This is a genomic window from Flavobacterium sp. T50_26 (assembly GCF_057652995.1).
Genome location: NZ_JBYFCC010000002.1, coordinates 114,612 through 172,282, shown reverse-complemented (window position 1 = coordinate 172,282; position 57,671 = coordinate 114,612). Strand labels below are relative to the sequence as shown.

Sequence of the window (57,671 nt, the reverse complement as noted above, 5' to 3'; positions counted from 1 at the left end):
TTTAGTTTTTTGGAGATGAATAGATCGTATCGACTTAATAGAATTTCTGCCATTACGTTGCATTCGTTTCCGAAATACTTTAGGTTGTTTTCTGTGCCTAAATCATCAAAGCAATAGGTTCTTGGTTCTGATTGATATAGTTTGCCGATGCTGTATTTGTGAATGATTTGGTAACCATCTTGGATGAATTCAAAGCTGATGTCTCGACAGGGTTTTACGTAGAATTTGTGTTCGGTTGCTGTTAGGTATTTCATGAGGTTCATGAGTGATGTTTTGCCACAACCGATTGGTCCGGTTAATAGTATTCCCTTGTTGAGGTTTATTCCATATTGAAAGCATGTTGGTTCATCCTTCAGGAAATAGGCAATGAGTTTGTAAACTATTGGGTAATCGGTTTCTATTATTTTGAAATGATTGCCGTATAGTTCGACACCTTTGGTTTGAAGCCAGTTGATTACTTCGATGTAGCTGTAGTGGGATTTTATTTCGTTTTCCATATTTTGTTTTTTAACCACATAAGAACATAGGTTTTATAGTTTTTTTGAGATTGCTTAAAGACGCTTCGCTTTTGATAGTTTATCATAGGTTTTGGGTTAAAGCGATGGTTTTAGAACACTGATGACACAGATTGAACGGATTTACACGGATTTTTTTTTAACCGCAAAAGTCACAAAGTCCTTCGACAAGCTCAGGATGACAACGCAAGGTTCGCAAAGGATGAGATGCTGAAACAAGTTCAGCATGACAAAAGAACTATAATGGTTCGGCATAGTTTTTATCGGTTGTTGTGTTGAGGTTTTTTGGTCGATTTGTCGGTGTTGTGTCGGTGTTGTGATTGAAATTAACACTGTTGATTATCCAGTTTTGTGCTGCTGCTTGCCAATCGATCATCGGAGTTTTTCCTCCAACTAACCAACCGACACTTGAGAAATAATTGAAGAATTTTTGTGCTTCGAGTTCCGGGAAGTTGTTGGCTTGGAAATAGGTTTTGATTTCTTCGATTGTTGGTGTAGCCTTTTTCAAAGGAGATACCTCGGCTACGCTCGGTATGACAAAATCACGCGGTTGCAATTCTTCTTTTTCTTTTTTCGCGGAACTTTTTTCTTTTTGCTGACCATTTTCAGTTTGTTTTTTATTGGTGTCAGCGAATGCAGATTGCATTTCTTCATGTTCGTTTTTAAAATTGGAATTATTTATTTCATCAAAATTTTTTGCTTGCTCGTTCAAGTTTGCAACGTTTTTTTCGTTTGAACTATTTGTATTGTTTATATAGTTTATAGAAGGTACTACTGCTTGTTCAGTACTTGTTTCATCACTGGTACAAGACTTGTTTAGAGCTTGTTCTGAAACCGATTCAATAAGTGGTTCATTTTTTAGTTTTCTCTCACTTTTTGGAGCTGGTTTTAGATCTTCGGAAAAATTGAATAAAATGACATGACTTCCTTTGAAAGGATTGTAGGATGGCTCGTAATTGATGTAACCCAAACTGTGCAAGTTCTTCAGACATTTATGATAGGTTGCTTTGGAACTGATTTTGCTTATTCTCATTACCTCATCGCGATTGATACTGATTGGGTTTTTGAAGCGGTTGCAGTTCCAAAATTGGAATAAGGCCATGTAAAGGCTGACATGGGTTGGGTTGAGTGCTTTGTCGAGGACTACTTTTTCGAAGAAGCCGGTTAAATGCTTTATGTAATTCATTTGGAAGTATTAAGATTTGAGTATTAAGTATTAAGACTGATTGCTTGAACTTTGTTCAAGGATTGACCTGCCTACGCAGGAGATACTTCGACAAGCTCAGTATGACAATAGCCAGAATTACTTGAAAAGCGTTGGTATTGCGTTTGTTTTGTTGGTGTTTAGTAGTTTATCGATGTCGGTATTGTCGTAGTAGAGGGTGCCACCGATTTTGGTGTAGGTTAAGGTTCCGTTGATGCGGAGGTTTTGGAGTGTTCCGGGAGAGATGTTTAGGAGGTTGCGGACTTCAATGGATTTGAGCCATTTTTTGGTTTGACCCGGTTTGGAATGGATTAACTCTTGGAGGTCTTTTAGTAATAGTGTTCTAAATTCGTTTAAATCTTCACGGGTAATAACTTCTACTGCCATAACTTTAATTTTATTGGGTTATGGTGCAAAATTGTTTAGATTGATTTATTTTATTTCAGAAGTGAATCAGAAGTGGAAAACAAAAAAGTTTAATTTTAATTAAGAAATTTTTAAAATAGTTAGTAAAATCAAGGGTTTAGAAAGATTTTATTTTTTTTAAAATTTTACCATATAAGGCACATAGGTTTTTAATTATGATGGAGGTCCATATAAAATTTTGTGTTTTACTCTTGATTATTTTGTTGGGTTTGGTTTGATGATTTTAATTGTTGGATAAAGGAAGTGGGTGACATTCCGATTCTGTTTTTGAAACAAAGTGTGAAGATTTGCGTTGAGCCGAAACCAGCTTCATCTGACAGGGCTTTGTTGGTGTAGTTCCTGAATTTATTATTGCTAATTAACAACTCGACTATGTAATCAATTTTAAGATCGTTGATGTAGGTTGTGGTCTTTTTTCCCCTTTGCTCGGCAATTATTAACGACGCATATTTGGTATTTGTATCCAGTAATGCGGCAAGCTTTGCCAAGTTCATGTCTTTTTCAAGGAATTTTTTTTGTTTTTCAAATTTCTCCAAGTTTTTCAATAATGACTTGGTTAATTCCGGACTAAGGTTTGTATTCTGGTTGTTTGATGGAAGTATTGTTGCTTTCTTTTTTTCTGATAAATCAGCCATTATTTGATTGAATTTTTCTTTTTCCCTTTTTTTGGAATGCAGATGCCAACCGAACACAGTTAATAGAATTATTATGAGCGATGCTACTACAAGAAAATAGATTTTTCTGTTTGAAGCTAATTCGTTTTCGATTTTTCTCTTTTTTTCTAGTAATGTTTTAGTGTCATATTCTTTATGGACTTTGTAGGTGAGGTATTTGAATTTTTGGTTTGTTTCTTTGTCAAAATCCATTAGCTTTTTGATGAAGAATAGCTCTTTTTTTAATTCATTGGTTTCTCCAAAGTATTGTATCAGCATTTCATATCCTTCTCGAAGATCCGGACGGTTGTACTTTTTTGTTTGAATTCCATCGTGTACTCTTGTAAAATAGGTAACCGCTGTATTTTTTTCGTTTATTTCCCAATAGCATTTTCCGAGATAAAATTGGGTTGTAATCAGCGTAGAATAGTCGTCGACTTTTTCGAATTGAGGTTTTGATTCTTTCAATAATTTGATTGCATTTTCATAATCTTTTTGTTTACATAGGTTAATTCCCTCCGCATTTTTGAAGTAAGGAATCATATCATCCAATTCATATTCATTGGATAGTTCTATTCCCAGTTTATTGAAATATGAGGAATGATCATATCTTTCAATTTGTGTGTAGCACAATGCGATTGCGTGCATTGATTTTAAATAGGCCAAATCATTTTCTTCTTTAAAATAGTCCATGCATTGATTTAGCAATGCAATTGCTTCATCGTAATAACCTAAGAAATATTTTGTTAGAGCAATGGTATATTTTACTTTATGGATTAAGTATTGATCATTTGTTTTTGCTATATAATTGTTGGCGAGAATATATAAATCTAATGCCTTGGTGTATTCGTTGTTGTCATAATGTGCTGCTCCAATTGTAAGGTAGACACTCCCCAAGATATCGTTGTTTTTAGTTGCTATTGCTTTTTCAAGTAAACTATCTGCATAAATCATTCTATATTTTTTATCTACAAAATGGATTAATGCTTTATATGCTTTGGTTTGTTGTACTAGGTTTTTTTCCTCATTTGCTTTTTTGAGCCAGTATTTTGCTAATTGTTGTGCTTTGATGCTATCCGTTCGAAATTCTATTACTTTTTCTTCAAGATATTGATAGTTTTTATTGGACAGACTATCAACTGGATTAGACTGTTTTGCTTGAACAATTGTTAAAGAGAATAATGTGAATGCTATGCTAATTATAAAGTTATTCATTTTAGTTGGTTAAGGTTTAGTTCAACTTACTATTTAAAAAAGTTTGAGGAATGGAAATGGGTTCAGTAAAAATATTAATTTTTTTTAATTGAAAGTAAATCAAAATTATAAGCATTATAATCTGTATGTAAATCGGTGTTTTTAAACTAAGAGGTATTTTCAATCCTATCTTATTTTTTGATAAAGACTAGCATTTTTTATTGTATTGGATTCTAGAATGCAATAGTTTGAATTCGGAAATTCGTTAGTAGTTGTGTTGTGGGGGTGGATTTGAGCCAATAGTTTTGTTCTCGAATTCAACCGGTTTTACTTTGGTAGAACCAAGCAAAAACTGTTCAGATTACCCCGGGAGAAATGAACTGATTAAAAATAAATCAGTAACATTTAACACTTAAACCAACATGAAAAATTATTTCCTTATTTTATTCTTTGCTTTGCTCTTTGTTTCTTGTGAAACAACAGAATCTGAACTAACTAGTTCTGAAACCAATAATCTTAGCAAGAAATCACAAGACTTACTTCCGCTGAATCTTACTAACACGTATGATTTTGTAGGTCAAGCTCATTATGATATTTCTACTTCTTATTTTGCTGATTCCAATTTACCCAAAACAATAGACAGTATTGTTAGTCAAGTTAATTTGAAAGCCAGTATTCATCCGTTTTTTGATGATTTTTTATCTGCCGATTATAATTTAGTACCACAAAGCCGAATTTCTTATTTAGTTTCTGCTAGCCATAGTGCGTTTGATTCTATTGTTGATGATTTACCACTAAATGCTACAGCTAAAAATGATTTTCGCCTTTTTGTAGAGACTGTTTTGTCTAAAGTGGATAATGATGAGGATTATATTGACATTCATAACTACGTTGTCCATTACGAATCGACAATACAGGATTCTGGTCAGCTTTCTGCTAGTGAAAAAGAGTATCTTTTGACGGTGACATCCATCATTCGACACAGTGTGTATGCTAAAAAGAAAAGACCTAAAAAAAATACTGATCTTGATTGGTATTGGTTGAGTGCGAAATTTACCGGAGCTGTTGAAGGTGCTCAGTACGGAAAGTCTCATGCGATACTTACTGCTTTGAAAGCGGGAATTATAGAAAACAAGTAAACAAACATTATTGCTTTTTAAAAGGGCTATCCATTAGGGTAGCCTTTGGTGTTCATCTACCTCGTTCATTCTTTTGATGAGGTTGCCTTTTAATGAACTTATGAATTTTGTACGTTCTGTTTTTCGGTTAGTGATTTCGTAAAATGTTCTATGGAATTGACCAAGATCTATATCAAAAGCTTTGCTAAATCCTTGTACTATTTCTTTAATATCTGCTGCACCGTGATTGAATACACCTTCGGTATGTAACGCATAAATCAGTTCAATAATTCCGACTTTGGAGCCTGTCCATTTCAATACTTTTTCTGGATTGCTATTTTTTGATACTGCTGACTTTTTTAATTTAGCAATCAAGTAGATTTGTAGTTTTTCGTTGGCTAAAATCTGTGCTGCTTTGTAATCGTGTGACGTTGCAAACAATTTATCTATTTGAAAATATAAGCTATCCATTACCCATTTGAAATTCTGTTGATTTCTTAGAAAATATTTATCATCTAAATATTGATTTCCTTTTCGATAGTATCTGTAAAACTCTGCGTTATCGATAAAAAACTGTTCTTGTTTTTTTAGTTGGCTTGCGTAGTATTTTCGAATGGTTTTTTCTGAAGCTACTGGTTTGTTGCATTCCATAATATATATTTCGTTGAAATAAATTATTTGGCTTGTTAGTTTGGGTTTGTCATTTTTGAAGAAATCAATTTCTTCTTCTTGACTTATTTTTTGGTTGATGTATGTAGTTCTTAATTTTTCGTAACCCTCCATCAATATGTTGATTGCCAACGAGCAATTTTGAATAGGGTTCTCTTCCACTAACGGGATGATGTTAGTGAGTTGTTGATCGAGTTGATTGAGGAGTTGATTTGCGAAGTTTTTCATGGTTGGTTACCTCACCCTAAATCTCTCTCCTAAGTTGAGGGACTTTTGGATTATGCTAGAAATTTGATTTTATATTCTATGAGTTATTATTCAATTTTAGTAGTTTTTGGTGTTGGCAAAACTAAGTTTGGTTTTTGTTTGGAACAATTGTTTGGGTGTGAAATTCTGGAATTGCATAGTTGAATTTTGGAATTGCATAGTCTTTTTCATTTTGTAGTTGTGGATTTTGATTTTTTTTGAATTGTGCTTTTTTTCACTATTTAAAAGAGGTTACTTTTCTTTTTGAAGGGTTTTATTTATTGGGAAAGTCTCTTTTTATTACCGCAACCTTTTTTAGCTTTTTTCTTGAAAATTAGGTGTTGGATTCTAGAATCCAATACTTAAGTTTTAGTTTAGATTGGTATAATTTGATAGGTTTGTTTGACTTTTTACTACTTCGACAGTTACAAAATCCATCAAAATCTATTGTATGTCCATGTCAAATCAAGAGGAAAAACTCAGGATTATCTATCAGTTGTTGTTTGACTTAGCAACCGGTAGAAAAACTGTTGCTTTGGATATTGGCACTTTGGATGATGAATATGATGCCATTTTATGGTCTTTATCGGAGCAAGGTGAGCGAATTCGAGCGTTGGCTTTGGATCAGGGTATGGTTCCGCCATATTCTTCATTTGAGCATCTGAATCAATTTGTATTTGTTTTGGACTCCAATTACAGAATAGTTGATTTTAATTATACTGTTGTTGAACGGTTAAGGTATGAATCAGAAGTAATTCAGAGTCTGCTTTTTGAAAGTTTGTTGGATGACTCTTCTAAATTGGTTTGGAACGATTTGCTTACGCAAGTAAAAAGTGAGACTCATTTTTTTGTTACGACGGAATTGCTTTTTTTGACTGTTGATGGATTTAAGCTGCCTTTGTTTTGTTCGGTTAGTAGTAGTCTTGTAAATCCGTTCGTGTATGTTTTATCCGCAGAAGTTATTTTGAAGGACACTCCTTTTTTGAAGCAGATTCCTTCTGTTGCAAATGAAAAAGCTAAAGCTGAAGCTGCTATGATTGAAAAAATTCACGCCTATATTTTGGAACACTTGGATGTACCATTACCTTCTTTAAAATCGCTTGCCTTACTTTTTGATAGTGAGGAGCACAAAATACGTCATGGATTCAGGGAACATTATCAGACCAGTGTGTATCAATTTTATCAAGATGAACGGTTGAAGAAAGCCTATTCACTCATTTTGCAAACCGATTTACCATTGAAAGAGGTTGCGTTTCAGTGTGGGTTTGTGGCGTATTTGAATTTTTATAAGGCATTTAGAAAGAAGTATGGGTTTTCACCGAGTGAGGTTGCGAGGAAGTAAGTTGTTAGGTTGTTTTTGGAATTGGATAACGAAATGCTTGATTTGCATAGTGTTATAAAAATATATTGTAGAATTTTACCGTAGTTAATTTTTTCTGAACCACTTATTAAAGGGATAGAAGGAATTTTCTAGGATTAAATATTTCAATATTGAAAACACATTCATTATGATTTCTGATAAAATAAAAAATAGTGTTGTTTTAGTTGTAAGCTACTTGTATGTTTTACTATTTGTTTATGCAGCGGTCAGTAAGTTGTTGGATTATGAAAATTTTCAAGTGCAATTGGGGCAATCACCATTATTAAGTGCTTTTGCGGGTTATGTAGCCTTTTTGGTGCCGATAATGGAAATACTATGTTCTATTCTATTGCTAAATGTTGCTTCAAGAAGAGTAGGGTTCTATCTGTCCTTTGCCCTGATGGTGATGTTTACACTATATATTTACATTATTCTTAATCACACTTCGTTTACTCCTTGTTCTTGCGGTGGCATATTGGAAGAGTTGTCGTGGAATGAACATATCGTTTTTAACTTATCTTTTGTTCTACTTGCCCTTATTTGTATTTTTTTATTGCACCCGAATACGTTTAAAAAGGCATTTGTCTTTTTGGGAATAACAACTTTTTTAAGTGTGGGATTAGTAATTGTTCTATTTCAGATGTCTGAAAAAATAATCCATCATCATAACAATTTCACAAGACGATTTCCACACTTTCCCGCTGTGTCAAATGGCGAAGTTTCACTTTCTCGTGACACTTATTATTTTGCCGGAAGTTCAGAAAATAGCATTTTTCTTGGCAATTATACTTATCCCCTTCAAGTTTTGGAAATAGATAGCTCATTACGCATTATTGCAACACATAAAATTAAATTAGATAGAATGAATTTGCCTTTTACGGCTATACAAGTTAAAGTACAACCTCCTTATTTTTATGTTGTTGATGGAAATGTGCCTTGTGTTTTTAGAGGTGATGTTACCGATTGGAACGCTTCTTATTTACTGCAGGGAGGGTTGCATTTTTCACACTTTCAACCGATTGATTCTTCGACTGTAGCCTTTCGAACCATTTTGAAAAAAACCAAAACTAATACATTGGGTTTGTTTAATTTGAAAGATACACTTGCTACAAGTTTTAATTCAAAATTAATAGAGAAACAAATTGATGGTGTTTTTGACACGGATGGACACACCCTTTATGACAACCAATTCAAGCGACTGATTTATGTTTATACCTATCGGAATCAATTTATAGTTACAGACGAGAAATTGAACTTGCTAGATCGAGGAAATACGATTGACACCACGAGTAGAGCTCAGTTGAAAGTGGCTACAATTTCCTCAAAAGGAGAGACAAAATTAGCTGCTCCTCCTTTGATTGTAAATAAGACCGCTGCAGTGCATAAAAATTTACTATTTGTAAAATCAAATTTACCAGGGAAATATGAGAGTTTAGTGATGTGGGAGAAAGCGAGTATTGTTGACATCTATAATGTTGATGATCGTTCCTATTTGTTTAGCTTTTATATCTATGATGTTGGGAATAAACAAATGAGGAGTCTATTTGTCTCTAATGATAAATTATATGCTTTGATTGGAAAACAACTAGTGTGTTATGATTTGAGGGAATCAATTACCAGTAATTATCGAATTAAATAATATTAAAAGTAAATAGGCCTGTTTCAGGGGTAAGATTGAAAACCTGTAAAAAAGAGTAAATCATCTTTATTAATTTAATTTATTAGATCATGAAATTTAATTTTAAAAAAATGATTTTGCCTTTGGCTGTTGTTGCCTTTGGTATTGTTGGAGCAATTAGCACCAACGCGATGAGCAAAAAGTCAACTGCGTTGGTTGACCGATGGGGTTACACCCATGATGAAAATGGATTGTGTGTTGACTCTGAAATAATGTGTTCAACTAATCCCGGACCACCTTGTTTAGGTAGTGCCAGCGAACCACTTTACGATTTTATCAGTACAGTAAGTTGTCCAAACCCTTTGAATGTTAAACAATAAGAAAGGGTTGAAAATGAAATGCAGTTCTGAAAAGAACTGCATTGTCATTTGTATCAATTTAGAAGTTACTTAAGAAGCTTTCATCCAAGGTGAAAGTGGTTTGTCTTTTAAGTAGTAATCAAACCATTCTAGCACTTTAAGCCAAAGGTCTACTTGATTTGATGGTTTAAATATATTATGATCTTCATCAGGGTATCTGAGCATAATTACTTTTTTACTCAGTCTTCTTAAGGCTAGATACAATTCCATTGACTGCGAAGGCGAGACATGACCATCGCTAGCACCCGTCCATAACAGTAAAGGGGTATGTATATTTACAGCATTATGGATTGGTGAATTACTTATATAACCAGACATGTCCTCAAATAATGATTTGCCCATTCTATTTGTGTAGTATTCATACCTCCAAAAATCTGCTTTTTTATAATTTTGGCTTAGATAAAGATAGCCACTAATATAATCTGTTTGAGCTGCTCCTGCAATTGCCGTTTTGAATAGGTTTGTTTTTGAAATGATATAGCTTGTTTCGTACCCTCCAAACGAATGCCCCATTAAACCCATTTTATTTCTATCAATGAAGCCTAATTGTAAAACTGAATTGACTGCAGCGGTTACACATTCTACTGCCGAATCTCCGGGTGAACCAATTTCATATTCGATGTCAGGTAACAGCACAGCATATCCTTGGGTAACCAGATTTGTTACATTGAATCCGTCATATAGTTGCAATGTTGGATTTACGTAGTTATTTATCCAATGAGATTGCTTTTCGTATACATGGACAATCATTGGATATACATTACCTTTCTTGTAATCTGAAGGATAGTAAACTAACCCTTTTAGATTTTTCCCTTTTGATGAAGTGTAGTTTATAGTTTTGACAGTACCCCATTGGTAGTTGTGATGTTGTGGATTACTTTGAACTATTGTATTTATTTTATTACTGTTTTTCTGGATTACTTGTAAACTTGGTGGGTTGTTGTAATCTTCTTGTAGGTAACTGAATACTTGTGCATTTGGTGCTTTTTTGAATTCTTTTACTTTGTACTTTCCAAATTGAAGTGGTTTTTGTTTTCCATCCTGTGAAATAAAGTATCCTTCTTTCAGCATATCTGCAGATGTAGCTTGTAATAAAAGTGGAGCGTTGTTGTCCATTATTTCGCTGTCTGCCACACTTAGAAAATACTTACGGTTTGATTGTGTGTTTGTTTTTACAACTCTATACCTGATGCTAAGTTCTCTGCCGTTTGTTATTCGTTTTGCTTTATTTCCTTTTATATCAACCTCCCATATATCGTATTTGTCATTCAGTAAGATTGTGCTGTTGGCTGACCATCCAATGAACCCATACGCACGAGGATTATCGTTGACATCGTTATCTTCATCATAAAAAGCATATCCAATTTGAGCCGTACCATTTTTATGTTCCCCTGATTTAATGGAGTAGATGAACCAATCCTTATTTTTAAAATAAGCAATATAGTTCCCGCAAGGTGACATGATTATATTTGACATTTCACCTGAATAGCAATTCATCCATACTTTGCGTTCTTTCGTTTCTAAATTAGTTAGGTAATAATTTCGATCCGGTGTATATTGGAATTGAACTTCACATGGTATTATACTTGACGTTAGAGCAAAAAGTTGGTTTCCTGATAACTTTAGATGTGTGTCTTGTTCCATGAATTGAAATACCTCATTTTTTTCCGGAAACCAAACAGCCGTTTTTGCCCAATTGTCTAACTGACCCAATTGTTTTCTTTCACTGTACACAAGCTTGTCTTCACCGTTCCAAATTTCAACACTTTGCTCGTCTTGGTTGTCCGTTGGAACGATTGGAATGAGTTGAAAAAACACTCTTTTTCCATCGTCTGAAATTCGAAGATCATTGTTGTTAGAAGATTCAATTTGTTTAGTGATTGGAAAATTAACTGTTGTGGCAGGATCTAGTATGGTTGTGATTTTTTCCTTGATTTGATATAAAGCCAGTTTTGTATTGTTCGCTTTTTCCTTTTCTGATTTTAGGACAAATACAAGCGATCTATTGTTGTTTTGCCAAACGATATTGGAAACCTGAACATTTGAGAATACTGCTTGGGCATGGCTCTTCAATTTATCATTTAAAGACATTATATTTACAATGGCTTCTTTGTCTTTTGTAACACTGTATGCCATATAACTTCTATCCTCATTTATACTCCAACTGTTGACATCTTCTACTTTAGTGAGCTTACCATTGGATAAGTTGAGGAATGTGATTGTGCTTTTAGTGTTTGTTGACTTACTTGTGGCTATCAAATATTCACCTGTAGCATTGAACTCAAAATCCTTAACATTTTCAATTCTATCTTGTTTCCCAGATTTTAATGCCGTTACCATCAATTCATTTTTATCCATAATGCAAGCATACCAATTATCGCCATTAAATTTTCCTTTTTTTGCCTTTGGAAAAGCATACTTTCTTTTTGCATCGGAACTAACTACAAAAACCGTATCGTTTTTTGAATTATAATTAAGCGAATAGCTTACCCACAATCCCGTGCTTGATATGCTTTCGTTTTTTAACGTGCTCCACAATTCATAATCGGCAATTTGCAATTGTTTTTTTTGATTGGTTTGACTGCTTGCTGAAAATGAAATTATTGCAAGTAGTGTCATAGTGACAACTTTTATTTTGCACCAACTGCTTCTATTTACTTTTATTTTCATGGTTAATATCCTGGATTTTGTGGAGCGAGATTGGGGTTTAAAAGAATTTCTGATGCAGGAATAGGTAGTAATTTGTCGTTTTCATCCCAACCCAATTTTACTGGACTTAATACCGTATTGAGTTTATTCGTTCGTTTTAAATCAAAAAATCGATGTCCTTGTTCTGCAAAAAATTCCAAGCGTCTTTCGTTTATTACTTCTTCAACAATTTCATCCGCTGTGAGGGCTGTTGTGTTTGGAAGTCCGGCTCTTTGACGAATTATGTTTAAATCTTCTATCGCACCAATGAGGTCTCCTTGTTTTGCTCTCGCTTCGGCACGAATTAAATACTGCTCTGCCAATCTGAATAGTATTGAATATTCTTGTGTTCCGGAAGCGGTTAATGTTAGTTTGTATTTGAACGGATGAAACCATGATTGAGCACCATTGGTGACTTCTTTTATCCAATACATTTTTCGAAGGTCGTTTGACGAGAAAGAATTAACTAAGTCTGGACTTAAGGCAGAAATAGGTGGTGGACCTGATGTGAAAATAAATGTACCTCCTTCATGCGAATTATTACTACTTAGTGCTGGACTTAATTGCCAGATTACTGATGTGCTATTCGTTTGGAATTCATTTTGAATGTTGCTTTCCAGTACATATAGCCCTGATGCATTAATTACTGCTGATGCATCGTTTGACGCTTCTGCCCAAGCACCACTGTATAGATTTAGTCTTGCCAACAACGCACGAGCTGTGAGTTTATTGGGTCTTGTTTTGTTGCTACCACTATAATCTTCGGATAATAGTTCTACCGATAGTAAAAGATCTTCTTTTATGTTTTGGTACACTATATCTATTGATTTTCTTGAAACTGTACTATTCAGTTCATAATTGGTTGTGGTTATGTATGGCACATCACCAAATAAGTTTGCCAAATGAAAATGAAGCAATGCCCTAACAAACAATGCCTCTCCTTTAAGTTGATTGCGGTTTGCTGTTGAAAGTGATTCGGAGTTTTCGACACCTTCTACCACTGCGTTTGCTCCATATATTTGATTGTAGGTGTTAAACCATAAATCACGCATGCCGCTATTGTTTGCATTTAAAGAATTGTTGTAAAAATCATTGGTTAAGGTGGTTGTAGCCCCATAATAGTCTAACTCGTCTGTGTAGTTTCCTAATACAAGTGAAAGGCCAGTTGGTCTTCCTGTTAATAAACCAATATCTCTGATTTTTGAGTAGATACTAGTCATTGCTGCATCAGCAGTTGCCATGTCTTCAAAAACAGCAGGCTCTGTAAGTTGTGAATTTGGCAAATCGATATCTACGAAGTTATCGCAGCTATTGAAGAAAAAAGTAAAGCTCGTTATTGCTATTACCATACTCATTGATTTTGTTATGTACTTTTTCATCGTTTAAAAATTAAAGTTAAAATGTGATTTCCAGTCCAGTTGTAATTATTTTTAGCGGTGGTAATCTGTCTTGAATTTTAAATTCAGGATCGGCACCTTTGAATTTTGTGAAGGTTAAGAGATTTTGACCTGTTAATGAAATTCGACATTGTACTTTTTTGGTCCAATTTTCCGGTATCGTGTAGTATAGTGCAATGTTTTTTAATCGTATGTAAGAGGCATCACTTATACTAGCGTTGCTTTGTGTGTAATTGGTATACGCATTTCGTGCCGCAGCATTGTTAACAGAATAGCGTTGAAATTGTGCTGGATCCCCTTCGTTTTGCCACCGGTCAACATTTTCGGCTAATTGATTGTTGAGTGTACCTGGCATAGTGAATGTTTTAAGTGCATTGTAGTTTTCTTGCTTTACAAATTGAAAAAGAAAGTCTAATTGCACTTGTTTGAATTTTAGTTGATTTTGAATGCCTCCAAAAAATTCCGGATTTAAATCTTTAACCGTTTGTTTGTCTAAATCATTAATTATTCCGTCATCGTTTACATCTTCGAATTGATAAATTCCTGTTTCCGGATTTATTCCCAAATAATTATAGACTTTCACAATATTTAATGGTTGTCCTAAAACAAATTGGTTTCGATAGGTAGAGGTTTCTAAAGACGGAAACGACTTTAATTTATTTTTTGCTTGTGTGAAATTGACATTTGTTGACCATGAAAAGTTTTTGTTTTTAATATTCTCCGTGTGTAATGAAATTTCAACTCCTTGGTTGACCACTGTTGCGTCTAAGTTTGCTTGGAGTGAAGCAAATCCGGTAGTACCCGGTAGTGGTATGCCTACTAATTGATTTGAAGACTGGTTTTTGTAACAACCCACAGACAAAGCAATTTTGTCGTTAAGAAAATTGGTCTCTAAAGCAATTTCAAATTTTTTATTGGACTCCCAACCAAAATTTGAATTATATAGTCTGGATGGTTCTAAACCTATTATTCCGTTGTATGCTACTCCTGTTGTGGTATAGGTGTTTAAAAATTGATAGTCACCAATTTGGTCATTACCCGTTATACCATAACTGGTTCTTAATTTTCCGAAACTTATTATTTTACTGTCTTTTAAAAAGTTTTCGTTGTGAAACAACCATGCTGCTCCAACAGCTCCAAATGTGGCAAATTGTTTTCCAGGACCAAAACGGCTAGAACCGTCTCTTCTGCCTGTTATATTCAGTATGTATTTATCGTTCCAATTCATATTTGCACGGGCAAAAAAGGCTTGGTATCTGTACTCTGAATTATCATTTTGGGTTATCGATACATTTGATGCAGCACCTAAATTATTAATCAGGCTATTGCTTGGAAAACCAAGAGCTTGAAAGACTGTTTGACTTGCGGTATTGTCTTGAAATGTTGCTCCAGCAAGAAAAGACAGGTCTACTGAATTAAGTGTTTTTTTCCAATTGATTTGCGGTTCAATAATCCAAGAACGGCGTTTTGCATTGTTGAGGAATAGAACGGAATTGTCACTACCGATGCCGAAAGCAGGATTGTATATTGTTGACGGAGCGGTAGTGCTTTCCTGATGATTTAACTGAGAGAACCCAAAGGATGACTTTATCTGTACCTCTTCAAATACATTATATGATAGCACCGTGTTTGCTATTAAATCATTTGTGAGAGCTTTGTATTTTCCATTTAAATGACCCAATGGATTTGAAAAGGTATTATTCTGCCAATTTAAATCACCCTCTTCATTGTATAATGCTGGTGCAGTGGGTGCCAAAATTCTTGACTCTCTTGTGAGGTCGCGGTAAGGCTGATTGTTATCTTGCACGGTATATCCGGCTGAAAACTGCACACTGAATTTATTGTTGTTTGAAAGATGGTTTGCATTTGCGTGGATGTTTCCTTTTTTATATCTAAAATCGCCAGGAAAAACGGTGGTTTCTTTTGCAAAATTGCCACTAAGTAGGAACTGCGTTTGGGCATTACCTCCTGATATTGATGAATTGATATTGGTGAACTGTGCTGTGCCTCCAATTAATTCTTCTTGCCAATCTGTGTAACGGTTTTGATCCCATGCTCCGTTAAGGTCGTATGCATTGGCCGGATAATTCACTATACCATCGTTTTCAAATGCTTCTCTTCGCATGGTTAGGTACTGTTCGGTATTCATTAATTTCATGAATTGGGTTACACCACCATATCCATTGGTGAGGTTTCCTGTGAATTTTGTTTTGCCTCCTTTTCCTTTTTTTGTAGTGATTAGCACTACTCCGTTTGCTCCTCGTGAACCATAAATTGCCGTTGCATCGGCATCCTTAAGTACTTCGATACTTTCTATGGTATCGGGGTTTATGCTGTTTAGTGGACTTGTGGTGCCACTCAAGATTCCTGCTGTAGAGAATGAACCGATAGATTCTGAAGCATATGGTATTCCGTCAATTACATATAAAGGGTCATTTCCTGTGGTTCTTACGCTATTTTGCCCTCGTACTTGAATTGCGAAGTTTCCTCCTGAAATACCAGTTGTTTGCGTGATATTTACGCCTGGCATACGGCCTTGCATGGTGGCGAGTACATTGGTGACCGGTTGGGTTTCGATGTCTTTTGCTGTTATGCGAGAAATACTGCCTGTGCGTTCTTTGTCTTTGACGGAATAATATCCTGCATTGAGGACTATTTCTTTGAGCTGTGTTGTGTCTTCCTCTAACTGAATGTTTATTGTAGTTTGGTTGGCTACTGTTATTTCTACAGTTTTGTAGCCCAGATATGAAAACACCAACACATCTGAAGGATTTGCCTTGATTGAAAATTGACCGTTTTCATCTGTCGTAGTCCCTAAGGCTTTGCCTTTGATAAGGACTGTAACACCGGGTAGTGTTCCTTGTGTATCTGAGACGGTTCCGGTGATGGGTTGTTGGGTTTGTGCTATTGCTTTGCAACATATTAAGTACAATGCGAGTAGGCATAGGTAACTTACTGCTTTGGATTGTTGGTTTTTTAAAATTTTATTCATAAAATTGGTTAGTTAAATGAAACATTAGTTTTGTTTGCTTTGGTCCTCTGTACTTGTTTGGCGACTGGTTAGGGGACCTTTTTTGTTTTTGTTTTTGCTCGTAAAGTCGCAGAGACGCAAATGTGTTTTGTGTCGCTTTGCTCTTTTTTAGCCACTGATGCACTGATTGTCGCTACGCTCTTTTTTTGTTGACACGAATTCCACTAATTGGCACTAATTTTTGAAAGCTTTGCTTTTTTGTTTTTGCCACGGATTACTCGGATTACACGGATTTTGTCGCTTTGCTTTTTTTGGTTTCTCGCGGAGACGCGGAGACGCAAAGAGGCAGTGGGCGGGTTTTATTTCATAGGCGATGGATTTAAAGGTTTGACATTGTTTATTAAGGTTGTTTAATGTCGTTTGAGGTTGTTTAATGTTGTTTAAGAGTATAAGGGTTTAAAAGGTTAAATGGGTTTTGGGTTAGGGGAACTATGCCGCTCGTGCTTGTGGATGGCCGGCAAGGTTGAGCGACATAGATCTAACTAACTAAAAAAAAATACTGATAAGACCGTGACGCGAAACGTTCAGGATAAAAAAAGCAGTGCTAAGAATTAAGAGAGTGCCTGTGGGGAATAAAAAAAGCGTGGAACTCAACTTACTGAACGGAGGTACTGGTATACCCTGCAACAATAAGAGAGCCCACGCCAGTATTGACGTGAGCATCATACTTATCATCTCGTTGCTAAAAGTACCAGTTTTCCGTTCGAGATTCTAAGCGAATGCTTCAAATGATTTCTTGAAGAATCGCAAATTTAATATTAAATACAAATATATACAAAACTAAAATGTAATCCAAGTGGATTACATAAAATATTTAAAATATCCCAAAATTGCGGTATGGCTGAACTAGATAAAGAGGATATAAAGCTAAAAAACAAAATAGCCGAAAGGATACAATTTCTTCGTATCAAAACCGGTTTGTCTCAATCTGACTTTGCAAAAAAGCATGATATTGATAGACAGATTTTGAACAGATGGGAAAGTACAAATAATAAAAGAGGTGTAACAATCTATACAATAAATAAGTTTTGTAAAATGATTGGTATTTCAATCTCGGAGTTTTTCAATTTCTAGTAAACTAAAAGATGCTAAGGCATCTTTTTTGTTAGTGCATTGTTTGTTTTTGGATAGTTAAATTTTGGAATTGCATAGTGGAATAAAAATGAGGTTTTTAATTTGACCTGATTTTAATATTCACGGTATGGAATGGTGGGAAATAATTGGGTTGGTAATTGTTGTGATCGTTCGTGCTATTGTTAGGAATTTTATTTAAAGGAATATATATATATATATGAAGGAATGATAGTTGGAAAGAAATAATATTAAACTTTTTTTGGTTAATAAATCACAAAGGATCTTTAGCTGCTAACTTATCCTTCAAATCTTTTAGTAACTGTCGATGTAGTTTTTGGTGATTTTCAAGAAAATTTATATTGTACTTTAATTTTTCTATATTCACTTCTTTTATAAAGTTTTCTTCAGAAGAATTGGGCTCATCTACACCAACTTTATCATCTCGATCAAGTAGAATTTTAATAATTTTTATATCGATATCGCTAGTTAAATTTGGTGAATTTTGAAACCAATTTAATTGCTCTTCCGATGTTATTTCTGCTGTAGCGTTTGCTAAGGCATAGTTGACACATATTCTGGCGTACTTATCAAAATGACTTGCAACTTCGAGCCAGTTATTAACTATACTTTTTGTTGTTGACTCTTCATTAATATTTTCACGCAGATCACTAAAGTAAAAAGGGTCATTTCTATTTGGATTTAACTTTACCAAAAAATCAAATATAGGTTGGAAATTATTGATTGGATTTGTATTCGACGGCATTTTCCATCTGTGCTTCCAAATCTCTAATATTGTTTTAAAACATTCCTCTTCTAAAGCAATCTTATCTTTACCTTTAGCATTTTCTGCTTCGGAAATTTTCAAAGCTAAATAATGTGCCATCCATCTACCAAGTGTATCAACGCTTTTGTCAAGGTTAAGTTGTTTAACTAAAAACTTACCCAAGTTGATGACTTTTTCCTGACTCTCTAATTTTTCCATCTGATGATAATATAAAAATTCTATTTAGTGATTCTTTGTATTTTTCGTCATCCGTGCGATAACGATGATATGTATTGCGACCAATCTGCACTTCAATAATTAGTTCACATTGTAACTCGATGCAAAGTAATTTTAAAAATTCCAATGATCCCATCATCTTTATTCCTTTTTGTTCCGGTTCATCATCTCTGGAATTATTATAATTTCCGTAAAGAGATGTAATAAGTGCTGGAGTTAAACTGGATTTTAAGATCCACTTTTTTCCATTATCAGAAGCTTTCAAGCCCAATACTTTTTTTATTTTTTTTCCAATTGAATATGGAGGATAATAAATTTCAGCCGCAAATGGATCAAATTCATCGATTCCTCTGGACATATTCCTTTCGTTTATCCAACCTCTTAGTTTAAATTTCCCTGAATTAATCTCCATACCTCTTTCTTTATAATTGGGAAGCTTAAAGTCGTGAAAATCTTCACATGTACTTAAAGCATTTAATAAAGATTCTGAGGTATTTGTTGACACTAAAGCTGAAGTAACATAATAAGTTCCTGATACAGAAGAACTGTTTTCACTCCATGAACCTTTAACATTTAGCCATGTTTCACCATTAACCTGCTCAATAATTGAATCAAGGAATTCATCTTCTTGAATTTCAAGTTGAGCTTTGCCGCTGTAATCGAGGTTTATCCAAGAAGGTCTATTCAAAGGAACCGGATCTCTAAAATCAGAAAGCCACATCCCATCAGATCTAGTTAGTAAATGTCGCGATAACCAATCATTCCATTCATCATCTTCGTAATTTTCTCTTTCAAGGATTGGCATATTTTCAAATAAATCTGCCGCAACCACCATCAATGAGTGGTAGGATAAATAAAAATCGTAAGTATCTGTTTTTGGATAATCTGATTTATGATACCATGTATTGCGATCATTAAACGAATTCCATAAATTAACCCGTGGGTCTTGGTTGTATCCACCTCGTTCGACTATACCCCAGCTACTAATTACATTTGCAGCAAGATCTTCTAACTGATTAGTAGGAACACCAAATACCTCCCCCAGAGGCTTAAACCAATAGCTATCAAAATCATATGCAAAATGATAGTCAATTTCTCGAATTACTTTTACCTTAGCATGCAGATAACTATCTGTTTGGAAGTTGTAATTAACTTTTTTTACAGGATACTTTGATTTTAAAATTTGCTTTAAAGCTTTTGTTTGTTCTTTAGTAAATAGATTTGGATTTGCAGCTTGCATTGCAAGAGCAATATCACCGGCGAGTTTCTTAACAAGGATATGCCTTTCATCAAGGGCGTAATGAATAATAGTCTCTTTTTCTTTTAGAAAAATTGAAGTATTATTGATGACGGCTCTACTAAAAGCTATGAATAAATACAACTTTGCATGTAAATTATAAAAGGGATAGTGCTTAACACCAAACGAATCAATTGTGTTGTGCTTCAGCCACCAAAAAAGTTCATTAACAAGATCTATGCATTTACCTTCAATCAATTTTCTCACACAGTGTGCAGCTTTCCATCTAAATTCTGACTCTGGGGAGCCGAGCGAAGAATAAATAAAACCGGCTAGTATATTGTTTAGGTCTTTGTTGTCTGTATTTACATCATCATAAGTTCCTTCAGCAAAATCATCATCTATATGCAGTTCAAATCTTGAAATAGTAAATTCCAGAAGCTCAGTAGCTTCATCAATTGCTAGGTATGGACTAGTTGTTACTGCAAATCCAAATAACATTTCGGAGCTTGCAAATTCATTGCTAGACGACAAGCTTTCTAAAATTCCCTCCCTGAGAATTAAAAGTTCTTCTGCTTTAATATCCAATTTTGCTTTTAGAGAGTTATTATGGTATGGGATAATTAATTCGAATGCAAATCTCTGGCCTAATTTTCGTAACAGTTTTGCAAAATTTCTTTTAAAACTTATTTTGTTTTTCCATTCTGTCGGTATAGCAAGGAATATTTCCTCAAAATCGTATAAATTTAAAACCTCTACCAGAAGAACTGTATCAAAAAATTGGAAAACTGAATTTTCATTTATTTTCAAAATCATTTCTTTCCAAAATTCTCGGTATGGCATATATAAGTTGGCTTTCTTGTTTATTTTCTTAAAATTAGCCATTGCCAAATTCATTCCCTCTTTTGTATTTAGGTTAATGTCTAAGAAGATTTCGTTCCAATTAAAGCTGTTGCCACTATCTGAAGCAAATTGAGTATCTTGCGACAGCGTTTTTTCAATTTTGTTTCTGTTGTAGAAATCAACAACTTCGTCTAATTCTTTATTGGTTACTTTTGAATCAACACAAGCAGTCTTGATTGATTTCCAGTAGCTCTCACTTATTCCCTCATTTTTTAGGATTGGAATTAATGCGTCAATCAATTTTGATTTATCTTTATCGGGAATTTGTCGGTGTAAACACTTTAATAAGAATTCGCAAATTTGATTGACATTCAAAAAAGAAGTCAGAGCTATAGTAATTTCAACTGAAATTTTCTTTTGGTCGGTAAGTTCTAGGAGTACCGCAGTCTCAAGCCATTCAAATCTTCCTATGTGTCTTTCACGCCATTTACTCAGTGACGCAATACCGGCAAAGTTTGACATTCTGGTGCAAATCTGTAACGCCTCTCCACGATCCCAGTGTTTTTCTCTTAAATTTTCACCAACTAATTCTGCTATTCTGATATATCTAAAGGCGAGGTTTGGATTGGGAGATTCATTTTTTGCAGATTCTTTTGCTAAAGCAGTTGTCGCTTCCCATCTTTGATATAGTTCATCACCAAATTTTGATACAATATCAATAGCATGCTCAAAGTAAATACTGGCATCATCAATTGAATCTACGAGTACAGCTCGTGCTAAGGCAATATATCTCTCTGCAATTTCATCTGGTCCGTCATTCTTAATTGATTTAATAAAATTATAGGTACTCTGTTCATACAGATTTCTATATTTTGCCAAATGATTAAGACGGTATGCCGCTCTTAATAGTTCTAAGCGATGTGACACATAAAAACCATCATTGTTTGCAATCCATTCTTGAAAATATGCCTCGATGTCCGATTTGGGCAAGTTACCAGACCACTTTAAAATCGACACATAAATATTATTTAGTTCCGATGGAATTGAATCATTACTACGGTATCTTCCAAGTAATGCCTGATGTGAATTTTTACTTGTTTCACGTGCTGAATCAAGTAAATTTATGGTTTGATTAGATATTACTTTTAATCTTAGGCGATACCAAGGTAAAAGACCATTTACTAGATATTTAAATTCTTTTAAATCTTCATTTGAACCTCTTTTTTTTTCGGGATTTAGTAGATTATTAGGAATAATACTTTCCATTATTACATCCTCATTTTTATTTATTTGCATCCGGATTGCCAAAGATCGTAGAAATAGTTCTCGATCAGTACTAAAATGTGAATGATGAACCATCTGATTTGCTCTTTCAGGAAAATAGTAAGTTAGTGCCTTTAGAATTCTTTTTGAGTCTAAATTTCTTAGAAGACAAGCTTCTAAAAATGATAAAATTGCTGGATGCAAGGTATCGCCATAACTCCGCGGTCCCACTTTTATTCGCGTTTTGTTCAAACACAATGATTTTAGACAACTTTCTAAAAAAGTTGATGAAGGAGCTTGTCCCACCTTTCCTAATTCATCAGTTATAGCAATTATATAATAGGGATGTTCAGAAAGTAATTCAGTTAATTTTTCAATTTTAGTAAAGTCACCAATATCAATAAGTTTTGCTGAAAGAGATTTAATTACATTATAGACGGCCGATGCAGGTTTCAAACTTAAAATAAAACCAACTAATCCTTCTATTCCATTAATGTTTAACTGTGCATAACACAATTCTAAAACATCACTATCTTCAAGTTTTACGTCATTGTGAGAATTACTTTTTTTCTTTCTTGATTCGTCAAAGTATATATTAAGCCAATACAATGCAGCTCGCAAATATCCTCGAGCCTCTCCTTTAGTTTCATCTATTGAAGATAACAATGAAGCACTATAAACATTCTCTGATCCCATCCAACTTCCTGACAAAGCTCGTTTAAATGCAATCTCTTTTATTTTTTCATCACTCTGCAATAGCACCAATAAATCCATGTTTTGCTGAAGTAGTATTAATTGACGTTGCTCTCCTGCCATTTCTTCACCTGCTCGAATAGCTATTTTTACAGCGTCTTTAAAATACTTTAATTTTAATGCTGCTTTAAAAGCAAATTGAAGTCTGTAAATTCTAATATTTCGGGCATCTATTGGATTGTCTGTAGGTAAAAAATTGTCAGATAGGGCATTGGATATAAGCTTATCATATTGTTCAGCTTGTAAATAAAGTTGTGGTAATACAAGTGCAACATAAGCAGAGGTTTCACCTAGTTGTTCTAATGAAGTAATATATTCTTTAAAGTCATTAACGGAGCCGCAGAATTTTTTACGAAACCATGTTTCTGTAGGTTCATCTCGAAATTGAACAGTAGAATCTGAAATCCACAAAGGTCTACCAATATCTGAAACAAAGCTCTTGACATTGCTATTTTCTACCTGGGCAGCTTTTGCAAGTACGTCAATGGGGATGTGTGGTGAAAGACTAGCAAGACCGGTACAAATAGATTTTACTTGCTTTTTAAAATCTTTAGGATATAAATCTTCAATTCGCTCCACTGCTCGGGAAAGTTGAAGTTCTATTTGATCTTCAATGGTTGTTCCCGCTGGACCTAAAGTTCTCAACAACTCTGCTAATGATTCTGTTTTATAGTCAAGAGCGTTAGCTTGGACCCTTGGATTTCCATTTGTCAACCGATGAAACTCAACGCCATCTTGCTTTGAAGCATCAGAAAAGTGATTTTTTAAATTTTCGTATGACTCAACTTCATTAAATCCAAATAATTCAAATTTTTCATTTGAATTATTTGGTTGCAAGAGGTGCATTCTTTCAGTTCGGCACAAAAAGACTAATTTACAACCCTTCGGCAATTGTTCTCTGATAAGTTGGTGGACAAAACATGATTCATTAAATTCTTGAGCAGCCATTTCTGCGTTATCTGCTGCATCAATTAGTAAAACCAAGTTTGCATTACCGTTGGATTTTAATAATGCAGAAGCTGCAATTTTAATTCGATCCAAAAAGGTTCTCATTATATCTATATCTAATGAAGTATTTTGGGCAAGCATTGGAGGGCAGAGTCCCTTGGCTGAAAGTTCATTTGCAATTTGTACTAATGCGGTTCTATGCATGTGCCTTGTTGTACTGCGATTTCTATAATTTCCAGCACCAAAACAATCGTATGCTATTCCTAATGACCCTGGAGACAATGACTGCAAAACTTGTCTCGTAAAAACAGTTTTTCCAACTCCGCCCTCAGCATGAATAATTACTGGACAAGTTGCTGAAAGTATATTTTCTATAAGGGTATTATGTTGTAATCTTGTGATTGTTTTATTAACATCTTCCCAGATTGCTTCAGCCGGATACATGTCTCTTTCAGATGAAAAACCAAATCTTCTTAAAACATCGTTTTTTACAATTATTCCATTAGAATCCGGAAGAACTTTTTCTTGAATCAATGTAGTGATTGAATCTATTGATGAATCGTCGAAAGTACCTGCTATTAATTGAGATAGCTCTACTCGTAATTCTTCCTTCTGAGTATTATAGTTTCCTTCTCCGTCTTCAAGAAAAAGTGTAGAACAAAAAGCGTATAATTTTTGCCCTGAAAAGCCAGTGTATTTTTCAATTGTAACTCTAAATGATTTATCAACTTCCTTTCCATCTCGAAGAAGTTTAATTTTCTTTTTAAAATTAATGTCAATTTTACGATTGGTTATTATTGTAAAAGAAACTTCTTTTAATAGTAGCTCACCTTTGACAAGATGTTGATTGTATCTTTTTGCAAAACCCTCAAGCGTTATTTTTAGATCGCTTAGAATGAAAGGTTTATCTCCTTGTACAGTTGTGTGCTTGAGTTGAAAGTATTTTATTATTTGTTTTTCATTGGTCGGCAAATATGTTTCCGTAACATCAATCACATACTCTCCAGCTTTCTCAACTTCTGGCGAACCTTCTATGGTAATTGAATCCAATAACGAATTAGGATAAATTAATTGAAGAGATCTTCTGGCGGCCCATCTATAATGAAACACATCTCCAGCACGCGAGTATCCAACTAAATCATTTGCCATCTTTGATTTGATTAAACCAATTTATCAATCATATTAATGTAAGCTTGTCATCAGAATGTCAATAAATAAATATTGCTCAATCTAATTTCTTAATTTTAAACAGGTTGGGTTTAGCTACAAAATTAAAAATTCATTAGAAATACAAAGATTAAAATTTACCTTTAATTTTATGCATTAAATTCAAAATATACATTTTGATATTGTTGCGGGTTCAACTTTTATTCAAAGTGTTTTTTTAGCTCGTCAGATTGAAATAAAAATTTCATTTCACACATTGCTTTTGTTGGATTTTGAATGTTAAAATTGCCAAGAGCAATGGAATTTTCAATAGCTGTCTTTATTTTTGGTTTTAATTTCAAATAAATATCGTCGTTTTGTTTTGTAAAGAATTTTTGTGTTTTTTCGTAATTCTTCAAGTGCTTTTTCAGTTGTGCTTCTGCACTTGAACAGGTGTTGTAATATTTTGATGTTTTTTCAAAATGGAGTAGAAACCAAAACTCTATGCAAGGATTATTAACAATTACAACCACATTTGGATAATTTTTAGCAAGGTCTGTTTTGTATTCGTTAAAAACTTTAAGCGGTGATTTTTTCCCTTTTGGAGCTTCGTTTTCTTCTTTTATAACGGTATCTAGGTCGATAATCCAAAATACTTTTGTAAACTCTTTATTGGACAAATCGCAAACCATTTTGTATTGCTCTTCTACACTTTTTTTGGTTGGAATTTCCGGTTTTATGCTTACACGAATATCTCGTTCATTCCTCTTTAGCATTTGCAAATACCAAACTTCTGTTTCTCCGTCAACCACAAGAGCGAATGAAGGGTTTGTTTTGGTTATGATTTTTTTGGACTTTCTCATAGACTTAAATCAATGAACGTGTCGCCCAAGTTAGGTGTTCCACTTAATTTACCGCTTTTGTATGCGTTTAAAACATTAGTCGTGTTTCGCACTACAGAACTGTCAAAATCAATTAATGAGTAAAGTTCTGTTGAGCAACTTTCTTGTTTGTCTGTGAACCATATTGCATCATTTCTAAAAATGTCTTTGTTGTCTAAAATTTCTCTGTTATGTGTAGTTGCGATTATTTGAGAAGTTTTAGCATTCAAAAGAAATGAGAGAATGAAATGCAAATATAAATCAGGGTGCAAAGAAGCTTCTAATTCATCAATTGGAAATGCTGTTGAATTTTTGATTAGCAAAGCTAATAAACCAGCAAATCCGTAGTAACGTCTTGTTCCTTGCGATTCTAATTCTAACGGTAATGTATATTTAGTGTTATTTACGGTATGTTCAAACTCAATATTTACAGCTGTTACTTTTCCTTTTTCCTGTAATTCCTTAATTTTTTCACCCGGTGCTTTTATCTGCTTCTTTAAAAACTCAATAAAATCATCAGGAATATCTTTTTCTTCTTCTTGGATTATAATGTCTGATATATTAAAGTCTGCTTTCTTTAAAATGGATACAACATCCGCTTTAGCAATTTCGTTATTATCGATTCTTGAGGTTACAAATCCCTCTAATTCTGTTCTTGTATAGACTAATGGACTTAGGTAATTTTCAAACCATTCAACAACTTCTTGTAATTCTTTGAGATCAATATTTGTTTTTAAATATCCACCAAGTACAGTGTTGTTCCATAACGTATTAGCTTCTAAAGTTTTTTCAAAAACCTTGTCGGCCGAAATTTTACTACCAAATGCTATTTCGGTAAATTGATTTGACAAGTTCGTTTTTCTCTTAAAAACGTTGGCTTTGTTAGGATTGTGAAAATATAATTCCTCAGAAACAATTGCTTTTTTGAAAAATTCAACTTTATAAAAGTATTTAATATTATTTTGAAAAAATTCAATGGAAATAATTGAGTTTTCTTTTGGCGTTTTTGCATCAAAGAGGAAAGGATTGAAATCTAACTCATTTGTCTTTTTACTCTCTGGTTCAAGAACAATGTCCCTCAGAAAATCAAGAGCTTTTAAAATTGTAGTTTTTCCAGATGCGTTTGCACCATAAATTAAGGCAAGTTTTAAAATTCTTTGCCCGCCAAAATTCATAATATAGGCATCTTCAAGGTGTGTTGATTTGTCTGCCTCAAATGAAAGCGTTTGTTTGTCTTTTATTGAACCAAAATTTTGAACACTAAAATTAATAATCATTTTTATCTCCTTTTTTGTAAGTTGATTACAAATATAGGAATAAAAAATATTAATTGATTACTTTTGTCAATTTATTTGTAAGTTGGTTACAAATCTAAGAGCTTTTGTTGTTATTCTATTAAAATTTCGATTGTTGGCCGTTGTGTTTGCAACTTGCTAGCATGATTGATTAAGTATTTATCAGATTTTATTATTATGCTTATTTTATTTATATCTTTGATATCTAACCAATTAAATTGTAAAATTATGGCACTCAAACCCGGACCAAAAAGAATAGCTGATTCAACAGGAAAACCAGATAGACGACAACGAGATAATAAAGACACACCGGGTAATACACCGTCATTAAAGCCACCTGTGCCGAAAAAGAAATGATATATTATAAAGATGCTGTGAGGCGTCTTTTTTTATGATTGAAACTAATTTATAGTTCGTTTCGTTTTTGCATAGTTAAATTTTAGAATTGCATAGTGGAATAAAAATGAGGTTTATAATTTGGCCTGATTTTAATATTCACGGTATGGAATGGTGGGAGGTTATTGCTTTGGCGGTTATTGTTGTGGCTGGTGCTATAGCGAGGAATTTTATTTATAGGAATAAATATAATTGGCGGAATGATAGTTGGAAGGGGAGAAAATAGCATTTTTAACATACTTTTTGAAACATTTTAGCTTAAAAACACGTTTAATAAACGTATAAAGATTTGAAATTATCTAAGAAAAAGCCTGATACTTTTGTTATTTATTGCACTATTGATTAAAATAACTATATTTGGAACGTAATTTGCACTACAATTACTATGTATTTAAGTATTGACATACAAGAAATGGCACAGCCAATAGTTAATGATACTAAACGAGTGTCATTAGTTGTTCGGTTTTTGCATTTTATTAAAGACAGAGTGGTTGTTGGTTATAATAATCATTTGACTACCTTTAATTTGGCATTGGAAGGGGCTTTGAACCGTATAGAGGGTTTGAGTATAGAGAAATCTACCTCGATGCTTCCCGAGACAAAAAAGATTATTATCGCTATTGAAAAAATTGACAACGACTTATCTAAAAATGACTATTTTGATAACGACGATGTTAAGCGGAATATAAAATATTCGCTAACTTGTTTATATAAACTTGAAAGTAAACTACACAAAAATGTTTACAAATCTTCGCCGATTATTGAAACCGATCACGATTTAAAAGAAGGTTTTTCGAAAATGAAAGCTGCTTCTTTGGACAAATTGCTTTCTTGTTAATGAGTTTTCAAAAAGGCGATATTATTGACGTTTTTTTTGATTTGCCTTATTCTAAGGAAACCAAAACCCATCCCGCCATTATTATTTCAAACGAAGATGTTTATGACAAAGACGAACTTTACGTTTGTGTGATGATGACTTCTTCTACCGAGACAGATTTGTTTACTTTTGCGATTACAGATGATATGCTTGTTCAAAAAAACAATAAAGATTTTAGTCAAGCCAGGTGTCATTTGATTTCTTATGTTATGGAAAAGCATATTGTGGGTAGAACAGCAAAAAACAGTATGAAAGAGAATGCTTTAAATCGACTGTTGATTAGGATTAATGATACTGTTTTTTAGTGACTTATTATCTGAGTTATCCTTTTTTAATGTTTAAGAAAAACTAAACTTTCTTTTTTGGGACTTTCTATGATTGACGATAATGTCATACGCTTCGTTAATACTAATTGTTATTTTTGTTCTACTCTCTTTTTCTTCTTTACTTTTATCAGGGTGAAATTCTTTAAGCATTGCCTTCCAAGCTTTTTTTACCTCATCATCTGTAGCAGATTTTGATACTTTTAAAAATGCATAGGCTTTACTTATTTCATCAAAGAATACTTTCTTTTGTTTTTTACGTATTTCCACTTCGCTTTTTGCTTCTAAAATTTCTTTAAAGAAATTAAAAATGCTAATTCCGGTGGGAGCTTCCATTGTAGCTGCAAATGTAAGTAGTCCAGCTGTCCAACTTTTTTGAAGCATGCCTGCTATTGTTGAAACAAAAATACCGAACCATAAATAATCTTTTTGAGTATTTTGATCTAATTTGGAAATGTCAAATGTACCCGCATGATAAGCTACTAAGCGTGACTCTTTGAACAAATAGTAACCTGGGGATACCGTATCTGAACCTTCCAAACCAATGTTTATCATTTGCTCCCCGATTAGCGATTTAAAAAAAGGGTCACTGTAGTTTAAGTTTTCACAGTTTGTGAATCCAATTTTGAGTGTGAATTTATAAAATAGATTTAACTGACTACTCAGTGTGCTATTGAAATTTCCATTTTCGCCATGACCTAGTTTTATTACACAAAGTTTATTGCTTTTAACAAAATTTGATAAATCAGTGGGGTTGATACTAATTGGTACTATTTTCATAATGGTTAGATTTCTTAAAAATATGCTAAAATCGTACCGAAATCATCTTGCAATTTGTAACTGACAAATTAGCAGTTTTTACTATTATAAGGGTGACAACAGATTATAGTTAGCTTTTAACAACTTTTTTGTAAATACCCATTTTAAGCATCTTTAAATTTGTTAAGACTTAAATTGCAGAATGATTATTTTTACAAATAATATGAATAGATTTGACAATTATAAAAATTATTGAAAAATGTCAGAGGATCAAAAAAGGATATTAGAGCATCAACTATGGAATATTGCCAATACTTTGAGGGGCAAAATGAATGCCGATGAATTTCGTGATTATATTTTAGGTTTTATTTTCTACAAATACCTGAGCGAAAAAATGGAAATGTTTGCCAATGATATTTTGCTTCAGGACAAAATTCAATTCAGAGAGATTACACCCAAAACAAGACAAGCCGATGAATTTTTAGAAGCTATCAAAGAAGAAGCTTTGGAAAAATTGGGTTACTTTTTAAAGCCGGAAGAGCTTTTTTCAGAAGTTGCCAAAAGAGGTATGGGTGATAATACTGAAGTGGACCAATTTGATGAAACCAAAACCAATTTCATTTTAGAGGATTTACAAAAGATTCTGACCAATATCCAATTGAGTACCATGGGTACAGAAAGTGAAGAGGATTTTGATAATCTTTTTGAGGACATGGATTTGAATAGTACCAAACTGGGTAGAAATCCTGAATCACGCAATACCATCATTGCAAAAGTTTTATCTCATTTGGATAAAATTGATTTTAAATTAAAAAATACCGAGTTGGATGTTTTGGGTGATGCTTATGAATATTTGATTGGTCAATTTGCCAGTGGTGCAGGAAAAAAAGCAGGAGAGTTTTATACCCCGCAAGAGGTTTCAAAAATATTAGCTAAAATCGTAACTACCGGGAAGCATAAATTAAAGTCAGTTTATGACCCTACTTGTGGTTCAGGCTCTTTGTTATTGAGAGTAGCCAGAGAAGTAAAAGATGTTGCTATGTTTTATGGACAGGAAATGAACCGTACAACGTATAACCTCGCTCGAATGAATATGATTTTGCATGGTGTTCATTACAGAAATTTTGATATTAAGCAGGAAGATACTTTAGAACATCCACAACATATTGATGATTTACCCTTTGAGGCCATAGTGGCTAATCCTCCCTTTTCTGCTAACTGGAGTGCTAATCCTATTTTTACAAGTGACGACCGATTCAGTCAATATGGGAAGCTTGCACCCGCCAGTAAAGCTGATTTTGCCTTTGTACAGCATATGATCTATCATTTGGCTGAAAATGGTATCATGGCAGTTGTTTTACCCCATGGTGTTTTGTTTAGAGGTGCTGCCGAACAACATATTAGAAAATTTTTGATAGAAAATAAAAATTATTTGGATGCTGTTATAGGATTACCTGCGAATATTTTTTATGGCACCGGTATTCCAACTTGCATCATGGTATTTAAAAAATGTAGAGAAAATCCGGAAGATATTTTATTTATAGATGCAAGTAATGATTTTGATAAAGTAAAAACACAAAACATTTTGCGTGATGAACACATTGATAAAATTATCGATACTTACAGAAATCGTACCTCACTAGAAAAATATAGTTATAGAGCCACCTTGGAAGAGATTGCTACTAATGACTATAACTTGAATATTCCGCGATATGTGGATACTTTTGAAGAGGAAGAAGCCATAGATATAGAGGCGGTTATGCGAGAAATAAAACAATTGGAAGCTAAGCGATCTGAACTGGATAAAGAAATAGATGTTTACTTTAAAGAATTAGGATTGGTTTTTGAAAACATTTAAAAGAATCTTAAAAAATGAATTTAATTAAAGGAAAAGATTTAAAAAGATATTTTGATTCATTAGAAGGATTGCAGTCCTTTCATATGCAATTCAATTATGAGCATAATGACAGAGCAATAGTTATTGTAGGAATGGCCTATGTAGAAGATTTATTATCGTATTGTTTGGAAAATTTTTTCCCTTCAAATTCTTCAACTGTTGAAAAAGTTTTAAGTCATAAAGGTTTTTTGGGAACATTTTTATCAAAAGTTGAAATGCTTTATTGTTTGGGTTTTATTGACAAAGTAATTAAAAGTGATTTGGAAAAATTGGCTGAAATTAGAAATCTTTTTGCTCACAAAACAACAATATCTTTTGAAGATGAAAAGGTTAAAAAAAACTGCTCAGAATTTAAATGGCATCACGAAGCTATGATGATGTCTCCACCAAAGGAAGCTTCAGCATTAGATATTTTTAAAGTAGAAGTAAATACAATTGTGTCGCACTTATCAGGTATTGCATCTATCTGTAGAGGGGAAAAAAGAGTTCTAAAAACTAATGTTTAAATTTTATTGAAAATCCTTAATTCTGACAATTAAAAAAAAATGTAATGATTGAAAATAGAGATAAAATAGTTAATGTTCCTAATTTGAGATTTCCGGAGTTTGATGAGGCATACAAAACATATTCCTTTAAAGACATATTTCTTTTTTCAACAGGAAAAAATATAAAACAAAACGAAGCATCACCCGAATTTGAAATTCCGTGCATCAGGTATGGTGAGTTGTATCATTTGTATGATGAGGTAATTACAGAAGTAATCAATAAAACCAACCTTGATAAATCTGAACTCATTTTTAGTAGAGGTGATGAAATTTTACTTCCATCAGCAGGAGAAGACCCATTGGATATTGGTTCTTCATCAGCTTTAACGGTTCAAGGAGTTGCGATTGGCAGAACTATAAACATATTGCGACCTATAAAGCCAAATCTATATTCTCACACCTATGTATCTTATTATATTAATCAAAAATTAAAGAAAAAGATCTCTACCCTAGCAAAAGGTGTAAGTATCAGCAATGTTTATAATTCTGATTTAAGAACCTTAGAAATAAATCTTCCGTTATTATCAGAACAAATAAAAATAACTTCATTTTTATCATTATTAGATCAAAAAATTTTAACCCAAAGCAAAATAATTAAAGATTTAAAAGTTCTAAAAACTTCTATTTCTAAGAAAATATTTTCGCAGGAGTTTAGATTTAAAGATGATCTTGGAAATGAATTTGAAGAATGGGAAGAAGTGTTGTTAGGAGATATATTAGATTATGAACAACCAACAAATTACTTAGTTTCAAGTACTGAATACGATGATAATTATGAAATACCAGTTGTTACCGCTGGAAAAACATTTATTTTAGGCTACACTAATGAAGAACATGGTGTCTTTGAGAAGGAAAAACTGCCTGTAATTATTTTTGATGATTTTACAACGGCAAGTCAACTTGTAGATTTTCAGTTTAAGGCAAAATCATCAGCAATGAAGATTTTACAAACTAAAAAAGACAATAACATTAGGTTCGCTTTTGAAGCAATGCAAATGATTAATTATGAAGTTGGAGGGCACGGAAGACATTGGATTTCTATTTTTTCAAAGCTTACAATATCTCTTCCATCTAAAGCTGAACAAACCAAAATAGCCAACTTTCTTTCATCCATTGACGCAAAGATTGATTTAGAAACTAAACTTTTACAAAAATTAGATGAACAGAAAAAGTTTTTGCTACAACAAATATTTATCTAGAAAGCTATATAAACATTTGCTGCAATAAATATTTTTTTTGCTTTTCAAACTGTTCTAAAATTGCTTTTTCGGTTTGAATTTTTTGGGCTATTGAATTCAGAAAAATAAAAATAAAGGATTGTTCTTTTTCAGAAGTAGGTAATAATAATTTCGCACCATTTAAGAAATCATTATTATTAATGTTCATAGTGTTTTTAGCTCCCTTTTGCACCAATGGATTCAAATAATTAAATGTATTAACAGATGAATTAAAATATTCATGCAGTAAATATCCTAAAGCGAATGTTTTTGGTCTAAAAACACAATATAATGGGGAAACAACACCAATTCTTCCAGTTCTATTTTGTTTAATAATTCCATACGGAAATTCAGAAGTCGGACTTTTTGTGTAAACCAAATCACCTGGATAAACTAATTTGTAATGGGCAATATCTTTAGCAGAAAAAGAACGACCTAGATGTTCAATTTGATTGATTACACCTTTATGCTTTGCTACAGAAAAAACTTCATTACTTTCTTTTTTTGTGTTTTTTAATTGATGCTCAACACAAACTTGACTTAATTTTTTAAATTCCCAAGAATTGAAGTTATTCTCTTGTACATTCTCAAATCTAATTTTTTGCTTTAATATGTTCATCGTAAAACCTTTCATTAAGGATTCTAATCGTTGAATTATTTTGCTTTGGGTGTCAATTCTTTTAATAAGTAAAGTCAAAAAATTAGAAATTTTATTTTGCTCGTCGATTTTAGGTAAATTTAAAGATAAAGAAGCTAATTGACTTGAATAGAGATGTACAACAGAAATACCTTGTGCCAAATTAGCGATTTCCATTTTCTTTTTACTATTTAAGTAAAACGATAGAAATACTCCATCGTTTTCAGTTTTTATGATGTTTAAATCGCCTCCTAGAGCAACACCTGATTTTAAAACACAAGAAGCTGTTGCTATATCAATCGCTGTTTCTCCAGATGCTGGAATGATGACGTCATTAGACTCACTCAAAACTAAATTTGAAATATTTGTATAAGTTCTTGATTTTATTTCATTGATGATTTCACCATAATGAGTGTAGAGTTCTCCATATCTAATACATTCAATATTTCCTCTCTCATCGATATCACTTTTGGAAATTCCTTTTCCTTTTGTAAAATTAGCAATCTCTCCTAGTCGAGTGTTTTTCCACTCACCTTCAAACTCCGGAAATCTCAAATTAGGAACATTAGTAACTTTATTCCTTTAAAATCAAATATTCTTTTCTTTGAGGTTATTAATCCATTTTAAATAAAATAAAAAAGATGAAACAAAAAACATTTTCACAAATCGTAGTTTTATGGAAGACCGATAAAAAGCAGTATGTTAAAAAATCTAGTTATTCCGCTTATTCCTTGTTACTTGAAAATCATTTATTACCTCACTTTGGTCATCATATTTTGATAGAAGAAGCTGATATACAATCGTTTGTTTTTGTAAAATTAGAACAGGGTTTAAGTCAAAAAACGATTAAAGACATCTTAATTGTCTTGAAAATGGTGCTGAAATATGGTGCAAAAAACAAATGGATTGAAAATCATTCGTTTGATGTGCAATTTCCTACTGAGAGAGAAAAAAATCAGCTTGAAGTTTTAAGTCGTTCGCATCAAAAGAAAGTTATGCAACATATTCAGGAACATTTTACGTTTCGTAATTTAGGCGTTTTTATTTGTCTTAGTTCCGGTATGCGAATTGGTGAGGTCTGTGCCTTAACTTGGGAAGATATTGATACTGATAATGGGATCATTCATATTCGTAAAACTATTCAACGAATATATGTTATAGAAGAAGATGTTCGCAAAACAGAGTTGCTTATTGATACTCCTAAAACCAAAAATTCTATACGCGAGGTTCCTATGAGTAGGGATTTATTGAGGTTGTTGAAGCCTGTAAAAAAAATTGTAAATCCTTCTTTTTTTGTGCTTACCAATGATGCAAAACCAACAGAACCTAGAACTTACCGCTCTTTTTATAAAAACCTAATGCAAGAACTTGGAATGCCTGATTTAAAATTCCATGGACTTAGACATAGCTTTGCAACACGATGCATAGAAAGTAAATGTGACTATAAGACTGTGAGTGTTTTATTAGGACATTCTAATATTAGCACAACTCTAAATTTATACGTCCATCCCAATATGGAACAAAAAAAGAAAGCTATAGATCAAATGTTTCGAAATTTAAGGTAATTCTGAAAATACGATAACAGAAATACAAGATTCCACTAATATTTTTCTAATTTTAGAACCAATTTTGCACTATGTCTAAACAATCTGAACAAATACTAGAAGAAAAACTGATAGCTCAATTAAAAAAATTGGGCTATCAGTATGTTTCATTAGCTGATGAAGAAGCCTTAACCAGGAATTTGAAATCGCAATTAGAGAAACACAATCAACTTGCTTTTTCAGCTACAGAATTTGAAAAAGTACTAAACATACTCCGAAAAGGTTCTGTTTTTGAAAAAGCAAAACTACTTAGAGAAAAACAACATATTTTAAGGGATAACGGAGATAATTTATATTTTGAATTTCTAAATACAGAGCATTGGTGTCAAAATCAGTACCAAGTAACGAATCAAGTTACTCAAGATGGAAAATACAAAAACCGATATGATGTTACTCTTCTAATTAATGGAATGCCCTTGGTTCAGATAGAACTAAAGCGTAGAGGTCTGGAATTAAAAGAAGCTTTCAATCAGGTTAATCGCTATCAACGACATTCCTTTGGAGAAAACTCAGCTTTATTTCAGTACATTCAAATTTTTGTTATTAGTAATGGTGTTAACACAAAATATTATGCTAACAATAGAAACCAGAGTTTTAAACAAACGTTTTATTGGACAGATGCAGAAAATAAACGCTTGACTAACATATTAAATGGTTTTACGGATGCTTTTTTGGAGCCATGCCATATTAGTAAGATGATTTGTAAGTATATAGTTCTAAACGAAGCTTACAAAATACCAATGGTTCTTAGACCTTATCAATTTTATGCTGTTGAAGCTTTAATTGAACGCGTTAAGAATTCTACTAAAAATGGTTATATATGGCATACCACAGGATCTGGTAAAACTTTGACTAGTTTTAAAGCCAGTCAAGTTTTAATGAGTTTTCCCGAAGTTCATAAAGTTGTTTTTGTAGTGGATAGGAAAGATTTAGACTATCAAACCACTAAGGAGTTCAACAGTTTTAGTGATGGTTGTATTGATGGCACTGACAATACTTCTAATTTAGTTAGACAATTTACAGGTAATTACATTGATAAAAAAGGTGAAGCGAAAAACTCGAAATTAATAGTTACCACTATACAAAAACTTAATACAGCAATTAGTAAGCTCAATTATGAAAAGAAAATGAGTGAGTTGAAAAATAAGCGGATTATTTTCATTTTTGATGAGTGTCACAGAAGTCAATTTGGAGACACACACAATCGTATAAAATCTTTTTTCACTAATGCACAACTTTTTGGATTTACCGGAACTCCTATTTTTGCTGATAACGCCAATAAAAATGAATTAGGTAAACGGACAACTAAAGATTTGTTTGAAGATTGTTTGCATAAATATGTTATAACCGACGCTATAAAAGATGAGAATGTATTGAAGTTTTCTGTAGAATACGTTGGTCGATATAAACAAAAAGGAACAGCAACTGAAATAGATATTGAAGTAGAAGATATCGATATTCAGCAATTAATGGAAGATAATGTACGTTTAGAAAAAATTGCTGACTACATCATCGCCCATCATAATCGAAAAACCCATAATCGAGATTATTCTGCTATGTTTTGTGTTGATAGTGTGAAATCTTTAATTAAGTACTACGATATTTTTAAGAGAAAAAAATTATTGGGTGAACACAATCTAAATATAGCTACTATTTTTAGTTATGCCTCGAATGAAGATGATCTAGACGCAAATGGATTTATTCCTGAGGAAGTATCTGTTGTGGAAGAACCAAAAGCATTGTATGGACTACAAGCTCACAGCCGTGAGAAACTGGATGAATATATAGCTGATTTCAACATGCTTTATGATACAAAATATTCAACCAAAACGAGTGAGGATTTTTATAATTACTATAATGACATTTCTAAAAAGCTTAAAGATCGGGAGCGATATCCCGAGAATACGAATAATAGAATTGATATTCTATTAGTAGTTAATATGTTTTTAACTGGTTTTGATGCGAAGAAAGTTAATACCCTTTATGTAGATAAGAATTTGAAATATCACGGATTGATTCAAGCTTTTAGTAGGACCAACAGAATATTAAATGAGCAAAAATCACAGGGAAATATTGTTTCTTTTCGAAACCTAAAAGACAAAACAGACGAGGCGATTACGCTATTCAGTAATAAAGATGCTATTGAGGTTATAATTATGAGGCCTTACGAGGATTATACTGTGAAGTTTAATGAAGCATTTAATTTACTTCTTGAATTAACACCTACAACTGATGATGTAAATGATTTAGAAAGTGAAGAAGATGAATTGAATTTCATCAAAGCGTTCCGAGATTTGATGAGAATAAAAAACACACTGACTACTTTTTCAGATTTCAATTGGGAAGATTTGGAAATGGATGAACAACTTTTTGAAGATTTCAAGAGTAAATATCTTGACTTATATGATAAGGTAAAAAGCAATCATCAGAAAGAGAAAGTATCCATTTTGGAAGACGTGGACTTTGAGTTGGAATTAATACATCGTGATGAAATTAATGTTACTTATATCATTCAGCTTTTGATAAAGTTAAAATCTCAATCAAAAAAGGATACAAGTAGTGCCGAGAAAGAAATTTACAATCTATTGAATACGGAGGCTACCCTTAGAAGTAAACGTGAGCTAATTGAAAAATTTATTTTGGAAAATCTTCCTTTAATAGACGATTCCAATGAGATTGCTCCGGCTTTTGATCAATTCTGGAATCAAGAACAGCAAACAGAATTTTTGAAAATTGTGACAGAGGAAAACCTTTCTGCCGATAAAACAGAAAAGTTAATTGAAGATTATTTGTTTGCAGAGAGAGAACCTCTTAGAGATGAGGTTTTAGAACTTATTGAAGGAGAAAAACCAAGTTTATTACAGCGGAAAAAATTGGGTGATAAAATTTTACAACGTATAAAAGATTTTGTTGAGACTTTCATTAATGGTATGACTGGTATTAACTAGAATAGACATTTTTTTAATGGTGGCTATTACTAAATCAATAGAATTTAATTTGGTGATTTTCTTTTGTGTTAATTTTCTTTTCAAAATAATGTAAACAATTGAATTTATTTGGTTTTATAGTTTTGAATTCTGGAATTTGAGGTGTTTGATTCTGGAATCGAATGTTAAATTTACAGACTTAGTCTTTAACTTCATCAAGTGTAATAAACTCATTGACTAAAGCACACATTATAACTCCGATGAAGTTTTTTGAACCCGTTTTTTCCATTAGATTTCTTTTGTGCTTTTCTACCGTTTTTGGACTAATGTTTAGTTCATAAGCTATTTGTGTTCCGCTGTACTCTTTTAAAGTTAGACGAACAATATCCATTTCTCTCTCGGTGAATACTAATGACTTTTGCGTATTAGGAATTATAGATGAATCTTCAAGAATGTGCTGTATTATATCTGAGAGGCTTTTTTCGAAATAAAAACCACCATCGCTTAACTTTACAATTGCGTTTTTTAATTCGGATGGGTCCGTATTTTTGGTAAAATAGCCGTGCACACCTTGTTGCATTACTTTTTTTATCGCTTCTTCTTCCTTTTGAAGTGTTAGTATCAATATTTTTATATCGGGATATAGCTCGTTTATTTTTAGCGAAGTTTCAAAACCATCCATTTCGGGCATTTGTAAATCGAGTAACACTATATCTACTGGTACTGATTGCAATTTTTCAAGTAGCTCTTTTCCATTTGCCGCTTCTACTACTACTTGCGTATTTTCGAAACTACCCACAAGAAGACTCAGGCTTTTTCTAAAGAGTGTATGGTCGTCTGTGATGGCTATTCTTATCATTGGTGTTTTTTTAATTGAATTTGTATTTTATTTCCTTTTTCGGCATGAATTTGTATTAGTGATGCATTTATAAGTTTAGTTCTGGATAGAATGTTTTTTAATCCCATTCCGGAAGCGTTTTTAAGGTTTTCATAATAATCAAAAGGGATTCCGTTGTCTGCTATGTTTATTTCAATTTTATCGTTATTTTCCTGAAAGGAACAATCAACGGTGCTACTATTTCCGTGTTTTATGCTATTGGAAATAAGTTCTTGAATTATACGGTAGATTTCATAGGCATTTGATGCGGAAATAGGTATGTCTTTTCTGTAATAGCTGGAAGTTACAGTTATATTATTCCACTTGCTTACCTTGTTGAAATATTCTTCTAAAGTGGGTATGAGACCGAGATCTTCGAAGGTGGGAGGCATCAAATTATAACTAATGTCTTGTACATCTGCTAGCACATTATCTAATGCTGATTTTATTTCCCGGAAGACTGGTTTATTATTGGTGTCTTTTTCTTTTTGGTCTAAAAAGGTGACATAATTACGGATTGCATTCAAATCTCCGCTGATGCCATCGTGAATATCAGTTGCAATTCTTTTTCTTTCTCTTTTTTCAGATTCTATGGAAGCCTTTAATAAGTTTTCTGACTCCTCTTGCTTTATTTTATGTAGTTTCTTTTGATACATAATCGTTGCAAACACCACTAAAAGCGTCATAAGCAACATTATTGCAGTGCCAATCCAAAAAAATACTTTTAGTTCTGTTTCATTTTCCATACACCTATGCATAAAAGAATCCTTAAAATCAATGAGGCAATTATATTGACAATCCAAAAATCTAAGAAATAAAGATTACTATTGTAAATTAAATTACTCGCAATAAATAAAAATAATGTACTTGCATTATAAATAATTAAAGCTGTAATAAAATAGAAGTTATCATTTTGCAATAAATTCTGTTCTTCCATTTTTTGAAATAAGTTTTTGAACCACAGTCCAGTAAAAGTAAAGACAAAAATGAAGATTGGAATTCTGTTTAATCCTGTTGTCAAGAGTTTATTTTCATCACTAAAAAAATAGAGCGATACAAGATAAACTGCTATAAATAGAAAAAAAAGTGCTCTGATGAGACTTTTGTAATTATGCTTTAATAGCTTAAAAAAGAAATAATACAATGTTAAGAAACTCAAAAAAGGATAGAGTTGAAACCAATACATTGTATTGATTTTTAATAGCACAGAACCAATAAATTCATATAGCGAGCCTATTGCCGTTAGCCACAAAAGCGGAACAGCAGGATGTTCTTTATCAAATGCTTTTTTCCTTAGAAACAAAAAAAGCAAAGGAAGTAATCCTGAGAAAAGGGTAATATAGAAAACGATTTTATACAAAGTTTATTTTTATTAAATTGGGGTAAACCAATTCTTAATTTATGCGTTTATTCTTGAATTTTGTTGTCTTTTATTTTGCAAATTAAAGGCTTTATTTATCAATTCAAAATACGGGTTTTCCCGTATTGTGTTGAGTATTATATCTTAATAGATTTGTTAGCTAAATTATATTACACAAATAAGACTGTAACAATTGAAAGTAATGAATTAAAGACCAAAGAAAAAATCTATTCGTTTTTGCTAAAATCATACTTGTTTTAAGAGGGTGGTAAATTGTTGTAAACAAACAATTTAGCCTAAGTATTTTAATATCATCTTTTAAATATTATGTTCTAAAAAACTATCTTTGCTGCATATTTTATATTAAAAAATTATTTATGAAATCAAATATCTTTATTATTCAATTTTTATTTTGCTTGCTATTCTGCACTAATGCTTTTTCACAATCACTTATGGAATGGCAAAAAAATATAATTCACAATAATTCGGGAAGAACAGGTCCGAAAGTGATTTGTGTTGGCGATATCAATGGTGATGGAATGAACGACATCGTTACTGGCGATACTTCTTCAGGAATAAGTTGGTTTAAAAGCATAGATGGAAACGGAAGCTTTGGTAGTTCAAAATTTGTAGTTGACGCATCAGGAAGCTTTGGAATTTCTGATATTTACATTTCTGATATGGATGGAGATGGCTTTAACGATATTGTATTTGTAAACACATTGTCTTATTGGGTAAAAAACATTGATGGCAATGGAAACTTTGGCACTCCAATTCTATTAAGTACTACTTCTTACCAAACTTATGGTTTACAGGTAATCGATATAGACAACGATGGAGATTTTGATATTGTTCAAAGCAGGGTAACCTCATCACCATCTTTTCAAATTGAATTGCTGAAAAATAATGGAAACGGGACTTTTGCAACACCAATAGTTATTGCAGGTTCTTCTTCGATGCTTAGATTTACGGTTACAGATATCAATGGCGATACTCTGCCAGACCTTGTTTTTGAAGGTCAAAGTGCCGTTCTATACTATCAGCAAAATTCAAATAATACTTTTTCATCCACATTTACTGAAAATATGGGCTCTACCAGTAATCATATGACTTCTGGCATTTTTAACATGGGGAATATTATAGGTGGTGACATTGATGGTGATGGCGATATTGATATTGTAAATGTGTATCAAAATGGTTCTGCTAGAAGTATTAGATGGTTCAGAAATGATAACAATGTTTTTGCAAATTCTCAAGTATTGATAAACATTCCATCAGACAATGGTTCCTCGAATAATGATTATTTTACTATTAGATTAAGCGATTTAGATAATGATGGAAAAGTAGATATCATCATTCAAAATTCTTTTATGAATAGCATTACTTGGTACAAAAACTTAGGCAATAATTCCTTTGGACCGCAACAAATAATTTCGAATACTGTTTTGCAAAATAAAGATGTAGTGATTGTCGATATAAATGGAGATACCAAATTAGATGTTATAACCCCAGATCACACAAATAATGTCATCAAATGGTTTGATAATATTTATGGAAATGCCACCTCATTTATACAGAATACAATTGATGACTATATAAGTTTATCCACATTAACAGCTGTAGGTGATATTGACGGAAATGGTACTAAAGATGTACTGATTGCTTCGAGAAATACATCAAAACTTGCGTGGCTTAGTAACACCAACGGACTTGGAGTTTTTTCAGAAATGCCAAAGAATATCACTACAAGTTTACAAAGTTATACTTCTGCAATTTTGATAGACGCCAATAATGACGGGTATCTTGATATTGTAGTTAGTTCAGCTTCTGATACTACAAATAAGATTGTATGGCTTGCTAATGACGGACAAGGAAATTTTTCAAATGAACAATTGCTTTATACTTCCAATATTCACACCCTTATTGCTGAAGATGTAGACAATGATGGAGATAAAGACCTTATTGCTTATTTTGGGTATACCAATAGTCAAGTTACTACATCTGAATTGAAAGTTTTTAAAAATAACGGAAATGGTTTTGATCCACCTGTTATTTTTAGCTATCCAACAAATACCTTTAAAAGTATTAAAGCAGTAGACATGGATAATGATGGAGATTTAGATTTTATGATTTATCTTTCATCGTCTACAGCCCAGAGTCCAGCAGGTCTTTATTGGATAGAAAACACAAACGGGCTTGGAGATTATTCTGTACTTCATCCAACCAACTTATTGCTTGTTTCATCAAAGAATTTTGATATTGGAGACTGGAACAACGATGGTTTAAAGGATCTTGTTTACACCTATAGAACGCAAATAGGTGTTAGGTATTTAAGAAGTGTTACTATTAATTCTGATGGGACCTTAGGTACTCCTATAAATTTACCCGTTACGGGAATAAATAATACACTAATAAAGCTTGTGGATTTAGATAATGATGGTGATTTAGATATTCTCTCCGAATTCACTTCGGGAAATACTTATTTCTTTTGGTACGAAAATTTAGGAGACGGCTCTTTTACCTATCACTCTATTTTTGATTTTACTATTCCTGTAAATTCTCCAAATTTTTTAGAAGATTTAAATGCAGATGGAAAAATAGATTTTGCGTTTAATTATAGTGACAATAATTCTGAGGTTGCATGGTTTCAAAATCTAGGGCTAAATTATAACCAAATTAAAGGTAATGTTAGTTTAGATGTTGACTTAAATGGATGTGATCAAGGAAGCATAGTTGCACAACAGGTCTTGATAACAACGACTGGAGGCAATTCTACCATTTCAACTTTTACTTCATCTAACGGAAACTATTCTTTTAAAGTTGATGCGGGTAATTATTCAACTGCTGTAACAACTGCTTTTCCATATTTTAATGCCACTCCTAATTCAATAACTAGCCAGTTTAATACTGCTAATGGAGAAACCATTGCCAATTTTTGTCTAATCCCAAGTCAGTTTTTTAATGATTTGGAGATTAGCTTTTATCCTTTAAGTGATGCAAGGCCGGGATTTGGTGCACAGTACCTTTTAGTTGCCAAAAATAAAGGTACTAATCCCATCAACACCACAATCACTGTACAGTATAATAATCAAAAAATTATTTTTAGTAATTCATCGCCCAACCCTTTCTCGCAAACCGCCAATTCATTAGTATATAACCTAGTAAATTTGCAGCCTTTTGCCACTTTCCAAGCAACACTTTCTTTTCAAGTCAATACCATTCCGACTGTGACCCTTGGCGAAACATTAACATTTACAGTTGATAATAATCTTGAAAATGATATTACTATAGAAAACAATACTTTTCAGTACAATCAAACGATTGTGGGAGCCTATGATCCGAATGATATGTTGGTTTTGGAAGGTACAGAGGTACATATTGATAATAGTGACGAGTACCTGCATTACATCATACGATTTCAAAATACCGGCAATTATTATGCTGAGCGTGTTTTGATTTCTTCTTTGCTAAGCGAAAACCTTGATTGGGAAACCTTAGAGCTTGAAGCATACAGTCATGCCAATCGTGTTGAAATACTAGACGGTAGCTTACTTACTTTTATTTTTGATGCAATTTATCTGCCAGCTATTACTACGAATGAGGAAGACTCGAATGGTTTTGTAGCATTTAAAATTAAACCAAAGTCAACTGTTGTAGTGAATGATATTGTAAATGGTGAAGCATCTATCTATTTTGATTATAATCCACCTATTATAACAAATGAAGTTGCAACAACATTTGTTTCATCTTTAAATGTCCCTGAACAGGAATCAAATCCAATTTATGTTTATCCAAATCCTGTAAATTCTTTATTGTATGTTAAGAATATTGATGGAAATTACAAAGCTGAAATTTATAATACTATTGGGATATTAATTTCTGTAACTGAAAACAATCCTTCTTTAGATTTTACCAATCTGGCAGTTGGTATTTATATAGTAAGAATAACAGACGAGTTTGGCAAAACAAATGTTTTGAAAGTGATAAAGAAATAATTTTAAAAGTCTTAATAGTAATGTAGGTTAGCAAAAAAGACAAATAAAGTGCTAAAATTTTAAAGAAGGCAGGCTCAATCATCTAATGAGTTACGGAAAATTTCAAAAAGAAGCAGGTGTATATACTAGTTGGAGGAGAAAAAACAATCTTCCTTGTTTAGATTGCAAAAAAGTTGATGAAATTATTCGGGACAAATGGATAAGTGACAAACGTTATAAAGAACTTATTGCTTTTATCAATGAAAATTGGGAATCTGGGAACGGTGATGATTTTGTTCGCCCTTTGAGTAACAACTTCTTGAAAGTGGTTTTAAGTACTGATAAGAAGCCTAGAGAGTTTACTTTTATTGAGACAGATTATCCAATCTTAACAGCAACAGACACTCTTAATTATAAAAAAGATATGCATGGTTTTATAGTAACGAACTTCGGTGAAAATCTAACACCAACTATTATTATACAACTTGACGATCAAATTTATCGCAACAACAAAGAATTAAATAAGATGAAAATAAAGACAAAAAATGTCTTGATTAGTTTTGAAAATGGGAATCCTAAATATGACAGTTTTTAATAGCTTTTTATAAAAGGTCACACAGAAAAAAATTAATGAAGAAAAGGCATATTTAGAAAAAAAATATAATCTAACAAATGAAAACTTATTAATATGAAAAACATCATCAGATTACTAACAGTAGTAGTTATCTTCATTACGACAAATGTATATAGCCAAAAATGCAAATATGATTATCAAAAGAAAGATGAAATTACAGGAGAAGAAACCAAAGGAAGCACCTTTGATGTAAAACGTGGTTGGAAATTTGGATTAAATAAGAATGGAAATCAATATTCTGTCGGAATGCTTATTAATTTAAACGGGAATGTGAGGGATATAATTACTCCTGAAAACACCATTATCTTTAAACTAGAGAATGGCGAAATAATTACTGTCAAGGCAAATCAAGACAATGTGCCTACAGCACAAGCTACTGAATATGGTATTGTTTCTATTTATAATTCACGCTATACTATTTCCAAAGATGATTTACAAAAAATGGCATCTTCTCCACTAATTTATATAAGAATCAGCATTGGCCTTCAAACTTATGATGAGAGTCTTGTTGCTAAAAAAGGAAAGTCATTTCAGGAACAAGCAAGTTGTATATTGCAATAAGATATACAATTTGGTAATAATATCAGTAAATGGAGGATAAATGCACACAATTTGTGTAGAATTAGTGTAATAGTTTAAAATATAAAACATAGTATAAACATATAACATTGGTCAATGTAAAAATTGAAATGTTCGTGATTAAAAATTCGTTACAACTCAAAACCGGACCGGTATAAATTAGTTTATCAAGATTACATAAAAAGATTATGAAATATCTATTATTATTTTTCATTTCAATAACTTATGCACAAAGTCAAAAGTTTATTCTTTTAGATGAAGAAACACTTGAATTTATTGGTGAAGTAAACTATACGCTTTATCTCAATAATAAACCAATTTTTTCTAACTTAACCAGTAAAGACAGTATAACACGTTTGCCGAAAGAAATTAGCTTTGACTCAATAGCTTTTACTAAATTCAACTATAAAATAGCTGGTTTTAAAAAGGAAAATCTAACTGAAGTTGTTTTGCTTAACAGAACTGTTTATGAATTAGATGAGGTAATCATTTCTAACTCAAAACCGAAAGAGATTGTAATAGGTGAAGAATCAAGGTTTATAAAAAACAAATCTGCTGCTTTATCAAAAAATCTTGATTATGGAATTTTATTTCGTGAAAATGATTTAAAAAACATGATGATAAAAAGAATGACTTTCTTTGTTGAAAAGGTCACCTATAAAACAAGTTACAAGATAAAGTTTTATACTGCAAATGAGGTTGGGGATTTTATGACTTTATTACAATTACAGGTTAAAGAATTGCTATTTGAGAGTCCAATTTTAACAATTGAAAAGGGAACAAAAAATAAAGTTGAAGTAAATCTAGAAGAATATGAAATTAATCTATACAACAAAAATGTATTCATTTGTTTAGAATTACAAGATTACTTTGATGAAAACAATACTATCATTCAACCACAATTAAGTGATCAAACCCGACTAAAATATCAAATATCGAATTTAACTAACTATTACACGAAAACATACGATTTGAACACAAAAAAGCTAAGTAATGATATGATCAATATTAACGGGATGATTAATCGTGATTTTGCATTTGTGTTTTTTAAAAAACCTCATAAAAGTCAACTCGTTGCACCTGCAATACTTTTATATGCTGTAAAGTAATTCAATTTTAAGTGTATAAATTGAAAACTGGAAATCTCTAAAAATATAAATGTTTTGAAACAAACTAAGTATCTATCATTATGGAATTGATTTGTGGGCACTTTATTGCGATTTATGACTTCAAGAACTTTTTGAAATGGGTTGTATAGTCAGTTTGTGTTTTAGTAAAGACATGTCCTCACTAACTTTTTTGTCCAAAACTTTTGCATAGTGTTGGGTAGTATGTAGATTTTTGTGACCCAACATTTTGCTAACGGTTTCAATAGGTACTCCATTTGTAAGTGTTACCGAAGTAGCAAAAGTATGTCTAGCCATGTGAAAAGTTATTTCTTTAGGAATATCGCATAAATCACCAATTTCCTTTAAATAGGCATTCATTTTTTGGTTAGTGAGTATTGGTAGAATGCTATTTTCATTTAAGCATTTAGGGTGATTACTATATTTTTCAATAATTTCTTCAGCTATTGGTAAAATTGGAATTTTAGATTTTATTTCTGTTTTTTGACGGTTTTTGAAAATCCATTTTTCGCCATCAATACCGATACCAATATGATCCTTTTTCAATCCTTTCACATCAATGTAGGCTAAACCGGTGTAGCATGAAAAAATGAAGATGTCTCTAACTAATTGCAGCCTTTCGGATGATATTTTTTTGTTATAGATTTTCAATAATTCCTCTTCGGTTAAAAAGTCTCTTTCTACTTCTTTCATTTTACCTTCATATCGAGTAGTGGGGTCTTTATCTAACCAATCATTATCCAGGCATATTTTGATAATCTTTCTGAAGTTTCTAACATATTTAACAGCTGTATTGTTGTTGCATTTTTTTACACTTCTCAAATAAAACTCAAACTCGGTTACAAATCCATAGTCGATTTTATTTATACTTATATCATTCACGTTGTATTTCCAAAGAATGAATTCCTGAAGGTGTTTTAATGAGATTTTAAATCGTTCTAAGGTTCCATAAGCGTAACCATTTCCAATCAAATCTTTAATTTTATCATTATGGCTTTGATAAATTGGAATGATCATTCGCTCACGTTCATGTGTTCTGGTCAGTCTTGATTTAAAATTTTCTATTGATAGTTCTTCGCTCTTGTGAAGTAATTCCATTTGAATATCAAAAACCTTTGATTTAATTAAATCTAGATAATTATTTAATGACCTAGCTTCATCTGAGTTACCTTTCATTTTTGATTGTTCAGCGGACCATTTTGATTTTTCAATGAATTTCTTGGTGCTGAATTCAAAACGTTCTCCATTTACAGTTAACCTGAAATAAATTGGCAATTGACCGTTTTTGTTAGCTTTTGAAGATTTTGCATAAATATGCACAGTGATTTTTGCTTTCATGGTGGTGACCTTTTAATTACTATTCAATTTAATTTTTAAACTTTTAGTAAACAAGATGTACACTTTTTGAACCAGTATTAAACTGGTTGTTAGTACAGTGTTTACAGTGCTTGAGAGAATTTAGCGAGACCCAAAATTGTAGAAATTTTTAGGGTCTCGATTTTGTCCCTTTTGCATTAAGATTGAATGAATAATTTGGTATATGCCCCAAAGCAAAAAGCCGATAAATCTTAAGATTTATCGGCTTTTGTGACCATTTGTTTTTAAATGTGTGGGCGATGAGGGGTTCGAACCCCCGACCCCCTCGGTGTAAACGAGGTGCTCTGAACCAGCTGAGCTAATCGCCCGATTAGTGCTTGATTGCGAGTGCAAATATAGCACAGTTTTTGGTATCTGCAAATAAAAAATGAAAAAAATTATAAAATTTCTGCAACAACAAATGTGCTTCCGCCTACGTAAATGAAATCGGTAGAGCTGGCTGATTTCGTAGCTTCTTGATAAGCTTCTGAAACAGAATTATATACTTTTCCTTTAAGTCCCAACTCGACGGCTTTTTCCTTTAGAATTTCAGGATGTAAACCACGTAAATTTTTTGGACTACAGAAATAATAATTTGCCATGTTTGGGAATAATGGAAGAATTTCACTCAAATCTTTATCATTTACAACGCCTAAAACTATGTGAAGTTGATCAAATTCTTGTTTTTCTATCTGTTTTAGCACAATCGATAATCCGTGTTTGTTGTGAGCTGTATCGCAAATTATTTTCGGACTATCTCCCAATTGTTGCCATCTTCCCAATAATCCGGTGTTTTGAATAACGTTTAAAAAACCAGATTTTATATTTTCTTCAGAAATAAAAAATTCATTTTGTTGTTGCAAAACTTGAAGTGTTTGTTGAACAGTTTTTCTATTCTGAATTTGATAATCGCCTAATAATGCAGTAGGGTAAACTTCTTCAATTAAATCAGAAGCAAAATAAATTTCTGAATTGGTTTCTGATGATTTCTTTATAAAAACGAGTTTCGTTTCATTTGTATATTCACCAATTACAACAGGAATGTTTGGTTTGATAATTCCGGCTTTTTCAAAAGCAATGGATTCTAATGTATTTCCGAGAAATTGGGTGTGATCTAATCCGATGTTCGTGATAACAGAAATTAGCGGTGTAATGATGTTGGTGGAATCTAATCGACCGCCCATACCAACTTCGATGATGGCAATGTCTACTTTTTCTTGCACAAAGTAATCAAAGGCTAAACCGACTGTCATTTCGAAGAAACTTAGTTGATGACTTTCAAAAAAGGTTTTGTGTTTCGAAACAAAATTGATTACAAATTCTTCCGTGATTTCTTCTCCGTTGATTTTAATGCGTTCGCGGTAATCTTTGAGATGAGGTGAAGTATATAAACCTACTTTGTATCCTGCTTCCTGTATAACCGATGCAAGTAGTGAAGAAGTAGAACCTTTTCCGTTAGTACCTGCAACGTGAATTGTTTTGAGTTTTTTTTCCGGATTGTTGAGGTAATTAGCCAACAAAATCGTGTTGTCAAGGTTCGGTTTATAAGCCGATGCTCCTTGCGTTTGATACATTGGAAGCTGATTATACAGCCAGTTTACAGTTTCTTGATAATTCATTGTTTTAAAAAAATAAACCCCACAAAAGTGAGGTTTAAATATAAATAAATTTTGTTTTTTATTCTCCGTTTCTAAAGTTAAATACAATGAACCCAATTTGCCCATCTGGTGCATTTGAATCGTCATTCCAACGGTATTTGTATGCTGATTTAATAGCAGCTTCTTTAAGGCAAGTACTGGTTGTATTGGAGCCACTCGGACTAAATTTTGCGTTGGTAACGATACCTTTTTTGTTGACTTTTATTTCTATAATTATAATTCCTTCGTCATTACAATTTGCATTTATTTCAACTTGATTGGCTAGACTTCTATCGTTTAAACCTGAATTATTTCTATTTGAGTTAGTATAGTAGCTATTAGAATATTTTTCTCTTTTAGGTTCACCGTCGCCCCCTGTAGTGTTTTGACCAAAACTACTACAACATGTTAAAAGAAAAAGTGTAAGAAATAAGCTTTTCATTATTCTCCGTTTCTAAAGTTAAATACAATGAACCCAATTTGCCCATCTGGTGCATTTGAATCGTCATTCCAACGGTATTTGTAAGCTGATTTAATAGCAGCTTCTTTAAGGCAAGTACTGGTTGTATTGGAGCCACTCGGACTAAATTTTGCGTTGGTAACTGTTCCGCTTTTGCTTACTTTTACTTCAACAACTACTGTTCCTTCATCATTACATTCTGCTTTTACAGCTCCCGGACTGGAAAGTCGTCTGCCATTTAATCCCCAAGCTCCTGTTCCTGTTCCGGTTCCTTTACCGCTACCGTAGTAGCTGTTGGAATAAATGCTTCCGTCTAATTTTCCCTGGTTTCCCGGTGTTGTTGTATTTCCGTCGCCACCGGTGGTTTTTCCATCGGATGATTTAACTCCACCAATTAAGGCATCTAGTTTTGCTTTTTTATCGGCTTCTTCTTTCTTTTTTTTCTGTTCTGCAGCTTTTATTTTGGCTTCGGCTACTGCTTTTTTATTGGCTTCTTCTTTTTGTTTTTTTAATGCAATTGCTGCTTCGTTATCGGCTGTAATCACATTTTCCGAAGCCTGACTTGGAGTTGCGGGTTCTGAAGTTTCTTCCACCGGCTGTTGTTCAGTTACTTCTCTTGGTTCTGATTTTACGGGTTCGGTTGTATTGGTGTTTCCTGAACCGGCATCGGTGTTTCCAAAGTTAATGGCGATTCCGTTTTCAGGTGGTGGATCCATTGAAGTTAAACCAAAGAATATGCAAAGCAATAGTATCAATGCCATTATGGTTGATGAAATGGCAAATGATTTTCTTTCGTGTTCGGTTTCTAAATATTTCATGGTCTCTCTTTTTAGCCCTGATGGTAGTGGATAGCTTTTTTTGAAAGAAACACTATTTTTTGTTGCTGTTTCAAAGCGACCAGCGGAAGCTCTTGAAACGGCTTACAAAAAAAGGGTTTATTCAAAAAAACTATGAACGAACAGCAGGATTAGCTTCTTATTATTTTGGTCGAACTGCCAGTACCACTTTAATTTGATTTCGGTTGGCGATGTCTAACACATTAACTGCTTTTTCAATTGGCACACCTTCCTCTGCTCTAAGAATAATGGCTTTGTCTTCTTGGTTTGGAAACAAGGCTAATAATCGAGCTTCTAAATCGGCTTCTTGCACTTGATCTTTGTCAATAAAAAATTCTAAATCTTTATTGATGCTCACCGAAATGTTTTTGTTACTGTCGGTTTTTCCTTTTGCTTTTGGCAATACTAAATCCAAGGCATTGGTTGTTACCATTGTTGACGTTAGCATGAAGAAAATCAATAACAAAAACACGATGTCTGTCATAGACGACATGTTGAATTCTGGTGATACTTTATTTCTACCTCTTATGTTCATATTATGAGGGTTCGTTTAAAAGGTCAAGGAAATCAGTTGCATTGGCTTCCATTTGATGCACAACTTTGTCTGTTTTTACAACTAAGTGGTTGTAGCCCATAAAGGCAATAATTCCTACTACTAAACCTGCAACCGTTGTGGTCATAGCGGTATAAATACCTTCTGCTAAAGCACCAACTTCAATTTGTCCGCCTCCGCTTGCCATTTTGTGAAAGGCAAGAATCATACCAATTACAGTTCCAAGGAAACCAATCATTGGTCCTGCTCCTGAGATAGTTGCGAGCATACTTACGTTTTTCTCTAGTTTATAAATTTCTAGTTTTCCGGCATTTTCGATGGCTGTATTGATGTCTTCCAATGGTTTTCCGATGCGGGAAATTCCTTTTTCGGTTAAACGAGCAACAGGTGAATTGGTTTGAGCACATAGCATTTTAGCGGCATCAATTTTACCGTTCATAATATTCATTTTGATATTATTCATAAAATTAATGTCAATTTTTGAAGCGGCATTGATGGCTAAAAGTCGCTCAAAATAGAGGTATAAAGCAAAAAAGAATAACAAACCCAATGTAATCATAATGAGTTGTCCTCCGATTCCTCCACTGGTCATTAAATCCCAAATGGATAATGTAACTTCTACTGGTTGATCTTCTAATAAAGCATCTTGTGCTGTTGCTAAACTATCTGCTGGTTGCATATTTTAATTTGTTTTTTTGATTGGTTAAAAGATAACGCTAAAGTACTATTTTAAATTGTTTATCGCACAAAATGTTCAATAAACATGAATGTTAAAGCTCCTGCTAAGAATCCTGCAAAAGCTAGCCAAGTGATTCTTTTGAGATACCAAATAAAATCGATTTTTTCCATACCCATTGCGGCAACACCTGCGGCTGAGCCGATGATGAGCATACTTCCACCTGTTCCGGCAGAGTAGGCGATGAAATGCCAAATAGGACTATCAACTTCAAAGGTATACATTCCCATGGAAGCCGCGACTAGTGGAACATTATCAATTACTGAAGATAGAATTCCTAAAAGAATAACCACAATATCCATATTTGGAATGGCATTAGATAAAGATTCTGCAGCATAGCGAAGAGTTCCGGTATCGACTCCGTTTATTTGACCAAATACCATAGTTTCTAAGGCAGCAACACCCATTAAAATTCCTAAGAAAAAGAGAATGCTTGAAAATTCAATTTTTGTTAATGCATTATGACCGGAATAAAGGTGTTTGTCTTTTTTGTTGAAATCGTCAAATGGAGTAACATATTCTGATGCTAACCAAACAAATCCTAGACTGAACATCATTCCAACATAAGGTGGAAGTCCGGTTATTACTTTAAAAATAGGTACAAAAACAATAGCTCCTAAACCAATGTAAAGCATCTTTTTACTACTTAATAATCGTTCTGATTCTTCGTTTACTCCAAATGCTTTTCGTTCGGTTTCTCCCTGAAAAGGTTTTAATTTTGAGGCAATAAAGAACGGAACAACAAAGCAAATTATTGAGGGTATTATCACGTATTCAGATAGACCAAGGGCAGTAACTTTATTATCAATCCACAGCATAGTAGTTGTTACATCGCCAATTGGAGACCAAGCTCCACCGGCATTTGCTGCAATGACTATTAATGAGGCATACCAAATTCTGTATTCGCGTTTTGGTATTAATTTTCGCAACAAAGTAATTAAAACGATGGTTGTTGTTAGGTTATCAATAATTGCAGAAAGGAAAAAAGCAATAATACCTAATGTCCAAAGTAGTTTTACTTTATTTGTTGTTCTAATTCTATTTTTAATGACATCAAAACCACGGTGTAAATCAATAATTTCAACAATGGTCATTGCTCCAATTAAGAAAATCAAAATTTCGGCAGTTTTGCCAAAATGATGCATTAAGTTTTCAAGGAATCCTTCATGATTTGCTTCTGCCTCACCAACTGCCATGTTAAAAACATGACCGTGTCCGTCAATAATTGAAAGCCATCCGTTGTTGAAACCGAAAGATAAAAATGCCCACATAACCGCAGCCATTAAAAGAGCCGGAACAGTTTTGTCAAGTTTTAACGGATGTTCCAATGTGATGGACATGTATCCAACAACAAATAATAAAATGATAATAAGTGCCATCATGTTTTAATTAAGTTAGTTGTTTAAGTGCAATTTCAAAAGCGGTAGCACTGATATTTGTTTTTGATGAATTTAATGCATGCGTTTTTTCAATTGCTTTTTTGATGGTTTCGGAAGTATCGAAGAAGATAGCTTCATCTGTCATTTGAACTTTCTTTTCCATAAAATAAGCAAAAACGCGAGCCATGCCGCAATTTGCAATAAAATCAGGAATTAAGCTAACTTTTGCATCAGTTTCTTCCATGATTGAACCAAAGAAAATTTCTTTATCGGCAAACGGCACATTGGCACCACTTGAAATTACTTCTAAACCGGAAGTAATCATTTGGTCAATTTGACTTTTTTGAACCAAACGTGAAGCTGCACAAGGAGCAAAGATTTCGGCATTAATGTTCCAAATTTGCTGATTTATTTTTTCAAATGGAATCATATTTGGAGCGACTAATTTATTTCCATCTTTGTTTAGAAATAAACGTTTAATATCTTCGAATGAAAATCCGTCTTCATTTATTATTCCTCCTTCGCGATCGATGATTCCAACAATTTTGGCACCCATTCCTGCTAAATAAAATGCTGCTGCAGATCCAACATTTCCAAAGCCTTGAACAACGGCTTTTTTGCCAACAACGCTTCCGCCATAAATATCATAATAATGACGCACTGCTTCGGCAACGCCAAAACCGGTAATCATATCTGCAACGGTATATTTTCGGTTTACATCTGGTGAAAATTTTGGATTTTCAATTACTTTGATGACACCTTGACGAAGTTGACCTATTCTGTTGATTTTGTCTGCTTCTGTAGGTTTAAAATGACCGTTGAAAACGCCTTCTTGCGGATGCCAAACGCCACATTCTTCCGTAATTGGAATTACTTCATGAATTTCATCTACATTTAAATCGCCACCAGTTCCATAATAACTTTTTAATAGAGGAGATACAGCTTTATACCAGCGTCGTAAAACTTCTTTTTTTCGAGGATCGTTTGGATCAAAGTTGATTCCAGATTTTGCTCCGCCAATGGCAGGACCAGAAACAGAGAATTTTACTTCCATAGTTTTTGCAAGAGAAAGAACTTCGTTCATGTCTAATCCTTTTCGCATTCTGGTTCCGCCACCGGCAGCACCTCCACGAAGAGAGTTGATTACTGTCCAGCCTTCTGCATCTGTTTCTGCATCTTTCCAGTTAAAAATTATTTCGGGTTCTTTGTTCTCAAATTTTTTGAGTAATTCTTTCATTTTAGTTAGTTGTTCTTTTTTAGTTTGTTTGTGTTGCAAATTTAATTTTAAATATTAAATTGAGTTTTATTTTAATAAAGATTTTATAATAAAATAATCGTTTTTCAACTTTTAATTTAAAGCAAATGGCAAAACGGGTCAATTTGATTAAAAATTGACCCGTAGACTTTAAATAGAACTTGTAGTGATTTTACTTCTTATTTCTTTAGAGAATGATTTTTAAAACCCAATCCTTCAATATAACCCACATTTGGAAAATTCTTTTTAGTAAAAAGAGAGTTCTCTAAATACTGATTTAGAGCTTTCTGCACTAATTCGCGATTAGGTCTGTTTTTGCGAATATTTTCATAAGTGCTTCTATCGCTTTTGGCATAATTTATCAAAAGATCAAAATTTTCGGGTTGATCAAAATTCATGATTCCTCGGGTGTTGTTCATTTTTTTATAAGGCCAAAAGCACCAATGAATTTCATTTTTATCTAATAATGTTCTAAAATCGTTTACCCATTCATCTGTGTTTTCACCCGTTTCTCCAATGTAGATTGGAACTTGATGTTTTTCGCTAAAATCTACATAAAACTGAACGGATTCTTGATTTACATCAAACCAATATTTATGAAATTCATATACTATATTGTTGTCTAAAATTTCTTCAAAAACGCCAAAATCGCCGCCCCAAACAGAACCACTTAAAAAGATGGTATGCTTTTTATCAATTTTTCGAATGTCGGCAACCAAACGTTTGTAAAGCAAATGCAGACGTAGATTGTAATCCTTAATTTCATCTTTGAAATAATGAGCTAAAGGTTCGTTAATTAAATCATACCCAATAACAATGGGATCGTTTTTATATTTTTTGGCAATATCAATCCAAATTTCGCTTAATAAATTCTGTGATTTTTGACTAAAAAACAAATAGGGAAAACCATGACTGTCATCAATATTGTCTCCGGTTTGTCCGCCGGGAGCACAATGCATATCCAATAAAACATACAGTTTTTCTTGTCTGCACCATTCAATTACTCGATCAAGATAGGTAAAGCCTGAATTTCGTTTTCCCATATACAAATCTTGCGTAAACATTTTATAATGAAATGGAACACGCAAATGATTGCAACCAATTTGTTTTAAATATTTGATGTCGTCATGCGTGATGTAATTGTCTAAGTATTTATCCCAAAAGACTTCTAAACTATCCGGACCAATCATTTCATACAAAAAATCATCAATCCTTCGAGGAGAATTTACTTGTTCAAATTTGAACATATATCCTTCGGGAACTAACCAATTTCCGAGGTTTGTTCCTTTTAGAATAATTGGATTTCCAGAAGGTTCAAGAATTTGTTTTCCATTAGTTTTTAAAACAGGAGTTTTGTCTGAAAATTTATTTTTAGTTTGACTGAAAGCTAAAAATGAATTAAATATAATTAGAGCAGAAAGAAGAATTTTTTTCATGATTTGTTGAAATAGTGTCTGCTAAATTATTTTTTTTGAAAGCTACTGTAAAACATTTCAAACCTAAATTTTGAAAAAGTGTATTAAAAATGTAGTGTTTTTGTTTTGGATGTAATGCTGAGCAAAAAAAATCCCCAAAGTGGGGATTTTATGTTTATGCTGTTTCTTCTTTCATTCTTTCTTTTCTTTCAGTAAACGAATTTAAATTGAAAGACGGATGCACAGTTTTAGTTTCCTTGTAAACCTTGATTGCATTTTTTCTGTTTCTGACTGATATGAATCGTGCCAAACGAATTTTGTATAAATCATACGAAATTACAATCGTTAAAAATACACTCACAATATAAAACACTTGAAATCCGGTGTAGAAATAAAGAAATCCGGAAATTATTGCTCCTCCCAAATAGGCAATTGCAATTGTGCTCAATAATTTTGCTTTGCCTCTCAACTCTTTGTTTTCTCTGAATTCTTTTTTGGTAAACATTGAAAATAGAATTCCTAAATCAGTTGTAGTTCCCGTTAAGTGAGTTGTTTTTACAGCAAAATTTGAAATACTTGCGGTTAATCCGTTTTGTAAACCCATTGCAAAAAGCATGATTCCGAGCATGATTTCGGTTTCAAATAGTGTTTCCATGTAGAAAAACTGTCCATAGACTCCAACTGACATCAAACAAAAAATTTCTAAAATAAGCGGTAACGAATGAGCCAAATACGTATTTATTTTACTAAGATGAATAACAATTAAATTGGACAAAAAACTACCAAAAAAGAATAGAAATATCCAAGCAAAAACAATTCCGGTTTGGTATAGATTTCCTTTTACAATTTCTGAAGCCAAAATGGCATAATGACCTGTTACATTTGATGAAAATGAAAAGAAAATCAGTAATGAGGCAACATTCACCATGCCGCCGGAAAAGGCAGTAAGTGCTCCTAATTTAATATTGTCTTCTAATGTTCTGCTATTACTAAATTTTCTAAGCATATTCTATGATTTTTCAAATGTTAATTTTGCAATTCCACGAGCTTGAATTTCCGAATCAAAATTCAAAATCATTGTGTTGTTGTCAAGTTCGGTAAGGTTGTAGTTTTCTACAACATTATCATCATATTTTAATTGAAGAATATGACCTCTTCCTTTAATTTTCCAATCTACCAATCGTTCTGTTGAACCTGCTTTTAAGAGCAGTTTTCCGTTTGGCAAAAATTGCCAAGTTTCGGCTTCATGAATAAGTAGGTGTTGACCTATTATTTTTTTTACATCGTCTGTAATTTCTTTGCTGTTAGTGTCGCCAACTTTGTTTACACGTTC

The 57,671-nt window shown here is 32.8% G+C and carries 45 protein-coding genes and 1 tRNA gene (2 of these 46 cut by a window edge); 17 read left to right on the top strand and 29 right to left on the bottom strand.

Annotated elements, in window-relative coordinates; all coding sequences use genetic code 11:
• The 4 genes from AC23MC_RS01980 to AC23MC_RS01965 all read right to left on the bottom strand — a co-directional run.
• On the bottom strand, nt 1–497 hold the 5' portion of the coding sequence (locus AC23MC_RS01980) for a P-loop NTPase family protein (protein WP_487566753.1). It extends 127 nt beyond the left edge of the window; only the first 497 of its 624 coding nucleotides appear in the window; the start codon lies at nt 495–497; the stop codon falls past the left edge of the window.
• Nucleotides 498–753: 256 nt separating this feature from the next.
• Complete coding sequence (locus AC23MC_RS01975; RefSeq protein WP_487566752.1) at nt 754–1,701, bottom strand: transcriptional regulator; 948 nt, start codon at nt 1,699–1,701, stop codon at nt 754–756.
• 117 nt (nt 1,702–1,818) lie between these two features.
• A complete protein-coding gene (locus tag AC23MC_RS01970) occupies nt 1,819–2,106 on the bottom strand; it encodes a helix-turn-helix domain-containing protein (protein WP_487566751.1) in 288 nt (95 codons plus the stop codon).
• Nucleotides 2,107–2,330: 224 nt separating this feature from the next.
• Complete coding sequence (locus AC23MC_RS01965; protein WP_487566750.1) at nt 2,331–4,013, bottom strand: tetratricopeptide repeat protein; 1,683 nt, start codon at nt 4,011–4,013, stop codon at nt 2,331–2,333.
• Between the two features lie 401 nt (nt 4,014–4,414).
• Here AC23MC_RS01965 and AC23MC_RS01960 point away from each other — a divergent pair, with 401 nt between their 5' ends.
• Nucleotides 4,415–5,131: a hypothetical protein gene (locus AC23MC_RS01960; protein WP_487566749.1), complete on the top strand. Its 717-nt coding sequence runs from the start codon at nt 4,415–4,417 to the stop codon at nt 5,129–5,131.
• A gap of 33 nt (nt 5,132–5,164) precedes the next feature.
• Here the strand turns inward: AC23MC_RS01960 and AC23MC_RS01955 are convergent, their stop codons facing one another.
• Entirely contained in the window at nt 5,165–6,007 is an 843-nt protein-coding gene (locus tag AC23MC_RS01955; protein WP_487566748.1) for an RteC domain-containing protein, read from the bottom strand.
• A gap of 469 nt (nt 6,008–6,476) precedes the next feature.
• Here AC23MC_RS01955 and AC23MC_RS01950 point away from each other — a divergent pair, with 469 nt between their 5' ends.
• The 3 genes from AC23MC_RS01950 (at nt 6,477) to AC23MC_RS01940 (ending at nt 9,383) form a co-directional block, all read left to right on the top strand.
• Entirely contained in the window at nt 6,477–7,367 is an 891-nt protein-coding gene (locus AC23MC_RS01950) for a helix-turn-helix transcriptional regulator (RefSeq protein WP_487566747.1), read from the top strand.
• A 166-nt stretch (nt 7,368–7,533) separates the two neighbouring features.
• Nucleotides 7,534–9,024, top strand: coding sequence for a MauE/DoxX family redox-associated membrane protein (locus AC23MC_RS01945; RefSeq protein WP_487566746.1), 1,491 nt, complete (start codon nt 7,534–7,536; stop codon nt 9,022–9,024).
• An 89-nt stretch (nt 9,025–9,113) separates the two neighbouring features.
• Nucleotides 9,114–9,383: a hypothetical protein gene (locus AC23MC_RS01940; RefSeq protein WP_487566745.1), complete on the top strand. Its 270-nt coding sequence runs from the start codon at nt 9,114–9,116 to the stop codon at nt 9,381–9,383.
• A 69-nt stretch (nt 9,384–9,452) separates the two neighbouring features.
• On the opposite strand, the gene AC23MC_RS01935 is transcribed toward AC23MC_RS01940, so the two are convergent.
• The 3 genes from AC23MC_RS01935 to AC23MC_RS01925 are packed head-to-tail and all read right to left on the bottom strand — an operon-like array spanning nt 9,453 to nt 16,499.
• Nucleotides 9,453–12,041, bottom strand: coding sequence for an alpha/beta hydrolase family protein (locus AC23MC_RS01935; protein ID WP_487566744.1), 2,589 nt, complete (start codon nt 12,039–12,041; stop codon nt 9,453–9,455).
• Nucleotides 12,042–12,094: 53 nt separating this feature from the next.
• The gene (locus AC23MC_RS01930) at nt 12,095–13,489 is read right to left on the bottom strand and encodes a RagB/SusD family nutrient uptake outer membrane protein (protein ID WP_487566743.1); all 1,395 of its coding nucleotides are present in this window, start codon (nt 13,487–13,489) and stop codon (nt 12,095–12,097) included.
• Between the two features lie 16 nt (nt 13,490–13,505).
• On the bottom strand, nt 13,506–16,499 hold the full coding sequence (locus AC23MC_RS01925; protein ID WP_487566742.1) for a SusC/RagA family TonB-linked outer membrane protein: 2,994 nt from the start codon (nt 16,497–16,499) through the stop codon (nt 13,506–13,508).
• Nucleotides 16,500–17,375: 876 nt separating this feature from the next.
• On the opposite strand from AC23MC_RS01925, the gene AC23MC_RS01920 reads away from it, so the two are divergent.
• Entirely contained in the window at nt 17,376–17,612 is a 237-nt protein-coding gene (locus AC23MC_RS01920; RefSeq protein ID WP_487566741.1) for a helix-turn-helix domain-containing protein, read from the top strand.
• A gap of 271 nt (nt 17,613–17,883) precedes the next feature.
• Here the strand turns inward: AC23MC_RS01920 and AC23MC_RS01915 are convergent, their stop codons facing one another.
• The 4 genes from AC23MC_RS01915 to AC23MC_RS01900 form a co-directional block, all read right to left on the bottom strand.
• Nucleotides 17,884–18,594, bottom strand: a complete 711-nt coding sequence (locus AC23MC_RS01915) for a hypothetical protein (RefSeq protein WP_487566740.1) — start codon at nt 18,592–18,594, stop codon at nt 17,884–17,886.
• A complete protein-coding gene (locus tag AC23MC_RS01910) occupies nt 18,551–24,805 on the bottom strand; it encodes a P-loop domain-containing protein (protein WP_487566739.1) in 6,255 nt (2,084 codons plus the stop codon). Before AC23MC_RS01910 ends, AC23MC_RS01915 begins: the two co-directional genes overlap by 44 nt.
• A 218-nt stretch (nt 24,806–25,023) precedes the next feature.
• The gene (locus AC23MC_RS01905) at nt 25,024–25,665 is read right to left on the bottom strand and encodes an RloB family protein (protein ID WP_487566738.1); all 642 of its coding nucleotides are present in this window, start codon (nt 25,663–25,665) and stop codon (nt 25,024–25,026) included.
• The gene (locus AC23MC_RS01900; RefSeq protein WP_487566737.1) at nt 25,662–26,960 is read right to left on the bottom strand and encodes an AAA family ATPase; all 1,299 of its coding nucleotides are present in this window, start codon (nt 26,958–26,960) and stop codon (nt 25,662–25,664) included. Before AC23MC_RS01900 ends, AC23MC_RS01905 begins: the two co-directional genes overlap by 4 nt.
• A gap of 246 nt (nt 26,961–27,206) precedes the next feature.
• On the opposite strand from AC23MC_RS01900, the gene AC23MC_RS01895 reads away from it, so the two are divergent.
• The 3 genes from AC23MC_RS01895 (at nt 27,207) to AC23MC_RS01885 (ending at nt 28,556) form a co-directional block, all read left to right on the top strand.
• A complete protein-coding gene (locus AC23MC_RS01895; protein ID WP_300093993.1) occupies nt 27,207–27,335 on the top strand; it encodes a hypothetical protein in 129 nt (42 codons plus the stop codon).
• Nucleotides 27,336–27,786: 451 nt separating this feature from the next.
• The gene (locus AC23MC_RS01890; protein WP_487566736.1) at nt 27,787–28,212 is read left to right on the top strand and encodes a hypothetical protein; all 426 of its coding nucleotides are present in this window, start codon (nt 27,787–27,789) and stop codon (nt 28,210–28,212) included.
• Nucleotides 28,212–28,556: a type II toxin-antitoxin system PemK/MazF family toxin gene (locus tag AC23MC_RS01885; protein WP_487566735.1), complete on the top strand. Its 345-nt coding sequence runs from the start codon at nt 28,212–28,214 to the stop codon at nt 28,554–28,556. The genes AC23MC_RS01890 and AC23MC_RS01885 overlap by 1 nt, the downstream gene beginning before the upstream one ends.
• 33 nt (nt 28,557–28,589) lie before the next feature.
• On the opposite strand, the gene AC23MC_RS01880 is transcribed toward AC23MC_RS01885, so the two are convergent.
• On the bottom strand, nt 28,590–29,129 hold the full coding sequence (locus tag AC23MC_RS01880) for a J domain-containing protein (RefSeq protein ID WP_487566734.1): 540 nt from the start codon (nt 29,127–29,129) through the stop codon (nt 28,590–28,592).
• Between the two features lie 463 nt (nt 29,130–29,592).
• Here AC23MC_RS01880 and AC23MC_RS01875 point away from each other — a divergent pair, with 463 nt between their 5' ends.
• Genes AC23MC_RS01875 through AC23MC_RS01865 form a run of 3 tightly spaced genes read left to right on the top strand, consistent with a single transcriptional unit; the run spans nt 29,593 to nt 32,974 of the window.
• Complete coding sequence (locus AC23MC_RS01875; protein ID WP_487566733.1) at nt 29,593–31,191, top strand: type I restriction-modification system subunit M; 1,599 nt, start codon at nt 29,593–29,595, stop codon at nt 31,189–31,191.
• A 14-nt stretch (nt 31,192–31,205) separates the two neighbouring features.
• The gene (locus tag AC23MC_RS01870) at nt 31,206–31,736 is read left to right on the top strand and encodes an MltR family transcriptional regulator (protein ID WP_487566732.1); all 531 of its coding nucleotides are present in this window, start codon (nt 31,206–31,208) and stop codon (nt 31,734–31,736) included.
• Between the two features lie 44 nt (nt 31,737–31,780).
• A complete protein-coding gene (locus AC23MC_RS01865) occupies nt 31,781–32,974 on the top strand; it encodes a restriction endonuclease subunit S (protein ID WP_487570621.1) in 1,194 nt (397 codons plus the stop codon).
• Between the two features lie 4 nt (nt 32,975–32,978).
• Here AC23MC_RS01865 and AC23MC_RS01860 read toward each other — a convergent pair whose 3' ends face one another.
• Nucleotides 32,979–34,184, bottom strand: coding sequence for a restriction endonuclease subunit S (locus AC23MC_RS01860; protein ID WP_487570620.1), 1,206 nt, complete (start codon nt 34,182–34,184; stop codon nt 32,979–32,981).
• Nucleotides 34,185–34,270: 86 nt separating this feature from the next.
• Here AC23MC_RS01860 and AC23MC_RS01855 point away from each other — a divergent pair, with 86 nt between their 5' ends.
• The gene (locus AC23MC_RS01855; RefSeq protein ID WP_487566729.1) at nt 34,271–35,194 is read left to right on the top strand and encodes a tyrosine-type recombinase/integrase; all 924 of its coding nucleotides are present in this window, start codon (nt 34,271–34,273) and stop codon (nt 35,192–35,194) included.
• Nucleotides 35,195–35,265: 71 nt separating this feature from the next.
• Nucleotides 35,266–38,181, top strand: coding sequence for a type I restriction endonuclease subunit R (locus AC23MC_RS01850; RefSeq protein ID WP_487566728.1), 2,916 nt, complete (start codon nt 35,266–35,268; stop codon nt 38,179–38,181).
• Between the two features lie 178 nt (nt 38,182–38,359).
• Here AC23MC_RS01850 and AC23MC_RS01845 read toward each other — a convergent pair whose 3' ends face one another.
• Genes AC23MC_RS01845 through AC23MC_RS01835 form a run of 3 tightly spaced genes read right to left on the bottom strand, consistent with a single transcriptional unit; the run spans nt 38,360 to nt 40,397 of the window.
• Nucleotides 38,360–39,019 (bottom strand): response regulator transcription factor, encoded by a 660-nt coding sequence (locus tag AC23MC_RS01845; protein WP_487566727.1) that lies wholly within the window; start codon nt 39,017–39,019, stop codon nt 38,360–38,362.
• Nucleotides 39,016–39,783 carry a sensor histidine kinase gene (locus tag AC23MC_RS01840; protein ID WP_487566726.1) on the bottom strand — a complete coding sequence of 256 codons (768 nt, stop codon included), beginning with the start codon at nt 39,781–39,783 and terminating at the stop codon, nt 39,016–39,018. Before AC23MC_RS01840 ends, AC23MC_RS01845 begins: the two co-directional genes overlap by 4 nt.
• Nucleotides 39,762–40,397, bottom strand: coding sequence for a hypothetical protein (locus AC23MC_RS01835; RefSeq protein WP_487566725.1), 636 nt, complete (start codon nt 40,395–40,397; stop codon nt 39,762–39,764). The genes AC23MC_RS01840 and AC23MC_RS01835 overlap by 22 nt, the downstream gene beginning before the upstream one ends.
• A 377-nt stretch (nt 40,398–40,774) precedes the next feature.
• Here AC23MC_RS01835 and AC23MC_RS01830 point away from each other — a divergent pair, with 377 nt between their 5' ends.
• The 4 genes from AC23MC_RS01830 (at nt 40,775) to AC23MC_RS01815 (ending at nt 46,693) form a co-directional block, all read left to right on the top strand.
• Nucleotides 40,775–44,392 carry a T9SS type A sorting domain-containing protein gene (locus AC23MC_RS01830; protein WP_487566724.1) on the top strand — a complete coding sequence of 1,206 codons (3,618 nt, stop codon included), beginning with the start codon at nt 40,775–40,777 and terminating at the stop codon, nt 44,390–44,392.
• Nucleotides 44,393–44,477: 85 nt separating this feature from the next.
• Nucleotides 44,478–44,966 (top strand): hypothetical protein, encoded by a 489-nt coding sequence (locus AC23MC_RS01825; RefSeq protein ID WP_487566723.1) that lies wholly within the window; start codon nt 44,478–44,480, stop codon nt 44,964–44,966.
• Between the two features lie 93 nt (nt 44,967–45,059).
• Nucleotides 45,060–45,566 carry a hypothetical protein gene (locus AC23MC_RS01820; RefSeq protein ID WP_487566722.1) on the top strand — a complete coding sequence of 169 codons (507 nt, stop codon included), beginning with the start codon at nt 45,060–45,062 and terminating at the stop codon, nt 45,564–45,566.
• A 206-nt stretch (nt 45,567–45,772) separates the two neighbouring features.
• Nucleotides 45,773–46,693 (top strand): hypothetical protein, encoded by a 921-nt coding sequence (locus AC23MC_RS01815; RefSeq protein WP_487566721.1) that lies wholly within the window; start codon nt 45,773–45,775, stop codon nt 46,691–46,693.
• Nucleotides 46,694–46,813: 120 nt separating this feature from the next.
• Here the strand turns inward: AC23MC_RS01815 and AC23MC_RS01810 are convergent, their stop codons facing one another.
• From AC23MC_RS01810 to AC23MC_RS01755, 12 genes are all read right to left on the bottom strand, one after another.
• Entirely contained in the window at nt 46,814–48,049 is a 1,236-nt protein-coding gene (locus tag AC23MC_RS01810; protein ID WP_487566720.1) for a site-specific integrase, read from the bottom strand.
• A 272-nt stretch (nt 48,050–48,321) separates the two neighbouring features.
• Nucleotides 48,322–48,396 (bottom strand) — tRNA-Val (locus AC23MC_RS01805).
• A 69-nt stretch (nt 48,397–48,465) separates the two neighbouring features.
• The gene (locus AC23MC_RS01800) at nt 48,466–49,686 is read right to left on the bottom strand and encodes a bifunctional folylpolyglutamate synthase/dihydrofolate synthase (protein WP_487566719.1); all 1,221 of its coding nucleotides are present in this window, start codon (nt 49,684–49,686) and stop codon (nt 48,466–48,468) included.
• A gap of 58 nt (nt 49,687–49,744) precedes the next feature.
• On the bottom strand, nt 49,745–50,146 hold the full coding sequence (locus AC23MC_RS01795) for a hypothetical protein (RefSeq protein ID WP_487566718.1): 402 nt from the start codon (nt 50,144–50,146) through the stop codon (nt 49,745–49,747).
• Nucleotides 50,146–50,982 (bottom strand): energy transducer TonB, encoded by an 837-nt coding sequence (locus tag AC23MC_RS01790; protein ID WP_487566717.1) that lies wholly within the window; start codon nt 50,980–50,982, stop codon nt 50,146–50,148. The genes AC23MC_RS01795 and AC23MC_RS01790 overlap by 1 nt, the downstream gene beginning before the upstream one ends.
• Before the next feature lie 160 nt (nt 50,983–51,142).
• Entirely contained in the window at nt 51,143–51,535 is a 393-nt protein-coding gene (locus AC23MC_RS01785) for an ExbD/TolR family protein (RefSeq protein ID WP_487566716.1), read from the bottom strand.
• Between the two features lies 1 nt (nt 51,536).
• Complete coding sequence (locus tag AC23MC_RS01780) at nt 51,537–52,232, bottom strand: MotA/TolQ/ExbB proton channel family protein (protein WP_487566715.1); 696 nt, start codon at nt 52,230–52,232, stop codon at nt 51,537–51,539.
• A gap of 59 nt (nt 52,233–52,291) precedes the next feature.
• The gene (nhaD, locus tag AC23MC_RS01775) at nt 52,292–53,668 is read right to left on the bottom strand and encodes a sodium:proton antiporter NhaD (RefSeq protein ID WP_487566797.1); all 1,377 of its coding nucleotides are present in this window, start codon (nt 53,666–53,668) and stop codon (nt 52,292–52,294) included.
• A gap of 10 nt (nt 53,669–53,678) precedes the next feature.
• The gene (locus AC23MC_RS01770; RefSeq protein WP_487566714.1) at nt 53,679–54,905 is read right to left on the bottom strand and encodes a Glu/Leu/Phe/Val dehydrogenase dimerization domain-containing protein; all 1,227 of its coding nucleotides are present in this window, start codon (nt 54,903–54,905) and stop codon (nt 53,679–53,681) included.
• 197 nt (nt 54,906–55,102) lie between these two features.
• Nucleotides 55,103–56,359, bottom strand: a complete 1,257-nt coding sequence (locus AC23MC_RS01765) for a glycoside hydrolase family 5 protein (protein WP_487566713.1) — start codon at nt 56,357–56,359, stop codon at nt 55,103–55,105.
• A gap of 154 nt (nt 56,360–56,513) precedes the next feature.
• Entirely contained in the window at nt 56,514–57,344 is an 831-nt protein-coding gene (locus AC23MC_RS01760) for a YoaK family protein (RefSeq protein ID WP_487566712.1), read from the bottom strand.
• A gap of 3 nt (nt 57,345–57,347) precedes the next feature.
• Nucleotides 57,348–57,671, bottom strand: partial view of a hypothetical protein gene (locus AC23MC_RS01755; protein WP_487566711.1) — the 3' portion only. 129 nt of this gene lie beyond the right edge of the window; only the last 324 of its 453 coding nucleotides appear in the window; its start codon lies off the right edge, out of view; the stop codon is at nt 57,348–57,350.

Coding starts and splice junctions, on each gene's coding strand:
- AC23MC_RS01975 (WP_487566752.1), bottom strand. CDS start 1,701: ATGAATTACATAAAGCATTTAACCGGCTTCTTCGAAAAAGTAGTCCTC.
- AC23MC_RS01970 (WP_487566751.1), bottom strand. CDS start 2,106: ATGGCAGTAGAAGTTATTACCCGTGAAGATTTAAACGAATTTAGAACA.
- AC23MC_RS01965 (WP_487566750.1), bottom strand. CDS start 4,013: ATGAATAACTTTATAATTAGCATAGCATTCACATTATTCTCTTTAACA.
- AC23MC_RS01960 (WP_487566749.1), top strand. CDS start 4,415: ATGAAAAATTATTTCCTTATTTTATTCTTTGCTTTGCTCTTTGTTTCT.
- AC23MC_RS01955 (WP_487566748.1), bottom strand. CDS start 6,007: ATGAAAAACTTCGCAAATCAACTCCTCAATCAACTCGATCAACAACTC.
- AC23MC_RS01950 (WP_487566747.1), top strand. CDS start 6,477: ATGTCCATGTCAAATCAAGAGGAAAAACTCAGGATTATCTATCAGTTG.
- AC23MC_RS01945 (WP_487566746.1), top strand. CDS start 7,534: ATGATTTCTGATAAAATAAAAAATAGTGTTGTTTTAGTTGTAAGCTAC.
- AC23MC_RS01940 (WP_487566745.1), top strand. CDS start 9,114: ATGAAATTTAATTTTAAAAAAATGATTTTGCCTTTGGCTGTTGTTGCC.
- AC23MC_RS01935 (WP_487566744.1), bottom strand. CDS start 12,041: ATGACACTACTTGCAATAATTTCATTTTCAGCAAGCAGTCAAACCAAT.
- AC23MC_RS01930 (WP_487566743.1), bottom strand. CDS start 13,489: ATGAAAAAGTACATAACAAAATCAATGAGTATGGTAATAGCAATAACG.
- AC23MC_RS01925 (WP_487566742.1), bottom strand. CDS start 16,499: ATGAATAAAATTTTAAAAAACCAACAATCCAAAGCAGTAAGTTACCTA.
- AC23MC_RS01920 (WP_487566741.1), top strand. CDS start 17,376: ATGGCTGAACTAGATAAAGAGGATATAAAGCTAAAAAACAAAATAGCC.
- AC23MC_RS01915 (WP_487566740.1), bottom strand. CDS start 18,594: ATGGAAAAATTAGAGAGTCAGGAAAAAGTCATCAACTTGGGTAAGTTT.
- AC23MC_RS01910 (WP_487566739.1), bottom strand. CDS start 24,805: ATGGCAAATGATTTAGTTGGATACTCGCGTGCTGGAGATGTGTTTCAT.
- AC23MC_RS01905 (WP_487566738.1), bottom strand. CDS start 25,665: ATGAGAAAGTCCAAAAAAATCATAACCAAAACAAACCCTTCATTCGCT.
- AC23MC_RS01900 (WP_487566737.1), bottom strand. CDS start 26,960: ATGATTATTAATTTTAGTGTTCAAAATTTTGGTTCAATAAAAGACAAA.
- AC23MC_RS01895 (WP_300093993.1), top strand. CDS start 27,207: ATGGCACTCAAACCCGGACCAAAAAGAATAGCTGATTCAACAGGAAAA.
- AC23MC_RS01890 (WP_487566736.1), top strand. CDS start 27,787: ATGGCACAGCCAATAGTTAATGATACTAAACGAGTGTCATTAGTTGTT.
- AC23MC_RS01885 (WP_487566735.1), top strand. CDS start 28,212: ATGAGTTTTCAAAAAGGCGATATTATTGACGTTTTTTTTGATTTGCCT.
- AC23MC_RS01880 (WP_487566734.1), bottom strand. CDS start 29,129: ATGATAAACATTGGTTTGGAAGGTTCAGATACGGTATCCCCAGGTTAC.
- AC23MC_RS01875 (WP_487566733.1), top strand. CDS start 29,593: ATGTCAGAGGATCAAAAAAGGATATTAGAGCATCAACTATGGAATATT.
- AC23MC_RS01870 (WP_487566732.1), top strand. CDS start 31,206: ATGAATTTAATTAAAGGAAAAGATTTAAAAAGATATTTTGATTCATTA.
- AC23MC_RS01865 (WP_487570621.1), top strand. CDS start 31,781: ATGATTGAAAATAGAGATAAAATAGTTAATGTTCCTAATTTGAGATTT.
- AC23MC_RS01855 (WP_487566729.1), top strand. CDS start 34,271: ATGAAACAAAAAACATTTTCACAAATCGTAGTTTTATGGAAGACCGAT.
- AC23MC_RS01850 (WP_487566728.1), top strand. CDS start 35,266: ATGTCTAAACAATCTGAACAAATACTAGAAGAAAAACTGATAGCTCAA.
- AC23MC_RS01845 (WP_487566727.1), bottom strand. CDS start 39,019: ATGATAAGAATAGCCATCACAGACGACCATACACTCTTTAGAAAAAGC.
- AC23MC_RS01840 (WP_487566726.1), bottom strand. CDS start 39,783: ATGGAAAATGAAACAGAACTAAAAGTATTTTTTTGGATTGGCACTGCA.
- AC23MC_RS01830 (WP_487566724.1), top strand. CDS start 40,775: ATGAAATCAAATATCTTTATTATTCAATTTTTATTTTGCTTGCTATTC.
- AC23MC_RS01825 (WP_487566723.1), top strand. CDS start 44,478: ATGAGTTACGGAAAATTTCAAAAAGAAGCAGGTGTATATACTAGTTGG.
- AC23MC_RS01820 (WP_487566722.1), top strand. CDS start 45,060: ATGAAAAACATCATCAGATTACTAACAGTAGTAGTTATCTTCATTACG.
- AC23MC_RS01815 (WP_487566721.1), top strand. CDS start 45,773: ATGAAATATCTATTATTATTTTTCATTTCAATAACTTATGCACAAAGT.
- AC23MC_RS01810 (WP_487566720.1), bottom strand. CDS start 48,049: ATGAAAGCAAAAATCACTGTGCATATTTATGCAAAATCTTCAAAAGCT.
- AC23MC_RS01800 (WP_487566719.1), bottom strand. CDS start 49,686: ATGAATTATCAAGAAACTGTAAACTGGCTGTATAATCAGCTTCCAATG.
- AC23MC_RS01795 (WP_487566718.1), bottom strand. CDS start 50,146: ATGAAAAGCTTATTTCTTACACTTTTTCTTTTAACATGTTGTAGTAGT.
- AC23MC_RS01790 (WP_487566717.1), bottom strand. CDS start 50,982: ATGAAATATTTAGAAACCGAACACGAAAGAAAATCATTTGCCATTTCA.
- AC23MC_RS01785 (WP_487566716.1), bottom strand. CDS start 51,535: ATGAACATAAGAGGTAGAAATAAAGTATCACCAGAATTCAACATGTCG.
- AC23MC_RS01780 (WP_487566715.1), bottom strand. CDS start 52,232: ATGCAACCAGCAGATAGTTTAGCAACAGCACAAGATGCTTTATTAGAA.
- nhaD (WP_487566797.1), bottom strand. CDS start 53,668: ATGGCACTTATTATCATTTTATTATTTGTTGTTGGATACATGTCCATC.
- AC23MC_RS01770 (WP_487566714.1), bottom strand. CDS start 54,905: ATGAAAGAATTACTCAAAAAATTTGAGAACAAAGAACCCGAAATAATT.
- AC23MC_RS01765 (WP_487566713.1), bottom strand. CDS start 56,359: ATGAAAAAAATTCTTCTTTCTGCTCTAATTATATTTAATTCATTTTTA.
- AC23MC_RS01760 (WP_487566712.1), bottom strand. CDS start 57,344: ATGCTTAGAAAATTTAGTAATAGCAGAACATTAGAAGACAATATTAAA.